We start from the raw sequence: 46,940 nt of genomic DNA on the forward strand, positions 1-46,940 counted from the left end.
ACGGCATAAAGCAATCCGATGTAAAATCCATCAGAATAATTTATGCTGTGCCTCTTTTTAATTTGATTGAATGTGGTATGGTTTAGGACCAGATAAAATGCGGGATAACAATGAAGCCCCCATATGTGTGGACGGGTGGATTAAAGCATTACAAAGACAGATGTGACCGGAGAAAAGGAGCCCCTGTCCATGTCAGCAGTGTGAATTTAAAATATGTATCAACAGTACAAACATCCATCAAAGCTCGGAAAATATACAGTGCTAACACATGGCTAGGATCATAATCCGCTAACAGCAAATCAACATTGAAACAGGCAAGGCTGAAAAACGCTGCAATTTTTTTATACTTTTAGGAAAGAAGTGACAATAAATGAAGCTGGTTTATCCTGTGATTTTTACACTTTTTATGACGAGGTCGTGTACACGGTAAAGTTCCCAGATTTTCCGGGATGCGTTACAGAAGGAAACAGCCTGAGCAATGTAATATATATGGCGACTGATGCGGCGTGAGGATGGATATTAACGGAATTGGAAGATGGGAACAAAGCTCCGAAAGGATCCGATATCAAATCAGTTAAAGTTCAGAAAGGATCATTTGTATCGTTTGGCGCAGCGGATATGGATTCTTATGCAGACAAGTTCGGGAATAAAGCGGTAAAGAAAACACGCACAATTCCGGTGTGGATGGAGACGTATGTAGAGAAACACAAAATAAGCTGTTCGAAAGTATTGCAAAAGGCACTTGGCGAGATGATTTCAGCGCGAAGCAGAAGGGGATGCCATATGGCATTCCCTTTTTGTGTTGCAGCACTGCTGTCGGGCAGATAGGTACAGGCCGCAAAAAAACGCCTTGCAGAGAATACGTTCCGCTAGAATCATGAAGCTGCTTTTTGTCTATGGTCTATGATTGTGGTACGATAAATGATATGAATCGACACTGAATGAATAACGCACCAGGAATGAAACTGACTGATACGTCATGTGAGCCTGAGGGAGAAGATGGGGAAGCTTTTTGATAACCTGCCGAGGCGGTTTTTCAATCCGCTGGCTGCCATTACGAACGGTGGCAGCCAGCAGGAATTTTATGCAGAGTGCATGCTGGCGATCAACAGCCTGTTTGCAGACCGGACGCAGGTCAGCCGGGAGGATCTGAAGGATGAGATCGTCAGCCTGCTTCTGGCAGATCATATTCAGTCTATTGACGAGACTGATATGCAGGCGGGCTTTGGTCATCCGTCCGGTGTCTTCTCAAAAAGCGGGGTGGATGCGTCTGCTGAACAGGGGCAGTCCCAGGAAGAGCGGATGGCGGGCCATGTTATCAGCTACCTCTCAGATGAGGAGGTCGGCTGGATTGAAGAGGGGATTGATTCGAGAACCTACAGTCGGACTTACATGATCACCGAGCAGGGGATGATGCTGGCCGATTACATCCGGCGGGCATCCTCCATGAAGCTGGATGAAATGTCCAATTATCTCTATAACACGTACCTGGCGCTCGATGACTTCAGCAGACACAGAAAGGAGCGGGTGAATAACAACCCGTATACACTTGTCATTGTCAATTCCTACACGAACATCAAGGCGCTGGCTTCTTCGCTGAAAATGCTCCGCCGCTCCATCAAACGGATTGTACAGAAGGTAACCGGCAGGCTGTCCTTCCAGGAACTGATGGATAATCTTGGCGACTATATCGATGGCGACTTTATCGGTGAGTTTACGAGGCTGGTGGACAGTGAGAACGCTGCCCTGTTCCGGGGACCGATTACAGCGATGCTGAAAAGGCTTCTGAATGCGCCGCAGACTGAGGAAGTCTTCATCAGGGACTGCATGAAGGCTGCAAAAGAGGAACAGCTGACCTGGGAAGGCGCGCGCGTGCGGGTTTATGAGCAGGTGACCTTTATCGAGGATTTCCTGACGGACGGTTATCCGAACATCGTCCGGGACATCCGCAGCCAGATGGTCGAGTATATTATGACTGTCCGGCTGAAGCTGAAGATGACGATGGACCTTGCAGACAATGCGCAGGAGGTGCTCGGTCAGTTTATCCGGAGACTTTCTGGTTTTGCGGCTGGAGAGGACACCCCGCAGTCTGCGCTGTCCGCATTTCTGATTCTGGAGAATTACTACATATCAACCGGGTCTGTTAAAAATGGAGCCAGAAGGCGTGACCGCATCCAGAATCGGACAGTGGAGCAGACACTGCTCTCAGAGGAGGAGATCCAGGAAGAGCAGGAGAAGATGCGGCGGATGAAGGATGTGCCTTACACGAAGGACAAGATGCGCCACTATGCTGAAAAATATAAGATTCAGGGCCGGGTACGGGCAGTGGATCTGCCGCTTGATTCAAAGGAAGACGCGATTGCAGATGTCGCGGCGGCAGCTTTCGCTCCGGCGAACAATATGGATGTATATGTGGATGATCATTATATCCGGACTGACAAGATCCAGCTGAGGGATTTCACACTGACGGACCGTGTTCCGGCTGAAGCCACGTCTGCCGGGACTGATGATGACCCGGACGGTGAGACTTCTGAAGTGTGAGTGATGAGCCTGAGATGGAACAGGCGAACCTGAGAGGGAGGATGCGGATGGACGACAATCTGACATTTGAGCAGTGGTACCCGGATCTGTCATCGATGGAACAGGAGATGATGCGGCGCGGTGTCCGTCTTCTTCTTTCCAGGACGTTTCTGACGCGGTCAAAGGAACGAGAGCTGTTTGGCTTTTTTGCGAGAAATGAACCTCATATGGAGACTTACTTTGCGCCGATGGGGTATACCATGTTCCTCGACCGGGACTACGGCATCATCATGCTGCGTGACCGGCAGGAGGAAAAGGTGGACGCGCAGGAGACGGCGGCGATCAACAAGAAAATCTTTACGATCCGTGAGAGCGTGATCTACTGCGCGCTGGCCTGGATATTTATGGAGCGCATGAGCGGAAGCATGGATCGCTCGATTCTGATCCGTCCGGATGAACTGACAAAGACACTGGAGCAGTTCGGGGTCGGGGCAGGCTTCCGGACGGAATTCAACAAGACGCAGATTGAGGATGCTCTGAAGACCTTGCAGCATTTTTCGCTGGTCGAGATCAAGGGGACGCTCGGGGACGAGGACTGTGCGCTTGTCCTGTATCCGACGCTTCTTTTCGGGCTGGATCTGAAAGCGATGGAAGCGCTGCTTCGCCAGAAAAAGGAGAGCTATCAGAATTATTACGCCAAGGCATCGTCGGAAACGGAAGAGGCGGACGAGCAGGAGACTGAGGCAGAGCAGGAATCGGAAGGATCACAGGCGCCGGACGACTTCGACTGACTGCCGAGTGGGGCAAAGGAATAGGTGATGTGTCACAGGCGGCTGCGGTTTGACAGCGGAAGCAGCAGAGAAAGCAGCAGAGATAGCAGGCACTGGCTCACAGACGATTTTAGCTTCGCGCCCAAAGCGGCAAAAAACAAGCGCAGGATTTCGGAGGGGATGGGATGAATCAGCGGGAAGCAATGAAGCGGACGAGAACGGTAGAGGATGTCCTGATCACAAACTGGGCAGTCTACACATGTACCCATTTTCAGATCAGAAATTCTGCGCTGATCACCGGGGCAAACGAATCTGGAAAGTCGACGATTATCGATGCCTTGACCTATGCGGTGTTCGGCATCACGGATTTCAATATCCAGGCAGGAGCGGGCGAGGATGAACGCTCCGTCATTGCTTACGTAAAGGGTGACACGAAGGACAATGAGGATCGGTTCCTGCGCGGCGACCAGGATGTGACCAGCTATATCGCGGTGGACGTCTTCAATCCGGCAGACGGAAGCTATCTGACGGAGGGTGTCTGCATCGAGTTGTACAAGGGTGATACCCAGACCAGGTCATGGTGGTTTGTCGTGCCTGGCGCGAAGATCAGTGACATCAATTTTTACCACAAGGATGGAAATGCGGTTACCTTCACGGCCAGGCAGGATCTGAGGTTCAGAGGGAAACCGCTGAACTTTTATAAGCGGGAAGAAGGGATTGCCGTATTCCTCCGACTGTGCGGCCTGAGACTGGGGCAGGGCGGCGTCCGGGAGCTGCGCGGAAAGATCAGGCGGCTTCTGGCCTGCGGAAAGAAAAAGATGGATATCGACCGGTTTGTGCGGGAATCCATCTTCGAGGAGGATGCAACCGCCCAGAACTCGCTGGACAACATCCTTCAGCATAAGGCGGAGTTCGAGAAGCTTGCGGAAGACCTGAAAAAGCTGAATGAGGAAAGGGGGCTCCTGCAGCAGATCGAGGAGCAGTACCTGCGTGTCCTGAAACTCGACGCGGAGGCGACCCGCCGGGGCATTGCGCAGAAAAAGTATCTGTATATGAAGCAGAAGACAGAAGACGATGTCCTTGAGAGAAAGATCAGCGATCTGAAGACTCGACTTCGTGTCCTGGAAAAACAGGAGAGAAAAGCGCAGAAGCTGTTCGAAACGGCTGATGAGGAGTTTATCAGGGCATCGACCGCCGTCCATGAAGGCCAGCGGCCGATTGAAGAGATGAAAGCACGGCTTCGAAGGAGCGAGGAGAGCCGGGCAGCGATGGAGGAAGCTGTCCTGTCCCTTCGGGGGCTGAAAAAGAAAGCTCAGACGCTGTTCGGCTGCCAGACAGACATCACGGTACCGGATGAGCTCTATGAAACCATCAGCCATGCGGGGGAGGCTTCAGCGGATGAGTCTGCAACCATTTCCGCCCTGCAGGAGCTTGAGCACAGGCGTCTTTCGCTGTATCGGGATTTCCAGCAGAGGAAGGAGGAAACGGGCTACGCGCTGCGCGATATCAGGAGGGAACTTGAAAAGCTGAATGGAGAGATCCGGACACTGCAGCAGAACAAGAAGGTGCTGCCGGACGGTATGGAGGAGGAGCTCTCCATCTTGAAAAAGGAAGCGGAGCGTGCCGGCATCCGGACGGATATCCGTTTTGTCTGCGACCTGGTCAACGAGATCGACCCGAAGTGGCAGATGGCGGCGGAAACATTTCTGGGAGGCAGACGCTTTAACGTGATTGCCGAGCCGGATGCGGTTCCCGGATTGCTCCGGATTGTGGATGAGAAGAATCTGTACAAAATCTATCTTGTTCTGACCAACAAGATGGATGACATTCCGGCGAAGGCACCGGAAGGCTCCCTTGCTGCCCGCTTTCAGATTGCGAACATCTATGCGCGGAAGTACATCAACTATACCTGCGGAAATCTGAAGTGTGTTGAGACCAGGCAGGCGTTGAATGACAATCCGAAGGGTGCCATCACGCCGGGCGGCATGCTGGCGCGTGGGATCGTCGGCAGCAAGATGAAGCCGGTGCGGGATCTTGTTTTTGGGAAGGATGCCATTCTGCAGCTGCTGGCGAAGAAAAAGAAGGAGCGGGACGAAAAGCAGCGGCAGGAGGCTTCACTGAAAGAGCAATCGGATCGTTTTGCGAAAGTTGCGGAACGGGCATTTCAGGCAAGCTTCTCTCCGGAGAATTACGATACGACAGCGCCACGGATGCTGCTGAAGATCCGGGAGGAGATCGAGGAGACAAAACGGAATCTCAAAGCTCTTCAGAACAATCCATCTGCAAAGCGCCTGATGAATATGTATGTGACAGCTTCAGAACAAAGAGAGCAGGCACAGCAGGAGCTGACGGATGTCCAGAGCGAGCTGAAATCCGGCGCGCGGTCAGTCCAGGAGTCAGAACAGCAGCTGGAGGACGGCAGGCGCAGCGAACAGGCGCTTCGTGATTCCTACGAGACGGCAGCCGCGCTCCATCCGGAGGAGAAGCGGGCGGCAGATGAATTGTATGAAAAACAGAAGAACAACATAGAAGGCAGCATCCTGAGGGCGATCCAGGAGGTGAACCGTCAGCTTTCGGAGGCGACGAACAGTATGCTGGAAGCTATGTTCCGGTATAATGCCAGCCATGCCGGTTACATCGCGGACAAAAACGGCGCGAAGAATTACATTGCCCGGCTGGACGAGCTTCGAACGAAGGACATCGAGGAGACAAAAAACAAGATTGAAGCGAAGGCGCAGACGATCTCTGACACGTTCATGCGGGATTTTGTGGAAGTGGTGTATTCCAGAATCCGCAGCATGCGGGACCAGAAAGATGCCATCAATGCCATGCTGAAGGCACACAAGTTCGGCGACAAGAATTATTCACTGATCATGAAAGCCAGAAGCAGCGCGGATATGAAGGCGTTTTTTACGATCGCGCAGAAGATTGATGAACTCGGGTCGGCAGATAATCTGGAGCTGTATCTGAACATGAACAGCAACTTCATGCAGGAACAGGGAATCGCAGATGCATTTGAAACCTTCCGGGATACAGTTTTGAATGCAGATGATGTTACCGAGTATACGGACTACCGGAATTACTATACCTATGATTTTTTCATCAACGACGGACAGCACACAGCTTACCTGTCCAGGTCACAAGGCATCTATTCGGGCGGAGGAAAGCAGACGCCCTACTTTATCCTGCTGACGGCAGCACTTATGACAAGTTACCGGCGTGATGCCTGCTGCCTGAGAATTGCCTTTATTGATGAGGCGTTCGCTGCCATGGACGAAGACCGGATCCGCAGTATGATTGATTACTTCAATGATAATGGCCTGCAGGTGGTCTACGCCGCACCGGACAAGACGATGCACAACATTGCGCCGTACGTGGACACGACTGTGACAGTCGTCAAGAAGAACCGGAAGGCGGATGTCATCGACATGCAGGCACGTTGACGGATAACCGCCAGTACGGGGGCCCGGGTATCATGAAGCGAGGTACAGGCGGAATACAGACACGGATCGATGGATGTCCGCAGCGCGGAAAAACAGGATGCTGCGCTGCAAGGGGCAGGTACGGATCGATGGATGTCGGCAGCACGGCCAGGAGTAAGCGGAATACTGAGGAGGATGGATGAAGGCGGAGACTGGGCTGGACAGCTGGCAGAAATATTTAATCGGTAAAATGATCGATGCCTATGAGCGCACGGGAACATACCGGGGCGAAGCAAAGTGTAATCAGAACATCCGGATTCCGGTTACGGACATCTTCCCGGCATATGAGCAGGATAGTGTGAACCTTCAGGAGCTTCAGGCCTTTGAGGTATCCATGAGAAAGCTGGAACAGCTTACACCGATCCGGATCCAGTATAAAGACAAAAGAATTAAAGATGAGTTTTGTGCATTCCGTATAGCGGCCGCTGCTGTTGAACCGGCGCTCTATGAGCTTGCCGGCAGAAAGCCCAGAAGAGAGCTGCATGCCGGGCAGGTGGATCTCTATGAGCGGTATCAGAGGAAAGATTCTGTCCTGGATGCCTACGTCCGTGATCAGGAAGCGCTTCTACATGCAGATAAAAATGCCTGGTTTGAGCCGGACGTGGCAGAAAATGTCATGCAGACGGTGGATGCCATTGTTAATAACCGTGGAAATATTCTCTGCCGGGAACTTTCCATCTCGCTGTTTGGCGATACCAAATACATCGAAAAACACGGAGTCCTGTCAAAAGCGCTCCGTGTTCTGAAACAATACGGATCTTTTGATTTCGCAGAGACGGATTTTAACTCCAAAAAAGAATACGAGGAGGCCATTCTTGCGGAGTATGAGGTTTATGAAAATCCGGCCTATATCAATTTCAACGGGGATGGGGAGCTTGTCTTTCGAAACGGCGCCCGCCTGGAGTTGAAGGCGGGTACCCCGATTGCTGTACGGTCAGACTGCCTTTCGGATATCGTGACCATCCGTGTACAGGCGGACGCGATTCTGACGATCGAGAATCTGACCTCCTACAACCGACTGCAGACAGATGCATTCCAGCTGTATCTTGCCGGTTACCACAATCATGCCCGCCAGAAATTTTTGATGCAGATACACAGCCAAAACCCGGACGTACGCCGATGGCTTCATTTTGGCGACCTGGATCCGGATGGGTTCTGTATTCTGGAGAACCTGAGAAACAAGACAGGAATCGACTTCAAGGCCTTCCGGATGGATCTGACTTATCTGGAGAAGTACCATGCCTTTACGAAGAAATTGAATGCGAATGACCGGAAAAAGGCGGAAAACCTGATACAGGCAGGAAAGTATCGTGAAATTCTGCTCTATATGCTCGATCACGATGAAAAGCTCGAGCAGGAAATCATCAGCTGGAAGGAAGCGTTGTAAGGCATGTGAAGGGAGGAAAAAGAATTTGCACCCGACGTCGTAACATGGTATTATAAACCGATTCAATTTTCATACGGTATAATTGGAAACGTACACTTCTTCTGGTGATAACGAACAACACGTCCTCACAACACCGGAAGGAGTGTTTTTCTATGCCTGAAAATAAGCTTGAAAACTTTGTGTTTACAGTTATCATGGCCTTTCTGATGGTCTATGCGATGATTTGCTACAACATTGCGCTCAATATTGGCGGAATGAAGGATATCGTTTTCCTGATGGCATTTGGTGAACTTCGCATCATGTGGCCAGTGGCCATTGGCCTGGAACTGTTTGTCATGGAACGTCCAGTCATGGCGTTGACACAGCGTGTTATTACAGACGAAATGCCTTTCATTATGATCCTGCTGATTCGCTGTTCACTGACAGTCTGCCTGATGTGTCCGGCCATGAGCTTCGTTGCAACGCTTCTGTTCAAGAATTACCATGAAGCAGGACTTTCTGGAGTCTGGCTTCAGACGGCAGCGCTGAATTTTCCGATGGCGCTTTGCTGGCAGATCTTCTTTGCCGGACCGGCAGGAAGAGGAATTTTCAGATGTTTGTGTTCTTTCTGGCGGAAAAGACGGTCTGCAAGGTGACGAAGGAGGCATCGAATATGCTACAATCACTTTGCACGATGAAATCGACGGACAGGTTCCTTTCAGGAGAAAACGGTCATGGAAATATTCCTTACTGAACTCGAAACGTATATGTACAACATTGTTGAGGTGTGCACGAGCCTTCTCGAGTTCTTTGGCATTGTCGTTCTGGTAACTTCCGCCGTCCGGGCATTCATTCGATGGGCACGGCGTGACCGCAAGAATATCCGTCTCGACCTCGCGCAGGGCATAGCGCTTGCCTTGGAATTCAAGATGGGCGGCGAGGTTCTCCGTACGGTAGTCGTCCGTGAATGGTCTGAGCTTGGCATACTCGGGGCTATCATTGTACTCCGCGCGGTATTGACTTTCCTGATTCACTGGGAAATCAAGAATGAGAAGAAAGACATGGCGGAAAACACGACACGAAAACACGACACTGATGCCATTAGTTGAACAATGGATGCTTTTGAGAATGAACTATGATAGAATGAGTGCCCGAATGAATACAGACTCATAAGACAGACAGTAGATTTTCAAGGCTTCGGAGAATGCAATGTCAGAAATGACCTGGATGTTCTTCGGAGCCTTTCTATCGTTCAGGGGCATTTACACGGAGCAGGCTGTCGTCATCAGGGATCATATAGAGAGCAGACAGAATGGAGGCAGAGCACATGAGACAATTATTTTACACACCAGAATATGCCAAGACCGGGGATGTCATCCCATTTTATAACGAGAGGACAAAGCGGTTCGAGAATTACTATCTGAAAAACTGGAACCCGGATGCGCCAAAAGATCTGGCTTTCCATGGGTGGTACCGGATTGTGACGGAGGATCTCCGCACATATGTGGAAACACCGACCAAAATCCAGGGAGGAACGGGTTCGGTAATCTGCGTAGATGGCCTGTACCATATGTTCTATTGTACGTTTGACCGAGATCCGGCTGCTCAGTGGGCACGCCATGCAACCAGCATCGACCTGGTACACTGGAAAGATATCCCGGAGGAAAAGTTCGGGCCGGACGGAACAATATACCGCATGAGCGACTGGAGAGACCCGTTTGTTTTCTGGAATGAAGAGGATTCCTGCTGGTGGATGCTTCTTGCAGCAAGAGAAAACGGAAGGACAGAGCGCAATGGATGCGTTGCACTCTGCAAATCAAAAGACCTTTCACACTGGACTTATCAGAAGCCGCTGTATTCTCCGCATATGCACCAGGGAGCTTACGAATGTCCGGATCTATTCCGCATGGGGGACTGGTATTACCTGGTATTTTCCAGTTATACGGACGGATTTGCAACCTATTACCGGATGAGCCGCAGCCTTTCCGGACCGTGGATCAGGCCGGAAAGAGATACCTTTGACGGAAGGGCTTTCTATGCGGCTAAGACCGGGACAGATGGAAAGAACCGCTATATTTTCGGCTGGAATCCGACAAGGGGTGAAAATGGCTGGGGGTTCGATCCGGGAACCGATTTTGGAGCGGATTATAAGAGCTGGAACTGGGGAGGATCCATCGTGACGCACCAGCTTGTGCAGCATGAAGACGGAAGCCTTGGAACCAGGCCTGTTGAAAGCGTGGCAGAGGCATTTACGGCAAAAAAAACGGATTCATTCACACCGCTGACAGGGCAATGGACGATGGAGGCGGGAAAGGCATCATGCTTTGCGCAGGAAGGCTATTCCGCTGCAATCGGTTCTCTTCAGATTCCGGAGCAATGCTGTATCAGAGCTTCAATTCGTTATGAGGGGACGCCTCGGTCCTTCGGCCTGGCGCTACAGGTAGACGAACGGTTCGACTTTGGTTATTATCTGATGTTTGAACCGGATTTTTCACGGATCGAATTTCGTTCTGGGCTCCGGATGTATGAGCAGGGAGGCCAGATGTTCCCTTATGCGGTTGAGATGGAACGGCCTTTCCGCATGACCCCGGGGAAAACTTATCAGCTTGAACTTTATATACAGGGAAGCCTGGCAGTCTTATACATTGATCGGGATGTCGCGTTCGGATTCCGGATGTACAATTGGAAGAACCGCAGACTTGGACTGTTTGCGGCAGATGGCGGAATCTGTGTAAAGGATTGTGAAATACTGACAGAAGAGGAGAAGTGAATTCGTATGAAGGTTCGCATTGACAGAGAATACCTGTGGGTTCCAGTATGGGCCGGTACGAAAAAGGAATCATGGACATCAACACCATGAGGTCAGCCTGTGCAGCAACTCCTGGCTGGGGTATGAGAGCGGAGTTTGATTCTGCTCGACCATGATACAAGTGAGCCTGCTCTAATGAAAAGTGACTGCCGTCGATAAAACAATGACGGCAGTTTGCTTGCACAAGATGGCTGACTATGAACGAAAAATTTCAGAACAAAGAAGAACGGAAAGTGGATAATCATGACAGACTTGAAGAGATCGATGAGAAGTGATAATCCCCTGAATGGAAAGCATATCGTGTTCCTTGGCAGCTCTGTGACTTACGGAGCAGCTTCGAATGGGGTTTCGTTTGTGGACTTTCTGGCAGAGAAGATGGGCTGCAGGGTGACGAAGGAGGCAGTTTCGGGGACAACGCTGGTGGATGATGCGCCGGATTCCTATATCTGCAGGATGAAGAAGCTGAATCCGGAGATGAAGGTGGATCTGTTCGTGTGTCAGCTTTCGACAAATGATGCCACCCAGATGAAAGAACTGGGAGAGGCTTGCTGCACATATGACATGAAAGATTTTAATACGAAGACGGTTGCAGGTGCCATCGAATATATCATTGCCTACGCAAGGAAAACGTGGAATTGCCCTGTGGCGTTCTATACAAGTCCCAGATACGACAGTGCGCAGTACGCTGCCATGGTCGGACTACTGCAGACGATCCGGCGCAAGTGGGACATTGCGCTGATCGACCTGTGGAACGATTCGGTTTTCAATGACATCACAGCCGGGCAGCGGAGCCGGTATATGGCGGATCCGATTCATCCGACCAGGGAGGGCTATCTGGAGTGGTGGACGCCGTATTTTAAAAGAGTAATAGTTCCTGCGATCTCTTAAAGACAGGAAAATAGATGAATACGATTCTGGAGAATCTTCGAAGCAAGACTGGAATCGATTTAAATCGTTTAATATGATAGGAATAGGTTTTGACAGAGAACAAAAATGAGTTTAATATGAAGTGGACTTCAAATTGAACTAAAAAAGAGGTGTACCCATGACATATATCCATCGTTCTCTGGAAAGAAAGTTCCTTAAGATGAGTCATGCCTTTAAAGTGGTTATGGTAACCGGGGCGAGGCAGGTTGGAAAGTCTACGATGCTGAAGTATCTGGCACAAGACTCGGGTAGAACCTATGTGTCCATGGATGACGGCGATGTGCGGGAGCTTGCAAACCATGACCCGAAGCTGTTTTTTCAGATGTATCAGCCCCCTGTCCTCATCGATGAAGTCCAGAAGGCTCCAGCCCTGTTTGAGCAGATCAAGATCCTCTGTGATGAGAGTGAAGAGAGAGGCCGTTTCTGGCTGACGGGCTCTCAGAGTAAAAAGCTGATGAAGCAGGCAGGAGATTCGCTGGCAGGCAGGATCGGAATCCTGAAGATGTACAGCTTGTCAGCAAAGGAGCTGGAAGGCAGGCCGGATGACATTCCGGATAGCTACAGTCTTTCTTCGCTTCTACAGAGAAAGAAGGATCTTCCGGATAACAACATCCTGGATGTATATTCCCGCATATGGGAAGGCGGCATGCCGGATATGATATCGATGGATGCCGAAATTCGAAGAGAATACTGGAATTCTTACATTGATGCCTATCTCATGAGAGATGCAGTGGATGACAATGGAATTCTGGATACAGAAGGATTTAGGAAATTTCTAAGAGCCTGCGCTGCATTTTCCGGAGAGCTTGTTAATTATAATGATCTGGGAAATGCTGCCGGGGTGTCTGGTGCAACAGCAAAGGAATGGGCAAAAGTGCTTCAGACGATGGGTATTATCTTTCTTCTGGAACCCTACTATAACAATGAGCTGAAGCGCATGATAAAAACGCCGAAGCTGTACTTTTGCGATACCGGTTTATGTGCTTTCCTGTCTTCATGGACCAGCCGGGATACACTTTTGAATGGTGCGGCATCCGGCCATTATCTCGAGAATTATGTTGTCTCTGAGATGCTTCGCAATTCTTCTTACGGTGAGAAGAAGATCAATCTGAATTTCTACAGGGATACAAATCAGAAAGAAATTGACCTGGCTCTGGAAATGGATGGACAGCTGCATCCGTTTGAGATCAAGCGTGCAGCCTCTCCTGATCCCAAAGTAATCAGAGCTTTTTCGCTGCTTGCTAAAAGCGGAAAGGAAATCGGGCCAGGAGGGATTATCTGCATGGCTGCAAAGCCATTTCCGATTAATGCAGATAACAATTTAATACCTGTGAATCTGCTCTAAGGAAAAGCAGACTATCTTGCCCAGAACTGTCCGGATGCAACGGTAACGGTGTGGATTACGATGAGATTCAGAGAGTTCGCGGCAGGATACCATATCTTGCTGAATATGATCCTAGCCTTATGCCAGGAGGCAGCAGCAGGAAAGAGCAGTGATCTTAATCGATATGAGGGGCAGATGTTTCGTGTAGACACTGCTCTTTTTTTATGTAGGAGGTATAAAACATTGGAGGCAGCTCTTGATAATTATTAGTAATTATTCCTGTTTTCTGTTGTAAACTGGTTTGCAAGATGATACGATAAAAATGTCTTTTCAGAAGGAAGGAGGGAGTTGTATGTGGCTGTTATTTGCGATTGGCTCGGCTGTTTTTGCGGCACTGACATCGATTCTGGCAAAGGTTGGAATCGAGGGCGTGAACTCGAATCTGGCAACGGCGATCCGTACCTTTGTTGTGCTGGCGATGGCGTGGGGGATGGTATTCCTGACGCATGCAGAAAGCGGGCTTTCAAGTATCGGAAAGAAGAGCTGGCTGTTTTTAATTCTGTCGGGACTCTGTACCGGTGCTTCATGGCTATGCTATTACCGGGCGCTTCAGGTTGGTGAGGCCTCGAAGGTCGTGCCGGTCGACAAGATGAGCACCGTGCTGACGTTGATTCTGGCGTTTATCTTCCTGCATGAGACGATCAATGCCAAGTCGATCATCGGGATGCTTCTGCTTACGGCGGGAACCCTGGTTATGGTCATTTCCTAAGCGAGTCATCAGATTGATAGAATGAAGCAGCATTTCTATGACTGAACAGCTGCCGGAACTCTACGTGGGTACCGGCAGCTATTTTTATGGAGGCGACCGCTCATCATCGGGTGCGGAGCACGCGATGATGAGCGGAGTCGCCGTATCGGGATACTTTTTGTATTTTGAGACAGACATCATGAATATATTACAAAACATATTGACATACTCATATATTGTGCGTAGAATACAGTCTAATCCATAAAAACATATAAAACATACCAACGAAGTATGCATTAAAGAGGAGGGCTTTGTCATGAGAGGAAAAAGGGTTTTCGTCGGTCTGACCGCAGCAGCTGCTTTGACGGCGATCATATCGGGAAGTGCATATGCATATGATACTGTAAAGGACGGTGTGCTGACGGTGGGTGTAGAGGGGACATATCCGCCGATCACCTATCATGATGACAGCGGGGAGCTGACCGGATTCGATGTTGATGTGGCAAAGGCCATTGGCGAAAAGCTGGGGCTGAAGGTACAATTCGTGGAATCGGAGTGGGATTCTCTTCTGGCCTCCATTGATTCAGGACGGATTGACACTGTGATCAACGCGGTGTCGGTGACAGATGAACGGAAGAAAAAGTATGACTTTACCGATCCGTATGTTTCCCTTTATCGCCATGTCATCGTAAAGGGCGATAATGATTCGATCAAGTCACTGGACGACCTGAAGGGTAAGAAGGTGGCTGAGAATATTACGACGGAATATGCAGATCAGCTGGAAGCGCTTGGAGCGACGATTGTACCGATCGATACCATGCAGCAGGCTTTTGATCTGATCACCAGCGGAAGGGCAGACTTCACTTTGCTGGAGGATGTTCAGTTTGGACCTTATATGAAGGAACACCCGGATGCAGATCTGAAAATCGCATTTACGATTGACGGGAATAAGGATGATGTAGACCAGTTTGCGATTCCGACAAAGAAGGGAACCGATCTGAATGAAGCGATCAATGGCGCACTGAATACACTGAAAAAAGACGGGGAGCTTGGAAAGCTTTCAGAGAAGTATTTTGATGCGGATGTCATAGACTACGATTCAATCGGGGGAAAGAAGGAGGCTTCCGGGTCTGGTACAGAAGCAGAAACGGAGGGCGCTTCGGAAGCAGACACAGAGGGTTTGACAGCGGCGGAGTAAGAATCCTTTGTACAAGAGAAGGATCAGACAACATGAGCGGCAGACGGGACTGCCGATGAGGCAGTCGGACAGAATGACCAGACACAGAGGGTGATGACGATGGGAAGAATATCACAGATTAATCCGGAAACAGCGCCGGCGGAAGTGAAGGCGGCGATCTGGAAGCATATTGCGGAAGGACGGAAGATTACGAATGAAAAAAGAACGCTTCTTCACAATGTGAATGCGTTTAACGCGGTGGAGGTTGCCTCCTATGCGCTTGATGATGACCTGCAGAAACTGATTGGAAAGCTGGACGGGGATCTGTTTGAATATGCTGTGTCGGTTTCAAATGACTGCCTGGTCTGCACAACATACTTCAGCAGGCTGCTCCGGGAGGAGCATGGCATCGATCCGAAGCATTTTCACCTGACGCACAGACAGGAAATGCTGATGAACTTCGGGAAAAAGGTCGGACATGCGCCGAAGGAAATCACGGATGAAGAGTTCTTCGCGCTGAAGGATGAGTTTCTGAAAAATGGCGGAAAAGACGGGGAACCGGTGGATGAGGAGAAGGCAGAAGAGATTATGGTTGTCCTCACAGCCATGGGCGTCATGATGGTTGCGAACAACTATGTCAATGACATCCTGAAGGTTGATTTGTGAGAAGCAGGAGACTGGTATGAGTGATCGCTTGATCAAGATTCTGATTGATTCCTTCCCGAAAATTCTGATCCCGGGTCTTCGTATGACGATCCCGTTGACACTGGCATCTTTTGCCGTGGGATTTGCCATTGCGCTGGCGCTGGCATTGATTCAGGTTGCGAAGGTTCCGGTTTTAAACCAGATCGCAAAGATATACATCTGGATCTTTCGTGGGACTCCTCTTCTTGTGCAGCTGTTTATCATTTTCTTCGGACTGCCGGGCCTGGGCGTGATGCTGGACGCATTCCCGGCAGCAGTGATTGCATTCGGAATGAATCTTGGCGCCTATAACGCGGAGGTTCTGAGGTCTGCAATTCAGGCAGTTCCGGCAGGGCAGAGCGAGGCGGCGGCTCTGGTCGGAATGACATACCCCCAGATAATGATCCATGTGGTACTGCCGCAGGCGTTCCCCATTGCCTTCCCGCCGCTCTTCAATTCCCTGATTGGTCTTGTGAAGGACACGTCACTCGCTTCAAGCATCACGGTCATAGAACTCTTTACGGCTGCCCAGCAGATAGCGGCCAGGACATTTGAGCCCTTCGCCCTGTACTGTGAGGCAGCAGTGATTTATTTGATCTTCTGCACCGTTCTGACAGGGCTTCAGGGATGGCTGGAGAAGAAGCTGGTGTGGAAGACGCCGGAGGAAAAAATGGTTGGCGCGCCGGTGGCAGACTGATGGAAGGAATGGCGGAAGGATGCTGGAAGTAAAAAATCTATACAAGTCCTTTGGTTCCAACCAGGTACTGAAGGGCATTGACATCAAGGTCGACCGAGGGGAGGTCGTGGCAGTTCTGGGATCTTCCGGATCGGGCAAGACGACGATGCTCCGCTGTACAAGCTTTCTGGAAAAAGCGGATTCCGGGGAAATGATTTTTGACGGAAGCCATTATGAGATGGAGAAGATTGGACGCAGAGAAATCCATCAGCTCCGTATGCACATGGGGTTCGTCTTTCAGTCTTTCAACCTGTTTGCGAATCGAACTGCGCTTGGGAATGTTATGAGCGGGCTCTCGATTGCCCGGAAGGTTCCCAAAAGTGATGCGGAGAAGATCGCCAGGGAGATGCTTTCAAGGGTTGGAATGCTAAATCGGGCGGATTATTATCCGGCGCAGCTTTCAGGCGGACAGCAGCAGCGGGTTGCAATTGCAAGGGCAATTGCAGCCAATCCAGTCGTGGTCCTGTTTGATGAACCAACCAGCGCCCTTGACCCGGAACTGACAGGAGAAGTTCTGGATGTCATGAAAAAGCTTGCTGAGGATGGGATGACGATGGTCGTTGTCACCCATGAGATGCAGTTTGCGCAGGAAGTGGCCGATCGGGTCGTGTTCATGGATAAAGGCGTTGTCGTGGAGGAAGCTCCGGCGAAACAATTTTTTTCCGCACCGAAACAGGAGAGAACACTCCAGTTCCTGCGGAGAACGATGAGAGATTACACGTATAATATCTGATTACTTCAGGCATGAATCACGGATTTTATCCGAGCTGCCTGAAAAAGCCCGGGTTCATCTGCGGCGGAGAACGGAGAAGGTTCTTCGCCGTTTTTTATGGAGGCGACCGCTCATCATCGGGTGCGAAGATCACACTTCGTGCTGTTTATCTGTCCGGAATCGGATATAATAAACAGTAGCTGTCAGGTGACAGGTACAACCCCTGAGGCATAGGAGGCAAGAAATGCGAAAGATTCTGATCGTGATTGATATGCAGAAGGACTTTATCGATGGTGCACTTGGAACGAAGGAAGCGGTGGCGATTGTCCCTGCTGTTGTTCGCAAGATCAAGTCCTATCCGGCAGAGGATGTTTACGCGACAAGGGATACTCATCCGGAGAATTACCTGGACACGCAGGAGGGGAGATATCTTCCGGTCAGACACTGCATCAGAGGGACGGAAGGATGGCAATTGTGCAAAGAAGTTGCTCCGCTGATTCCGGAAGGGCACATCTTTGACAAACCGACTTTTGGATCGACTGAGCTGGCAGAGGCTGTCAGGAAGATGGCAGAACGGGAGGAACTGGAGGTCGAGCTGGCCGGACTCTGCACGGACATCTGTGTGGTTTCCAATGCACTGCTTCTGAAGGCGGTGCTTCCGGAGATGAAGATTTCCGTGGACGCTTCCTGCTGCGCAGGCGTGACGCCTCAGAAGCATGAGGCAGCGCTCGAGACGATGCGTTCCTGCCAGATTCAGGGAATCTGAAGGCGTATGTACCGCTGGCGCTGGAGCCGGTCAGCATGGATGGCTGCAGGAGCTGGTCAGCATGGATGGCTGCAGGAGCTGGTCAGCATGGATGGCTGCGGCTGATGGCTGCGGGAGCCGGGTGACAGAAAACAGGGTTCAGAAAGGAAAGGATTATGCAGTTTGATACAGATATATTTGCACAGTTTGACAAAAAGTGGGCGCTGCTGACAGCGGGAGACAAGGAGAAGTTTAATACCATGACGATCAGCTGGGGAGGGCTCGGTACGCTCTGGGGAAAGCCGGTTGCCACCGTCTATGTACGGGAGTCCCGCTATACGCATGAATTCATGGAAAAGGGAGATTATTTCACGGTCAGCTTCTATCCGGAGTCCTGCAGAAAGACGCTCAGCGTCCTGGGGTCAAAATCCGGGAGGGACATGGACAAGATGCATGCGTCCGGACTGACGCCAATAGAGGCAGGCAGGACCATGACATTTGCAGAGGCAGAAGTGACACTTGTCTGCAGGAAGCTGTTCAGGCAGAAGCTGGAGACGGCCAGTATACCGGAGGATATCGTGGAGAAGTTCTATGAGGGCCAGACAGCTCATGATATGTTTATCGGGGAAGTCGTGGATCTGCTTTCATTCCGCACGCCTGCTTCAGAAGAAAGGCATCTCGGAGGTAGATAAAAGCTACTGGACACAGAAGGGATGGCTGGGAAGCGCAAGGCCATGGAAGAGCTGAGAAAGCCGGACAGGACAGGAGAATGCTGCAAAGCCTTTTTCCACCTTCCGGGGTTGTTTGAGTTTTATGATCTGTATCAGGTGTTTCTGCCATTATTCCGGAGACACAGGGAATATTTCTATGACTGGTGCGAAATCGGTTCGATCTATGGCGCGCCGGCGGACTGCCTCTGGGGCGGCGGTCGTGTCGGCGGCGGGGAGCGTGCGCCGGAGGAAGTCCTTGCATTGACACAGGAGTATGGAATTTCAGCCAGGCTGACGCTGAGCAATTCGCTGCTTCGGAAGGAACATCTGGCTGATGCCGGATGCAACCGGCTCTGCGGGGTCTTCAGCAAGGCACAAAGTCCTCAGAGCGGAGTCATTATCCATTCGGATCTGCTTCTGGGATATCTCCAGAAGCAGTATCCGGGCTTTTACTATGTTTCGTCTACCACAAAAGTGCTGACGCAGTTTTCTCAGCTTGAGGGTGAACTCAGACGGGATGACTTCCGCTATGTAGTACCGGACTTCCGCCTGAACAAAGCCTTCGGCAGACTCCGGAGTCTGCAGTCTCATTTGAAAGACAAGGTGGAGTTTCTATGCAACGAATGCTGCTGGTTTGGCTGCACGGACAGAAAAAGGTGCTATGAGGCCGTCAGCAGAAGAAACCTGAGCAGTACGGCGCCGGAATTTTGCTGTAAGTCACCCGGTGCGGACGAGGGATACCGGTTTTCGAAGGCCATGGAGAATCCTGGCTTTATCAGTGTGGACGATATCCGGAACCGCTATATGCCGATGGGCTTTTCCAACTTCAAGATTGAAGGCCGGGGCCTTGGAAGCGCCCTGGTACTGGAGTTTCTGCTGTACTACCTGACAAAGCCGGAATATCAGATCCATGTCAGGGAGCACGTCTATCTTGATAATATGCTGGATCTGTTCTGACAGAGGCCACCCAGCATGTCCGGGAATGAGCGTGAATACAGGAGTGAGGCCTGAGATTCTTCAGCGAAGGAGCGGCTCAGATTTCAACCGGAATCCGCTGCTGCGCGATCCTGCAGTGGACACTGCAAGGTGGAGCAATGATCAGATGATCAACAGGATGGGAGTTATAATGAAAAAAGACCGGGATTTTATCTGGACGCCGCTTTCCGTGGAACACATCGTCCAGGATGAATGGATTGACTTCCGGAAGGTGAAATACCGCTATCCGGACGGGAGAGTGTTTGAGCCATTTTATCAGTACAGCCGCAGAAGCTATTCCGTCATCGTTCCGGTGACGGAGGATGAGCGTTATCTGTGCGTCCGCCAATTCCGGCACGGAATCGGGGAGGTTACAACCGAGTTCCCGGCAGGAGGGATCGAGCCGCGGAAAACGGAGGGCTCAGAGGGGGCAGAATCGACATACGGCGGGGACACTGAGATGGAGGATGCTCTGATCTGCGCGAAGAGAGAGCTGGAGGAGGAGACAGGGTACGTGTCGGACAAATGGACACATTTGATTACGATTCCTTCCAACGCGACAGTAGCGGATAACTACGCCCATGTCTATCTGGCCAGGGACTGCCGGAAGATTACCGGGCAGCGTCTGGATGAGACAGAGGATCTGGAGGCGGAGCTGCTGACCGGAGAGGAGATCGAGCATCTGATCCAGGCCGGAAAGTTCCAGCAGAGTGTCCATGTGATGGCTTATCTGCTGGCGCAGCGCGTCCTTTCCTGACAGACAGGCCATGGCAGACAGGCACTGCCGTCAAACCTGCAGGGTCTCCATCGCGGCGTTTACAGGGAATCCGCCATCTGTGCTTCCTTGTTCAGCGTGAAGACATTCTTCTTATAGGAAATCAGTCCCTCCCGCTGCATTTTGCTCAGCTCATTGGAGAGGGCGCTTCTGTCGACGCTGAGATAATCTGCGAGCTGCTGCCTGTCGAAGGAGATTGCAAAGTGCGTGCTTCCGTGGATGAGTGCCTGCTCGGACAGGTAGGAGAGGAGGCGCCCGCGGAGGGACTTCGGGGCGATGTGCATCATCCGGCTGGACAGATTCAGACTTTTCTGGGCCAGAATCCGAACCAGGTTGTGAACGAGCCGCTCATGAAAGCTGCATCCATTCTGGCAGACATTCAGAAGCTTGTTCAAGTCGAGGAAAAGAATCCGGCACGGCTCAGCAGCGACGACATCACAGAGCAGCTCTTTGCCTGGAATGGCAGCGTAATTCTCCGCAAAGATCCGGCCCTGTTCGATATGGCCGAAGATGTTGCTGCTCCCCCAGTAGAAGTTAACGACGATGTTGACGCTTCCGGATTCCACCATGCCGATTTCATGAACCGGATCCCCGGCTCGGAGAATCAGCTCGTTTTTCTTATAAGCTTTTTCATGTGTTCCGAGGCATGAAAGCATCTGGCGGATTTCGCCTTCGCGGATGCCATGGAACAGAGGGGTTGCAGAAAGCATTTGAATGTCCATATTTATCCTCACATGTTGTCGTAACAACGTCTATGTAATGAAAAGTATAGTAATCTATGGTCAACAGGTCAAGAAAGGAAAGACTTGAGGAACCGTAGGAAGGATACAAAAGCGGATGCGTTTCGCTGAGATGATTTGGAGGAAAAAAGATGTGCGATAAGATGTTTTGTTACCAGTGTCAGGAAACAGCAAGGGGAACAGGATGCACAGTGTCCGGTGTCTGCGGAAAGAAGCCAGAGGTCGCACGGATGCAGGATCTGCTGATCTATGTCACAAAGGGATTGTCCTGCGTGACGACAAGGCTTCGCGAGGAAGGCAAGGCTGTGAAGAGCGATGTCAACCATCTGGTTACGGTGAATCTCTTTACAACGATTACCAATGCGAATTTTGACAAGGATGCGATTGCAGACAGGGTGGCAAAGACGCTCGTGACGAAGGAGGAGCTTCTTCAGCAGCTCACAGATCGCAGCGGCCTTCCGGATGCAGCACTTTGGAATGGCGACAGAAGCGAGTATGAAGAGAAGGCAGCATCTGACAAGGTCGGTGTCCTGGCTACAGAAAATGAAGACATCCGCAGCCTGAGAGAGCTGATCACCTATGGCCTGAAGGGACTTGCTGCATACTCGAAGCATGCGAATGCGCTTCTTCAGGACAATGAAGAGATTGATGCGTTCATTCAGAAGGCGCTTGCAAAGACACTGGACGATTCCCTGACAGTGGATGATCTTGTTGCCCTGACGCTGGAGACCGGCAAGTATGGCGTTGATGGCATGGCACTTCTGGATGCTGCGAATACAGGCGCGTATGGCAATCCGGAGATTACCACGGTAGATATCGGTGTTCGCAGCAATCCGGGCATCCTTGTTTCTGGTCATGACCTGAAGGATCTGGAACAGCTGCTTGAGCAGACCGAGGGAACAGGAGTGGATGTCTACACGCACTCTGAGATGCTTCCGGCTCACTATTATCCGGCATTCAAGAAGTACAAGCACTTTGCAGGCAACTACGGCAATGCATGGTGGAAGCAGAAGGAGGAGTTTGCGTCCTTCAATGGCCCGATCCTGATGACAACCAACTGCGTCGTGCCGCCGGCTGATAGCTACAAGGACAGACTGTGGACAACCGGCGCTGCAGGCTATCCGGGATGCCGTCATATCGATGGCGCGTATGGTGAGGTGAAGGATTTCTCTGCGATCATTGAGCAGGCAAAGACCTGCCAGCCGCCGAAGGAAATCGAAACCGGAAGCATTGTCGGCGGTTTCGCGCATGAGCAGGTGTTTGCGCTGGCGGATAAGGTTGTCGATGCGGTTAAGTCCGGTGCGATCCGCAAGTTTGTCGTCATGGCAGGCTGCGACGGCCGCATGAAGTCCAGAGAGTACTATACCGAGTTTGCCAAGAAGCTGCCGAAGGATGTTGTCATCCTGACTGCAGGATGCGCAAAGTACAAGTACAACAAGCTGAACCTTGGCGATATCAATGGGATCCCGCGCGTGCTTGATGCAGGCCAGTGCAATGATTCCTATTCTCTTGCACTGATCGCCCTGAAGCTCAAGGAAATCTTCGGACTGGACGATATCAACGATCTTCCGATCGCGTTCAACATTGCATGGTATGAGCAGAAGGCTGTCATCGTTCTGCTGGCGCTGCTGTATCTCGGCGTGAAGAATATTCATCTTGGACCGACGCTTCCGGGCTTCCTGTCCCCGAACGTTGCAAAGGTTCTGGTTGACAACTTTGGCATCGCCGGAATCGGAACGGTTGATGATGACCTGAAGTTGTTCTTCGGAGAGACTGCCTGATTCGAACTCCGTATGACGACCATCAGCAAACGACGGCGCTTTGTTCCGCTGAGCCGGCAGTGTTCGCTGAGCTGAACTCCATATAAGTACTACAGCAACCCCTGCTGGCTCTCACCGGGTATGGTGACAGCCGGCGGGGGCTTTGACATTTCTCTGAAACAGGTGCATGATGAGGGACGCGAAAATAAAAGAAGAAACAGGAGAGCAGTCGCTTATGGATGATCAGATGGGGATTCACATGGAGAGACAGACAGACGCACAAGCAGGCATACGCAGTGAAGCGAGGAGACGGAGGCGCCGGCTGATCGCTGCGGGCATTCTGATCCTGCTGTTCGCATTCGGCACTGTGATCAATGAATCAGACTTTCTCGGGCGGGATCGTACAACAGCAGTGCAGTACCTGGAGGTGTACAGTGCTTTTCCACTTTTGCTCGTGTATATTGTGCCGTTCTGCCTGGTGATGAAATATCTCTGCTCAAAATATGAAATGCACAAGGGGGATCTTCTGATCGCCGGTTTCTGCGGGGCATTTATTCCGGCGGCTCTTGCAGGAAACCTGAATGATGCGTTTGCGGAGATGATGTCCCATCTGATGGGGCATCTTTATTCAGACGCGTGGATCGGGTCTGCAGGAACCGGTATTCTGGAGGAGCTTCTGAAGCTTGGGACGACAGGACTTCTTCTATATGTGCTCGGAAGAAGATCCCTGAAGGAGTATCTGGGCATCGGCATGTGCGTTGGGATCGGCTTCCAGATCGAGGAGGATGTGTCCTATATTACAGACAGCGGGTTTCAGAATGCAGATCAGGCTTTCCCGGCTGCGCTGGACAGAGTCTCGGCTTGCTTTGGCTCCCACTGGGCTTATGCAGCGGTTACGGCTGCCGGACTCTATCTGATTGCAAGGGGAAGCGGCAGACACCACAGGAGGAAGGGATACGGGCTGATTCTTCTGGTGATGGTTGATCATTTCCTGTACGATACGCCGCTGAGCAATTCACTGCTCATCAATGGGCTTCTGACAGTCGCGGTGGTGCTGCCTGTGCTGCTGTTCTTTCAGAAGCCCGGAGATGAGGCGTGCTGACAGGAGACGTTGAAGGGAGCCCCCATGGTTATATGGGGGCTTACGATTGTCTTACTTATGATAGAGCTTCTGGGTCTCGTACTTTGGCTCGCAGGTGAGGTTGACGCCGAGCTTTTTGAAGACGCCCTCGTCAATCTGAGACAGAATGACGGAGGAGTGCGCCTCCAGACCCTTCAGTTCCGCCAGCTTTCCGATCGCTGCAGCAGCATTCCGGTCGCTGACGCCGGCGATCGCAAGCGCGATGAGAATCTCGTTGAGGTGAAGCAGAGAGCTGCCATCGCTTCCGAGATGTTTCACCTTCATGTCCATGATCGGGTCCAGGACGGTCGGCGAGAGCAGCTCGATGCTGTCGTCGATATCGGCGAGATATTTCAGGGCGTTCAGAAGAAGGGCGGAGGAGGCACCGAGCAGGGCAGAGGTTCGCCCGGTCAGAATCTTTCCGTCCTCCATCTGCATGGCAGCGGCCGGGGCGCCTGTCTGTTCCGCCTTCAGATTGGCGGCCTGCACGCAGGGACGGTCTGATACAGAGATACCGGCCTTTTTCATCAGCAACTCAATCTTCCGGACGGGTTTGTCGCTTCCGTTTCCGCGGCGTCTGTCGCACAACGCACTGTAATATCTGCGGATGATTTCCTGGTTCGCTGCCGCGCACACAGTCTTGTCATCGCTGATGCACAGGCCGACCATGTTGACGCCCATGTCGGTGGGAGACTGATAAGGAGAGGTTCCCTGAATCTTATCGAAGATGGCATTCAGAACCGGGAAGACTTCCACATCCCGGTTGTAGTTGACGCAGGTCTTTCCATAAGCCTCGAGATGGAAGGGGTCGATCATGTTGACGTCGTCAAGATCAGCCGTTGCGGCCTCGTATGCCAGATTCACCGGATGGTTCAGCGGCAGATTCCAGACCGGAAATGTCTCAAACTTCGCATATCCGGCCTGGACGCCGCGCTGGTGTTCATGGTACAGCTGGGACAGGCAGGTCGCCATCTTGCCGCTTCCAGGTCCAGGCGCGGTGATGACGACAAGCGGACGTGAGGTCTCGATATAGTCATTCCTCCCGAAACCCTCGTCGCTGACGATATAGGGGATATCGGACGGATATCCGGCAATCGGGTAGTGGCGGTAGACACGCATGCCAAGGTGCTGGAGTTTTTTTTCATAGGCAATCGCGGACGGCTGGTTGTCGAAGCGGGTCAGGACGACGCCGCTTACAAGCAGTCCGAAACTGGTGAAGGCATCTGCCAGCCGCAAGACATCCATATCGTAGGTGATGCCGAGATCTCCCCGAACCTTGTTTTTTTCAATGTCGGCTGCGTTGATCACGATGATGATTTCTGCCTGATCCTTCAGCTCCCGCAGCATCGTAATCTTGGAGTCCGGGTGAAAGCCTGGAAGGACCCGGGAAGCATGAAAATCATCAAACAGCTTGCCGCCGAATTCCAGGTAAAGCTTGCCGCCGAACTGGCCGATCCGATCCCGGATATGCTCAGACTGAATCTTCAGATACTTCTCATTGTCAAAGCCGATCTTCATTTACCATGCACTCCTATCTCCAAAATTCCGTAAAAATGTGCATCATCGCATACATTCCGAAAAACTTTTGACTTGATTGTAATTGACCTGCAGGGGATTGTAAAGCGTGCGGCGGGGCGGGAAAATCGAATATATTTTTTGTGATGCCGGGGGATGGTCAGATCATAGGACCGGCAGGTTGTTTTTTTCGGAATCTCCGGATGAGAAACGGGATCTCCCATACCAGCATGCCAAGCCAGCCAGCAAGGCAGCCATATGGGACGGCTGCGATGTCCATATGTACCTTCACAATCAGCACAAAGGTTGTGATGAAGCGGATGGACATGTTGACGATTGAGCTGGCCAGGGTGATTTTCAGGTCACCGACTCCGCGGAAGAATCCCTGGATTGCATTGGTCAGGGCGGGGAGCGTATACATCATGCAGATGAGGCGGAGGTATACTTCGCCTTCTGAGACAACCTTCTGATCCTGAGTGAAAAGATACATGGCCCGGGACGCGGCGATGAAGAGAAGGCCGCCGACAAGGGCGCCATACACGATATCTGTCAGAGCGCCGCCTGCAAATGCTTTTCGGATACGTTTTTTGTCCCGTGCGCCCCAGTTCTGCGCAATCACAGATGCCATTGCGTTCGCAATGCTGCGGGTTGGAATGAGGGCAAAATCATCGACCCTGTTCGCGGCGGCAAAGGCGGCTGTCGTGCTCATTCCGAGGGAATTCACAGCGCCCTGGACGCCCAGGATTCCGAGCTGTACCGTTGCCTGCTGGATGGCAGAGACAGAACCGTACTGGAGCGTTCTCCGGAGGACGGACATATCAAAGACGAACCATGCTTTCCCGAGGTTCAGAACAGGGACATGGCTTCTGATATACAGTATACACAGCAGGCAGCAAAAGGCCTCGCTCAGAACGGTTGCTGCAGCAGCTCCATTTACACCCAGATGGAACACGACAATTAGAAGAAGATCGCCGCCGATGTTTGTCAGGGCACTGATTGCCAGGAAGATGAGAGGTGTTTTTCCGTCGCCGAGCGCCTGCATCGTCGAGGAGAGATAGTTGTAGAGAAAGGTGAAGATCAGTCCGTATGAGATTGTCCTGAGGTAGCCGGATGCCAGCGGAAGAATGGAAGGATCGACATGAAGCAGACGCAGAATGCCGCTGGCGCAGATGGATACAGCAAGGCTGAGCACAAGAGAGCAGGCGGCGCCGGCCAGGAGCGCTGTCGAAATCTGTTTTCTCAGACGGGGGTAATCGCCTGCGCCGAACATCGTGCCAATCAGGACACCGGTTCCAAGCGTTGTCCCGCGAAGAAGCATGATCAGAAGCGTCATCAGCGGATTGCTGGTTCCAACAGCGGCGAGAGCTTCAGGACCCAGAAAACGGCCAACGATGATACTGTCCACGGCATTATAGGTTAGCTGCAGGTAGTTGGCCAGGATAAAAGGGATCGTAAACTGGATCATAGGCATGACCAGCCTGCCTTTCGTAAAGTCATGAACCATGGCGCATTCCTCCAGTGTGAAATCAGCTGCTGCGGGTAGTATAAAAATGAGTTCGATCAATATAACGTTTTCCACTATAGAATCAGGAGCGAAATTCTGTCAAGCTGGCGTGCAGTCCGGGCAGCAGAACCTGGAACTGGTCCGCAGGAGAAGCAGACAAGGTCGTTTGGAAACTTCCATCTGGAAAGATGAAGACCCCAGGGAGGACAGAACGGGACTTGTATGTTACAATCACTGGGAAGCTGAACAATGCAGGGCGGACGCCCTGGCCTGATACAAAGATTGGTTGTAGTTTATGCGTATTTCATTAAGTAGGGACAGAGCGTTCCTACGGAAGCTGACATCCCTTACGATCCCGATTGCCCTTCAGAGTCTTCTTCTGGCATCGGTGTCCGCGGCGGATGCGTTCATGCTCGGCAGGCTGGATCAGAATTCGATGGCAGCCGTGTCGCTTGCGACGCAGGTGCAGTTCATTATGACGATGTTCATCATGGCGGATACATCCACGGGGTCTGTCCTGGCTTCGCAGTACTACGGGAGAAGGGATGAGCAGACGGTCGGCGATATCTTCAACATGATGCTCCGGTCTATGACGGTCATCGATGTGATGTTCTGGGCGCTCTGCTGTTTTTCGCCCCGCCCGCTGATGCTGTTTTTCACCAGTGACCCTGTCCTGATCGACATTGGCTGCCGGTATCTCCGCATTGCCGGCTGGTCGTATCTGCTGGTAGGATTTTCTCAGTGCTACCATACGGTGATGAAGATTCCGGGGCATGCCAGGATGAGTATGTGGATCTCCCTGGCATCGGTTTTGTCCAATATCATCCTGAACGCAGTCCTGATCTTCGGCCTCTTCGGGGCACCGGCACTCGGACCGGAGGGAGCCGCCATTGCGACGCTGATCTCACGGGTCATCGAGCTTGCCTGGTGCGTCCTGGTTTCGATGCGGAAGGGCTATATCCGGCCGAATCCGGCAAGGCTTCTGTATTACCGCAGAGAGCTGGTCATCGATTCGCTGAAGATCGCGGCGCCTGTCCTTGGCTCCGCGCTTCTGTGGGGAATCGGGTTCACTTCCTATACGGCTATTGTCGCGCACATGGGATCGGACGCAGCCGCGGCGAATTCCATCGCATCCGTCGTGCGGGATCTGATCTGCTCGCTGTGCAATGGTGTGGCAACGGCTGGCGGGATCATCCTGGGCATTGAGCTGGGAGCCGGAGAGATGGATACAGCGCGGACGGATGGGAGAAGACTTCGCGACCTGTCCTTTGTGATCGGAATTCTGTCCATGGTGGTGCTTCTTGCGCTGACACCGGCTGTTGTTCATCTGATGAAGATGACACCGGAAGCGAAGTCCTACCTGACAGGGATGATGATGATCCAGGCCGTCTACATGATCGGACGGTGTGTCAATACCGTGACCATCAACGGTGTATTTTACACCGGAGGAGACGCAATCTTTGACACATATTCGCTGATTGTGATGATGTGGTGTATTGCCATTCCGGCTGCGCTGCTGGGAGCATTTGTCTTCCACTGGCCGGTTCTGGTGGTCTACAGCTGCACCTGTGTGGACGAGGTCGGGAAGATCCCATGGGTGATGGTACACTTCAGAAAGTACAAGTGGCTGAAGAATCTCACGAGAGACTGAAGCCCCAGGCAAAATGGGTCAGGGGCATCTTTCAGGCTGCCTTCTTTACATATTCGTTTGGAGCCTTGGAGGGCGCCCGCAGCGTGATTGCTGCGGACGCCCTTTTCTTTTAGTCTTCAACAGAAATCAGTTCGATGTGGAAGTTCAGTTCCTTGCCTGCCATCTCGTGGTTGGCGTCAAGAGTGATGTTCTCGCTGTCCATCGAGGTGACACGAACCGGGAAGGAGTGTCCGTAGTCATCCCGCAGGAAAACCCGCTGCCCAAGAGTCAGGTTCTCGGATCCGGGAAGATCTGCGATCTTCAGCGCGATGACATTGTCCGGATCCGGCATGCCATAGGCGTCCTCCGGCATCAGGTGAATATCCACGACGTCGCCGGGCTCCATGTCGACGACAGCCTTGTCGAACCCAGGAATCATCATGCCGGTCCCGCTGACAAAGGAGAGCGGTTCGCCGCGATCGTACGAGGAGTCGAACTGTGTCCCGTCATTAAAGGTCCCCCTGTAATGGACATGAACCGTCTTTCCGGCATTCTTTCCATCCAGGATAACTTCCATGTGACTGCCGCAGCCGCCACATCCGCCGCAGCCACCGCCGCAGCCTTCATCGCTTCCGCAGCAGCCCTCTCCATCTTCCTGATTGCCTCCACAGCATCCTTCTGCAGATTCACTGCTGCCATCAGGAGACTTGCTGCCGCAGCAGCCTTCTTCGTGGTTTCCGCAGCTGCCGGAATCCGGTTCGCCTGCTTTCTCATGGTGGTGGTCACAGTTTGCTTCTCCCGGCTGAAGCTTTCCGAGAAGGAAGGAGATAGCAGCCTCGTCAGCGTCTCCTGAAATGCCGGGATATACATCAATCCCCGCAGATGAAAGGGCGTTCATCATGCCCTGCCCGAGTCCGCCGCAGATGACGGCCCTCACATCCAGCTCTGCGAGGAGGCCGGCAAGTGCCTCATGGCCGGTATCCCCTGCATCGATCACTTCGGAGGAGACGATCTTTCCGTCCTCGACGGTATAGAGCTTGAACTGCTTCGATTTCCCGAAGTGCTGAAAGACGTTTCCCTCTTCATATGGTATTGCGATACGCATACATTCATTCCTCCTGTTATCACACGTATTCAATTCATGACTTCCAGTATAGGGGACTGATGCCGGCCCGGTCAACAGGGGAAATCAAATGGGCAAATTCTGATCGATACATTTCAATGTTTTGCCAAGCATAGAAAAATGGCTGAATGAGCAGCCTTGTATGATATAGTAATAGAAACAATGTGTGGCTGCGTGATTTCGCTTAAGATCTCAGGAGAGATACTGACGGGGCCGGTCAGCCACAGACCAGTACGAGGAGGTTGGTTCAGTCATGACATACAAGGAACTGCTTGAGCAGGCAAGAACCTGCATCGGGCCGCACTGCAAGGCCTGCCCGGTATGCAACGGCAAGGCTTGCGGAAACACGATGCCGGGACCGGGGGCAAAGGGTGTCGGGGATGTTGCGATCCGGAACTATGAAGCCTGGCAGAAGGTGCGCATCAATCTGAATACGATTGCAGAGAACAAAGAGCCGGACACGGGATTTGACTTCTTCGGGAAGAGGATAAAGTATCCGATCTTCGCGGGCCCGGTTGGAGCGGTCAATCTGCACTATGGAGACAAGCTGGATGATATCCGGTACAATGACATCCTTGTCAGGGCATGTAGGGAAGCCGGAATCGCTGCCTTCACAGGGGACGGAACGAACGCGGAGGTCATGAAGGCCGCCACGGCCGCGATCCGCGCGGCAGGAGGAGCCGGCATCCCGACCGTGAAGCCGTGGGATGTCGATACGCTGAAGGAAAAGTTTGCGCTGGTGAAGGAGTCCGGATCGTTTGCGGTCGCCATGGATGTCGATGCGGCTGGGCTCCCATTTCTGCAGGGACTTCAGCCGCCGGCCGGGAGCAAGACGGTGGAGGAGCTGGGGGAGATTGTCCGGATGGCCGGGAAGCCGTTCATCGTCAAGGGCGTGATGACGGTGAAGGGAGCCTTGGATGCAAAGGCGGCTGGCGCGTCAGCCATCATTGTCTCCAATCACGGCGGTCGTGTGCTGGACCAGACGCCGTCGACTGCGGAGGTGCTGGAGCAGATTGCGGATGCGGTGAAGGGATCTATGCTGGTGCTGGTGGACGGCGGAATCCGTTCGGGCGTCGATGTCTTCAAGGCGCTGGCACTTGGGGCGGATGCGGTGCTCATTGCTCGGCCGTATGTGACAGCAGTGTACGGCGGAGCCGAAGAAGGCGTGAAGCTTCTGACGGAAAAGCTTGGAAAGGAGCTTGCGGACACGATGAAGATGTGCGGCGTCTCCTCTCTTTCCCGGATTGGGAAGGATAACCTGTTTCTGCCGCAGAGCAGGTACGTAAGGTTCTGAAACGATGCTTCTTGAGATCAGCAATGCTTCTGTGAGCAGGGGCGGACATACGGTTCTGGAGGATTTCTCCTTCAGTATACGGGGGACAGAGAAGATTGCCGTAGTAGGAAAAAATGGAGCCGGAAAGTCTACGCTTCTTGAGGTGCTTGACGGAAGCTGCCGGCCTGACACAAGAGACGGACACCCGGAGGCGGAAGTTCATGTGTCCAGGGCGGTGACGATTGGCCGTTTTTCCCAGACGGCTGCGCCGGAGGATGCAGAAAAGACGCCGGAGGTGTTTGTCCGGGAGGCTGCCAGCCTGCAGGCGATTCCGGAACAGTCGGCTCTATACGCTTCTTTTGTTTCGGACTTTTACAAACATTTCACACGGCTGGGCTTCCAGATGGAAGACCGGCGGAAAAGGCTTTCGGCATTTTCAGGGGGAGAGCAGGCAAAGATCCTGCTTCTGAGGCTGTTTGCGACAAGACCGGACATTCTGCTATTGGATGAACCGACCAACCATCTGGATCTGGAGACGGTGGAGTGGCTGGAGGACGAGGTACGGGCATACCCGAAGGCAGTGGTCATGGTATCCCACGACCGGTATTTCATCGACCGGACGGCTGACGTGGTCTGGGAGGTATCAGGCGGAAAACTGACCCGGTATGTGGGAAACTATACAGCGTACCGGGCTGAAAAGCAGAAAAGGCATGAGCGTCAGCTGAGACAGTATGAGGCACAGCAGGCGGAAATCCAGCGTCTGGAGGAGCTGATCTCCAGATTCCGGAGCAAGCCGAGGAAAGCGGCATTCGCCCGGTCCAGAGCAAAGATGCTGGAGCGGATGGAGCGGATGCCAAAACCACAGGAAGATGAGGCGCGGCTCCATACCGAGGAAATCATCCCGGCGGTTCGCGGGAGCAAGAATGTCCTGGACTGTGACGGGTTGGTGATCGGCTATGAAAAGAGCCATCCGCTGCGCTGCGTGAGCTTCCGGCTCAAGAGAGGACAGAAGATCGGCATCTTCGGTCCAAATGGTGCCGGGAAGAGTGCTTATGTGAAGACATTGGCAGGTCTTCTGCCGAAGCTGGAGGGAAAACTTTCCATCAGTGAGACGGCTCAGATCGGCTACTTTGACCAGAAGTCGGCGGAGCTGACAAGTGATGAACATGTTTTTGACTACTTCCATGACCGCTATCCGGTACTTACGGGAGCGCAGGTGCGGAAGACGCTGGCCGGATATCTGTTCCGGGAGAAGGACTTCGGAAAAAAGGTATCGGAGCTGTCAGGCGGGGAGAAGGCGAGGCTGGTTCTGGCTGTGCTTCTGGAAGAGAAGCCGAATCTGCTGCTTCTGGACGAGCCGACCAACAACATGGACATTCCGGCGAAGGAAACGCTGGAATCCATCTTCCGGCAGTATCAGGGGACACTGGTGTTCATTTCCCATGACCGCTATTTTCTGAGCCATGTGGCACAGGAGCTTCTGTATTTTCCACCGGATTCCCAGGAGGTTCTCTACTATCCGTTCGGTTATGAGCACTACCGGGGAAGGCAAAGTTCGGAAGCGGGAACTGATGCGGCTGCTCTCCGAAGCGCCAAAGAGCAAAGGATGATCGAGGAACTGCGCGCGGTGCCGAAGGGAACTTCTATGCGCCCGAGGGAGCTTTCGACCGCCTCCTTGCAGCTGGACTGGGAGCTTGGAGTCAATCAACATGCGCGGGAACGTGCGGAAGAAGCCTATGCCAGGGCGGCGGCGGAATATCAGGAGGCGCTTGAAGCGGCAGAAAACCGGCAGATGTCGCCGGAGGCTTATCTGGAAGGAATGCCGGAAGAGACGGTTCAGTCTCTGGAAATCCTGAAAAGCAGAATGGAAAAGGCCAGGGACGAATGGACGAAGGAGCTGGTACAGTGGCAGGATATCATGGAGGACTCCGGGCTGGGCGGGCAGCCAGGACAAGAAGAGCCGGGCAATGACCGGAATGATCGTAAGGAGGAAACGGGGATAGCCGGACAGGACAGCCAGAACCGGGGATGAGGAATTCTGCTTGACGCAGCATGGATTTACAGCTACTATTTGAAAAGAAAAAACAGGTAAAAGGGAGTAGCTGGCGGGCATGCCCGCAGCCGTCTTCGTCATCGCGGCCTTTCTGGCCCGGAGCGGATAATATCCCGGAAGCAATCGGCTTTCGGATATCAACAGCAAGACTTTTGCCGCAGGCGTTCAGCTTCAAGCTGCGCGTGCGGCAGAGGTCTTGTTTTTTTTCACAGAAATGGCCGGAAAGCGATGGGGATGTACACGGCCTGCCGGGATGATCACTGTCCAACGAAGCATTGTATGTGGAGGTAGAGAGTATGAGTGAAATTGCAGCCTTGTTTTCGAATGTCGGGAACATCACACTGCCGGAGATCGTGATGTGGATCATCGGCGGTGTTCTGATCTATCTGGGAATCCGGAAGAAGATGGAACCTTCGCTTCTGGTTCCGATGGGTTTTGGCGCGATCCTGGTCAATCTTCCGATGTCCGCTGCGGTCACGCAGAAGGTCGCGGGGGCGATTGAGGAAGGACCGCTTGATATTTTGTTCAACGCAGGAATCGGAAATGAACTGTTCCTGCTGCTTCTCTTCATCGGAATCGGGGCGATGATTGACTTTACACCGCTCCTTGAAAGCCCGGTTCTGATGCTGTTCGGGGCAGCCGCGCAGTTCGGAATCTTCATGACCCTGAGTCTTGCAACGCTGTTCGGCTTCAGCCTTCAGGATGCAGCTTCGGTCGGTATCATCGGGGCGGCGGACGGACCGACCTCGATCTTTGTCGCGAATTATTTCCAGTCGAAATATGTGGGTGCTATCATCGTTGCGGCGTATTCCTATATGGCGCTGGTTCCGATCATTCAGCCGCCGGTCATCCGCCTTCTGACCACGAAGAAGGAGCGCATGATTCATATGGACTACAGTCCGAAGGCTGTCTCGAAGAAGGCGAAGATTCTGTTTCCGATTCTGATTACGGCGGTTGCCGGAATTGTCGCGCCCAAGTCGGCACCGCTGATCGGCTTTCTGATGTTCGGCAACCTGATCCGGGAATGCGGCGTTCTGGATTCTCTGTCGGAGACGGCGCAGCATACGCTGGCAAATCTGATCACCCTGATTCTGGGGCTTACCGTTGCGTCCAAGATGCGGGCGGAAGATTTCCTGAATGTCCAGACCCTGTTTATCCTGCTGCTGGGATTGGTTGCATTCATCTTTGACACGGCAGGAGGCGTCCTGTTTGCGAAGCTGCTCAACCTGTTCAGAAAGAAGAAGATCAACCCGATGATCGGTGCCTGCGGGATCTCTGCATTTCCGATGTCGGGACGTGTTGTGACACAGATGGCGCTGAAGGAGGATCCGACCAATGTCCTGATTATGCAGGCGACCGGCGTCAACGTTTCCGGTCAGATTGCATCCGTCATTGCAGGCGGGCTGATCCTCAGCCTTGTGCCGAAGTTGTAAGAGGGAGGGAAAGAGAATGTTGTTTCTTGAATCACTGAAGGTTATGGGACTTGGAATGCTCGGAATCTTTACGGTCACTGTCGCACTTGTCCTGATCATGAAGCTTTTGACAAAGCTGTTTCCAGCGGATCACCCGGATAAAGAAAGCCAGGAATAAGGGATCAGGAAATCAGAACAGTCAGGACTGGATACCGCTTAAACTCCGTAAAATTTCGAAGCTAATGAGAATATACAAAAAATATTTGGTATCTTTCCAATCAAGGTTGACATGGTTTTCTATTGGGGCTATAGTGGGCACCGTTCAACAAAAGCTTTGACGGGAAAGAGTAGTACCTGCGAGTGCTCCAGAGAGCTGCCGGTTGATGTGAGGCAGTGCACGAACACCTATGAAAATCATCCCTGAGCTTCGTGCTGAAGAGCTGTCTTCGCAGACAGCGGGTAAGCATCGACGGGCTGGTCACCGTAATCATGACCGGACATATTTTTATGTGTCGCTAAGGGCCGCATATCCATGCGGAAGAAGAGTGGTACCGCAGAAGCAGAAGCTTTTGTCTCTTCGTAGAAGAGGCAAAAGCTTTTTTTAGTGCCTTTACCACAGAAATCCGGATGGATATCCACACAAGAGGAGGAAAACATGAAGAGAACAGCAATGATGGCAGCCATGCTTGCAGCAGCGATGACGGTAAGCTTCACCGGTGCAGTGTATGCAGGGGAGACAGAGACTTCAACAGAGGCAGCAACAGAGGCAGACGGCGCAGGAGAAGGAACCGAGAACATCCCGGGGTATGGCGGATTCAGTGCTGAGGATGTCAAGAATGCTTCCAATGTACAGCCGAAGATCCCGGAGGGAGCAACCGTCCTGAAGCTTGGAACGACGGTCAACGAGAATGACTCCTTCCAGATCGCAGCTGTTAAGTTTGCGCAGCTGATCCAGGACAAGACAAATGGGAAGTACGCAATCGAGATCCATCCGAATGGAGACCTCGGCGGAGAGAGAGACATGCTGGAGTCCATGCAGATGGATACACTCGACATGGGCATCGTTACCTCCGGCCCGTTCGTCAATTTCTCCCAGGATATGGGCGTTCTGGATATGCCGTTCCTGTTCGCGGATAACGCGCAGGCGTATGCAGTCTTTGACGGCAAGGTTGGCCGTGAGCTGCTCGACACGCTGGAGAGCTCCAACCTGAAGGGCCTTGCTTATGCAGAGAGAGGATTCCGCAACCTGACCAACAGCAAGAGGGCGGTACATTCGGCAGATGATGTCAAGGGCCTGAAGATCCGTGTCATGGAAAATGATGTCTACACGGCTGCATTTAAGGCACTTGGAGCGGATGCGGTTCCGATGAACTGGAACGACACCCTGACGGCTCTTCAGCAGGGAACGGTAGATGGTGAGGAGAACCCGATCAACGTCATCAACTCCTACAAGCTCTGGGAGTCCCAGAAGTATGCGACGCTTGACCGCCATTCTTATTCTTCCGCAATCATCACGATGAGCCTTGACAAGTTCAACGAACTGGATGCGGATACTCAGAAGATCTTCCTCGATTCCGCGCAGGAGGCTGCTGAGTTCGAGAGAGCATGGACAGCGGCAGAGGAGAAGGATCAGCTCCAGGCAATGAAGGATAACGGCATGGAGGTTGACGAGAATCCGGATATGGATTCCTTCAAGAAGGCTGTTCAGCCGGTTTATGACCAGTATTCTCAGTATGCGGACTATGTCCAGAAGATCAACGATGTGATCAAAGACGTCCAGTAACGTTTCACTTGGGAGGAATTCAGGAATGGGATTTGTTCGGGGAGTCCACAAGCTGAGTGATGTACTGGATAAGATCATGGAAGCGGTGATTGTCTTCATGCTGCTGGCAATGGTGGCAGTCACCGGTGCCCAGGTCGTCTGCCGTATCGCAAACCATGCATTGAGCTGGAGCGAGGAACTGACAAGGTACCTCCTGATCTGGAGCTCCATGCTCGGCGCCGGATGCGTGTATAAGCACAGCGGCCACATATCGATCGAGGTGCTTCAGAACGCAATGCCAGGACCGGTTCAGAAGGGGATGAAGATCGCGGTTCAGATACTTTGCATGGTACTGTTTGCGATGATTGTTTTCTATGGTATCCAGTATTATCAGAGGCAGGGCGGACAGGTATCTGCAGCGATGAAAGTGCCGATGCGGTTTGTCTATCTGGCGATCCCGATCGGCTGCGGAACGATGTTCATTCATGCGCTAGATGCGCTGCTCGGTCTACTGACCGGAAGGGATGAGCCTGCGGCCGGGCAGGATGCTCAGCCGGATGATGAGAAGAAGGAGGTGCAGGAATAATGGCTACACTGCTTTTTATCACATTTGCAGTCCTGCTGCTCCTCGGAATGCCGGTTGCGTTCTCCATCGCGCTGTCAGCCCTCACCGTCCTGCTTGCAGGCGGCGTGAAGCCGCTGATGGTGGTGCAGAGAATGTTCACCGCGCAGGACTCGTTTTCCCTGATCGCAGTCCCGTTCTTTATCCTGGCGGGCGACCTGATGAGCAAGGGAACCGTCTCGAAGGTGCTGGTTGAATTCGCCGAGTCGCTTGTCGGATGGATCAAGGGCGGGCTTACAATTGTCGCCGTTCTGGCTGGCATGTTCTTCGCCGCGATTTCCGGATCCGGCGCTGCGACAACGGCAGCAGTCGGCGCGACGCTGATTCCGGAAATGGAGAAGCGTGGCTACCGCGTTGACAAATCGGCGGCGCTGATTGCCTCGGCCGGAACAATCGGTGTTGTCATTCCGCCGTCGGTGCCGATGGTGCTGTATGCCGTCATTGCGGAGCAGTCGGTCAGTACAATGTTCCGGAACGGATTTGTTCCGGGCATTCTGATGGGACTTGTCCTGATTGTCATCGCGCTTGTGGAAGCAAAGAAGCTCAATTATCCGATGGGGACAAAGCTGTCCGGTAAGACGATCGGGAAAACCTTCGTGAAGGCGATCTGGGGCATCCTGATGCCGCTGATCATCCTGGGCGGAATCTTCTCCGGATACTTCACCTCATCTGAGGCAGCGGATATCGCTGTTATCTATGCGATCATTATTGGTTTCTTCGTCTACCGCGACCTGGGGCCGAAGAAGCTGTATGAGATTGTGAAAGGCTCGGCGAAAACATCAGCCGTCATCATGATCATCATCGCCTGCTCCGGCGCATTTGGCTGGGTGCTGGCAAACTGGAACATTCCGGAGACGATCGCAAACGGCGTGCTCTCCGTGTCCCAGAACAAATACATCATCATGTTCATTATTGGTGTCATTATCCTGATCGCAGGAATCTTCATGGAGACTTCCTCCGCGATCATTCTGCTGACACCTGTCTTCCTGCCGCTTGTCAAGGCGATGGGAGTGAATCTGGTGCATTTCGGAGTGGTCTTCACGGTCGGCCTTGCGATCGGCATGATCACGCCGCCGGTTGCCATCAACCTGTTCGTCGCATCCAGCATTACAAAGATGCCGATGATGAAGATCGGGAAGGCCATCCGCCCGTACCTGCTGGGACTGATCGTTGCCTTCTTCCTGGTCATGTATGTCCCGATGTTCATCCCGGGACTGATTGTAGGCTGAAGGGATTGGCTGATACAGAGCGTGGATAACAGGGCAGCGTTTCAGCCAGATCACCTGGCCGCATACCGGCGTAATCATAATATGTGAATGAGAAAAGGCAGTCACTATGACAGTTCCTCCCGTGGACATGGGAGCGGGCGCAGTCATGGTGGCTGCTTTTTTCAGCTGCCGGTGGCTGGCAGATGATGAGCGGTTATGGTATAGTGAGTGAGGAACTCGGATCAATGGCGGTGCCGAAGGGATTCGGAACCGTATATCATGAACATGAAGATGAAAGAGCGGGAGCATATGTCTATGTATCAGGATGAATATAAGAAGTGGCTTGAGGCGGATCTGGTCGATTTTGACCTGAAGAAGGAACTCCAGGATATTGAGGGCGATGACGCCGCCATCAAAGAGCGGTTTGCGGTTGCGCTGAAGTTCGGAACCGCCGGGCTGCGCGGGACACTTGGCGCCGGGACGAACCGCATGAACATCTGGGTTGTCCGCCAGGCGACGCAGGGCGTGGCCGACTGGGTGAAGACACAGGGTGGCACGCAGACGGTCGCGATCAGCTACGACAGCAGACTGAAGGGATGGACATTTGCAAGGGATGCGGCAGGTGTCCTTGCGGCAAATGGGATAAAGGTCCGCATCTATGACGAGCTGATGCCGGTTCCGGCGCTCAGCTTTGCAACCCGGTATTACCACTGCAACGCCGGCATCATGGTCACGGCATCCCACAATCCGGCACAGTATAACGGCTACAAGGCATACGGCCCGGATGGCTGCCAGATGACGGATGACGCGGCAGCTGTCGTCTATGACCAGATTCAGAAGACCGACGTCCTCACAGGCGCGAAGTACATGTCTTTTGCGGAGGGGGTAGAGAAGGGGCTCATCCGGTTTGTCGGAGACGACTGCAAGAAAGCGTTCTACGATGCCATCGAGTCCAGACAGGTGCGTCCGGGTCTGTGCCGGACAGCAGGTCTGAAGCTTGTCTATTCTCCGCTGAACGGTACCGGGCTCGTGCCGGTCACGCATGTGCTTCACGACATCGGCATCACGGACATCACGATTGTGCCGGAGCAGGAGTACCCGAACGGCTACTTCACTACCTGCCCGTATCCGAACCCGGAGATCCTGCAGGCGCTTGAGAAGGGCGTGGCGCTCGCAAAGGAGACAGGGGCTGACCTGATGCTGGCTACGGACCCGGATGCAGACCGTGTCGGAATCGCGATGAAGTGTCCGGACGGCTCCTATGAGCTGGTATCCGGTAATGAGATGGGGGTTCTGCTGCTTGACTACATTGCGGCAGGAAGGATCGAGAAGGGAACCATGCCAAAGAGACCGGTGGCGGTGAAGTCGATCGTCTCGACACCGCTCGCGGACCTTGTTGCGGAGCACTATGGCGTCGAGCTTCGCCACACACTGACCGGCTTCAAATGGATCGGCGACCAGATTGCGAAGCTTGAGGCTGCAGGTGAAGTTGACCGCTTCATCTTCGGGTTCGAGGAGTCCTACGGCTACCTGGCAGGACCTTATGTGAGGGATAAGGATGCAGTCGTCGCATCGATGCTCATCTGCGAGATGGCATCCTACTACAGAAGCATCGGAAGCTCGATCAAGCAGCGCCTGGAAGAAATCTACGCACAGTACGGCCGCTATCTGAATAAGGTGGACAGCTATGAGTTCCCGGGACTGTCCGGAATGGACAAGATGGCCGGTATCATGGATGGACTCAGGAAGAATCCGCCGAAGGATTTCGGGGGAGATGCCGTGACAGAGGCGATTGACTATGAGAAGCCGGAGGAAACGGGGCTTCCGAAGGCCAACGTGCTGATCTACAAGCTGGCAGACGGCGCTTCCGTCGTGGTTCGTCCGTCCGGCACGGAGCCGAAGATCAAGGCTTACTACACGACAAAGGGGAAGAACCTGGCAGAAGCCGAGGCTGAGAAGGAAAAGCTGGCGTCAGCCGTATCGCCGCTGTTTCGTTAAGACGGTGAGGCACATGCATGTGATGTGCAGAAACGGCTTTCTGCTGCCGGCGGATGACATCAGCTGAGGCGGAGATGAAGGCGCTCGATGCACCACAGGAAACAGATCATAAGCAACCCGGGGTGGGGCTTACGCCTTCCCCGGGTTTTGTTTATACTCAGAGTGATATCTGATTCCAGTGCGAGAAACTGACACCACTCCTGCCTGCAGGCCGGGGATGCCGAAGGCACTGGCTGAAACTGGTTTCTGGAGAAAACGGAGAGATCTGCATGCACATTCCCGAGAACTACCTCAGTCCGCAGACCTGCGGGGTGATGGCTGCTGCCATGATCCCGGTCTGGGGCGTCTGTATTCGAAAGGTGAAAACTGAACTTCCAAAAGAAAAAATCGCGCTGATGGGCGTCGGAGCTGCATTTTCCTTCATCAGTATGATGTTCAACATCCCGATTCCGGGAGGAACGACGGGGCATGCGGTGGGCGGCACGCTGATCGCCGCGCTGCTCGGTCCGTATGCGGCCTGTCTGTCGGTGTCTGTCGCGCTGCTGCTGCAGGCGCTGATCTTCGGGGATGGCGGGGTGCTGGCCTTCGGGGCGAACAGCTTCAACATGGCGTTTGCGCTGCCATTTGTCGGATACGCTGTTTATTCACTTCTCAGGAAATGGATCCGCCGCGGAAGCGGTGATCTGATCGGGGCTGGTGTGGGGGCCTACCTCGGCATCAATGCGGCAGCGCTCTGTGCTGCGATCGAGTTCGGGGTTCAGCCGATGCTGTTCCGGGATTCAGCGGGGAATGCCCTGTACTGTCCGTACGGTCTGAACCTGTCTGTTCCGGCCATGATGATCGGCCATCTGACGGTCTTCGGTCTCGCAGAGGTTGTGTTCACAGTGGCGGTGCTGGCATTCGTGAAGAAGACCTCGCCTGATATGATCATGGGAGCCGTGAGAAGGGGCAGCGGAGCGTCCGGGAGTATGGGCAGCAGAACAGCCGGTACGGAAGCTGGCAGCACGGGCAGCAGAACAGCCGGGATGGAAACAGCCAGCGCTGCGTCCGGAAGAAAGTCCGGAAGGGCAGTGAGCTTCCTGCTGGGAGCCTTGATTCTGGCGACACCGCTGGGACTTCTGGCAGAGGGAACCGCCTGGGGCGAGTGGGGTGTTGACGAGATTGCCGCCACGGGGGCAGGATACACGCCTGCCGGGATGCTGAAAGGATTCAGCCTGAAGGCGCTGGTGCCGGACTATTCATTTGCAGGACTGCCGGAATGGTTCGGCTATATCCTGTCAGCTGTGATTGGAGCGGCTGTCCTGATCATCGTATTCAGACTGATAGGGGACGCAAAGAAACCGCAGAAGCAGCAGGTACAGGCATGAACTGGAATCGATCAATTCTGAAAGTGCTTTCCCGCCTTCGGGAGAGCGATCTTAAGGATGATGGCCGGGGGAGACCAGAGAGAGCCGGCATATTGAACGGCATGAAGAAGGGAGGCGGGGCAGATCGCTCCGACCTCCCTGTTGTCTGTCTGCTGTCAGCGCTGCTTCTTATTCTTCTGTGTGCACTTTCGCGCAATGCAGTCTTTACCGTGACGGTGCTGGCATTGCTGCTGGTGCGGACGGCGGCACTGCCAATCCGGCAGCTGAAGCGTGTCATGGAAGCACTGTTTCTGCCCTGTATCCTCACACTGATCATCATGCTGCCCTCTGTATTTCTGGGCAGTCCGAAGACAATGCTGACCGTGACGCTGAAGGTTGCGGAGGCGGTGCTTGCGCTGTCGCTGATGGGGACAGCCGTGTCCTTCCAGAGACTTACGGAAGCCTTCCGTCAGCTGCATGTTCCGGAACTGTTCGTGCTGGTGCTGGATCTCACAATCCGCTATCTGGTGATTCTCGGACGGTACAGCGGTGCGCTGCTGGAGGCTGTGACGATGCGGAGTGTCGGAAAGGTGAACTGGAAACATTCCGGTGCCGGCGGTATCCTGGGAACAACGTTCCTGAAATCTCAGCAAATGGCGCAGCAGACAGAGGAGGCGATGCGTCTGAGGGGATTTGACGGCGCGTACCCGGCGCTGAACCGTCCGCGCTTTGGGCTGCGGGATGTGATGATTCTGAGCGCGGATATTCTGATACTTCTGCTTTTTGTGTATACGCAGATGAGGACGCCTGCTGTATGACATGGGGAGCAGGGCATCAGGCTCGGCGTATCTGAGATAAGAGAATTGCGGGCGGGAGCAGTGGAGCCCTGCCTGTGCGGCAGGATGGGGAGATGGTGGACTTATGTTGATTCATAGAAGAAAGCGTGCGGATGATGCGGGGAAAGCTGCGAACGAAGCACAGCCATCGAAAATACATCATGTATATGAAGGCATGGAAGAACAGGACGAGGCAGAAACCGTATGCGCACCCTGGATCAGCCTTCAGGATGTCTGCTATTCCTATGGGCAGGAGGACGAAGGCGGACAGCAGCGGGTGCTGACGCTGGCGCATGTCAGTCTGAACCTGTATCCGGGGCATACTTATGTCGTGACAGGCCCGAATGGCTGCGGCAAGTCGACGCTGTTCCGGGTTCTCGCAGGACTCAGTTTTCCGGAGAACGGCCGCTATCTTTTTCATGGAGAAGCCGTCACAAGAGACAGGATGAATGACAGGGAGTGGTCGAAGGCGTTCTACAGAAGACTCGGGTTTTTGTTCCAGAATTCGGAGACACAGCTTTTCTGCAAGTCTGTGAGGGAGGAGATCGCGTTCGGCCTTCTGCAGCTCGGTCTCCCCAAGGAGGAGGTTCAGAGGAGGACGGAGCAGTACATGGACATGCTCGGCATCGAACAGCTGGCGGAGCGGGCGCCATTTCACCTCTCCGGGGGTGAGAAGAAGCGGACGGCGCTTGCCGCTGTCCTTGCGATGCAGCCGCAGACTTTGATCCTGGATGAGCCGGAAGCCGGGCTTGATGAGGACGGGGAGGCGTGGGTGACAGAGTTTCTGGCCAGTCTGAAGCGGGAAGAAAGGCTGATTATCATCGCGACCCACAGCCGGAGGCTTGCGCAGGCAGTCGGCGGCGAGGAAATCCGGATGACAAAGGCGCATACCATCAGTCCCGGAATGTAAGCTGAAACATACCGGATTCGTACAGAATCTTTTCTTGAATCGTCTCATCCGAGATGGTAATCTACAAGCAGAGTTGTTTACACAACAGCCGCTCGGAGGGAGATTTTATGTACGATGCTGTGATAATCGGCGCAGGCGTGACCGGTGCCGCTGCCGCGTGGGCGCTGTCTCGCCTGCACGCGGATATCTGTGTGCTCGAGCGCACAGAGGATGTCTGTACGGGGACCTCCAAGGCCAACAGCGCCATCATCCACGGTGGCTTCGACCCGGCCGCTGGGTCCCTGATGGCAAAGCTGAACGTCAGGGGCAATGAGATGATGGACAGCCTGTGCGAGGATCTGGATGTCCCATTTCAGAGAAATGGAGCGCTCGTCGTCTGCACAGACGAGGCAAAGACGGACGTACTGGAGGCGCTGCTTGCGCGCGGGATTGTCAACGGCGTGAGCGGACTCAGGATTGTCCGGGGTGAGGAGCTCTTCCGGATGGAGCCGAACCTGTCGGAAGGTGTCATCGCGGCACTCTATGCGCCGACAAGCGGGATTGTCTGTCCGTTTGAGCTGACGCTTGCGATGGCAGAGAACGCCTTCCGGAACGGCGTGGATTTTCATTTCCATGCTGAAGTGATGGACATCAGACGGGATGGGAAGGGACTGTACCATGTGAAGGCGGGCGGGACAGAGTATGTCACCAGAGCTGTCATCAACGCTGCCGGTGTGTACGCGGATGAGATCCACAATATGGTCAGCACACAGAAGATCCGGATCCGCCCCAGGCGGGGGGAGTACTGTCTCTATGACCGGGCGCTTCAGGGGTACGTGCGGCATACGATCTTCCAGCTGCCGACGGAGAAAGGGAAGGGCGTGCTGGTGACGCCAACGGTACACGGCAACATCCTGGCCGGACCGACCTCTGATTTTATCTCAGACAAGGAAGACACAGCGACGACGGCGGAAGGCATTGCGGAGGTTCTGGAGAAGGAGAATCTCTCCGTGAGGCCGCTGCAGGGAGGAAAGATCATCACCTCCTTCGCAGGACTGCGTGCGCATGGAGACACGGGCGATTTCATCATCGGGGAGGCAGAAGGCGCCCCGCTGTTCTATGACCTGGCGGGGATCGAGTCGCCGGGCCTTTCCAGCGCGCCGGCCGTCGGAGAGATGGCGGCTTCCTGGGCACAGAAGGCGCTGGGACTCCAGAAAAAGGAACACTTTGTCGAAAAACGAAAAGGCATCCCTCACTTTGCGGAGCTTCCGTTTGAGGAGAAAAAGAGGCTGATCGCGGAAAATCCGCTCTATGGACAGATTGTCTGCCGCTGCGAGAGTGTGACGGAGGGTGAGATCGTCGACGCCATCCGAAGACCGCTCGGAGCCAGGTCGCTCGATGGGATCAAACGCCGCACGCGGGCAGGGATGGGGCGCTGTCAGTCCGGTTTCTGTATGCCGAGGGTCTGTGAGATTCTTCACCGTGAGACAGGAATCCCGCTGGATATGATCACAAAGTGCGGCGGAGATTCCAGAGTTGTGGCTGGCTATACCAAGGGAGAAAATGAACCGCGCGGCTGTGCGGTGAAGAGCGAGGGAAATCCGGAAAGCGTTTCAAAAAGCCATCTGTCAGAGAGTGGAAATCATCCGGCAGGAACCCCGTATGACCGGGAAGACGGGAGGGTCGCTCATGAAAAGATGTGACGTGGCAGTGATCGGGGGCGGGCCGGCAGGACTTGCCGCGGCCATCAGCGCCCGGCAGGCCGGGGCAAAGGAAGTCCTGGTGCTGGAGAGAAGCAGCGAGCCGGGCGGCATTCTGATGCAGTGTATCCACAACGGATTCGGCCTTCATACATTTGGAGAAGAGCTGACAGGGCCGGAGTACGCGGACCGGTTCGTCCGAAGGGCAGAGGCGTCCGGCGTTCAGATCACGACGGGGACGATGGTGCTGGATGTTACGGATGACCACTTGATCACGGCGATGAACGAGAAGGAGGGACTATTCCAGCTTCAGGCAGGCGCGATTGTGCTGGCGATGGGCTGCCGGGAGCGCCCGAGAGGCGCGCTGAACATCCCGGGAACGCGTCCGGCAGGCATCTACACAGCCGGGACCGCACAGCGGATGATCAACATCGAAGGCCTGATGCCGGGGAAGAAGGCGGTCATCCTGGGATCCGGGGATATCGGTCTGATCATGGCAAGGCGCATGACGCTTGAGGGCGCCAGTGTACAGGCGGTCGTGGAGCTGATGCCGTATTCCACAGGTCTCCGCCGCAATATCGTGCAGTGTCTGGATGACTTCGGCATTCCGCTCCTTCTCTCATACACGGTCATCCGGACAGAGGGCAGAGAGCGGCTTGAGGCAGTTACGGTCGCAAAGGTCGACACGCAGAGAAAGCCGGTTCCGGGAACGGAGATTCGGTATGAGTGTGACTGCCTCCTTCTTTCCTGCGGACTTATTCCCGAAAATGAGCTTACGCGCAAGGCCGGTGCGGCGATCAATCCCGTGACCGGCGGACCGGCAGTGGATGACACATTTGAGACAAGTATCCCGGGAATCTTTTCCTGCGGCAACGTGCTCCATGTTCACGACCTGGTCGACTACGTCTCGGAGGAAGCCGGGATAGCAGGAAGGCATGCAGCCATCTATGCCGGGAGTCATCCGGCGGAAGACATTCATTCTCAGCAGAGGGAGTGCAGCCTGAGCGCCAGGGAGACGGCTGAGCGGAAGAGGCGCGGCAGCAGCCGGATCACGCTCTCCGGCGAGAATGGCGTCCGCTATACGGTGCCGGCCGCGATCTATCCGGAGACGATGGATGAGAAGGTGACGATCCGGTTCCGGGTCGGGGCAGTGTACCGGGACGTCTGGCTGAGCCTGTATCTGGATGAGGAACGGATTGTTCATCAGAAAAAACGGATCCTGACGCCCGGTGAGATGTGTCAGACCACCGTGACAAGGGAGCAGCTCTCAAAAACAAAGGGACAGCATCAGCTGACTGTCAGGATTGAGCCGGAATATTGAAATCGGCGAATGATAATAGTCTTATCTGTTGATTTGATATAGAAGCAGGACCTGGTTTTTTTAAATTGGTATTGCCCAGATGCGGAGAAGAAAAAAAGAGCACTTCACGATATCCACAAGAGAAAGCATGATCTGATCGCATTTGAACGGGAGGCCGCGATGGAGAAGAAAGAACTGACATGCATCGGATGTCCGGTTGGATGTTCGATGATTGTGAAGATGGAAGGAGAAGAGATCGTCAGCGTCGAGGGCAACTCCTGCAGAATCGGAGAACGGTATGCGCGCTCCGAGGTGACGAATCCCGTCAGGACGCTGACAAGCACGGCGCTCATCACAGGCGGTGTCATACCGAGAGTTTCCGTCCGGACAACCCAGGCAGTACCAAAGGGGAAAATCGCGGACTGCATGAAGGAAATCGACAGACTGAGGCTTCAGGCGCCTGTCTCGATCGGCGACATCGTCCTGAAGGACATCGCCGGAACTGGCGTGGACGTCATCGCAACGAAACATATTGATCGGTTATAACCTGAAATATACGACAATTTGACCGCTCTGACTTTTGATATGCTACCCCCAAGTAGGACAATGAAATATAAAACCTACTTGGGGGTATTTCTATGTCTAGGAAAAGCAAAATTGATCCGATAGAAAAAGTAAAGATCATTGAA

Annotated in this window: 39 protein-coding genes and 1 other annotated feature; of the genes, 35 read left to right on the plus strand and 4 right to left on the minus strand. The window is 53.4% G+C overall.

The features are described 5' to 3' along the window. The first annotated feature begins 999 nt into the window (after window positions 1-999). From ACTQ1N_RS10245 to ACTQ1N_RS10330, 18 genes are all read left to right on the plus strand, one after another. Entirely contained in the window at window positions 1,000-2,541 is a 1,542-nt protein-coding gene (locus ACTQ1N_RS10245) for a Wadjet anti-phage system protein JetA family protein (protein ID WP_441956663.1), read from the plus strand. Between the two features lie 14 nt (window positions 2,542-2,555). After that, window positions 2,556-3,311, plus strand: coding sequence for a DUF4194 domain-containing protein (locus ACTQ1N_RS10250; protein WP_441956664.1), 756 nt, complete (start codon window positions 2,556-2,558; stop codon window positions 3,309-3,311). Between the two features lie 164 nt (window positions 3,312-3,475). Further along, window positions 3,476-6,733 (plus strand): SbcC/MukB-like Walker B domain-containing protein, encoded by a 3,258-nt coding sequence (locus ACTQ1N_RS10255; protein ID WP_441956665.1) that lies wholly within the window; start codon window positions 3,476-3,478, stop codon window positions 6,731-6,733. Between the two features lie 178 nt (window positions 6,734-6,911). Next, window positions 6,912-8,159: a Wadjet anti-phage system protein JetD domain-containing protein gene (locus ACTQ1N_RS10260; protein ID WP_441956666.1), complete on the plus strand. Its 1,248-nt coding sequence runs from the start codon at window positions 6,912-6,914 to the stop codon at window positions 8,157-8,159. Window positions 8,160-8,311: 152 nt separating this feature from the next. Further along, entirely contained in the window at window positions 8,312-8,794 is a 483-nt protein-coding gene (locus ACTQ1N_RS10265) for a DUF2798 domain-containing protein (RefSeq protein ID WP_441956667.1), read from the plus strand. A gap of 78 nt (window positions 8,795-8,872) precedes the next feature. Next, the gene (locus tag ACTQ1N_RS10270) at window positions 8,873-9,247 is read left to right on the plus strand and encodes a DUF1622 domain-containing protein (RefSeq protein WP_441956668.1); all 375 of its coding nucleotides are present in this window, start codon (window positions 8,873-8,875) and stop codon (window positions 9,245-9,247) included. A gap of 218 nt (window positions 9,248-9,465) precedes the next feature. Continuing rightward, window positions 9,466-10,908 carry a hypothetical protein gene (locus ACTQ1N_RS10275; protein WP_441956669.1) on the plus strand — a complete coding sequence of 481 codons (1,443 nt, stop codon included), beginning with the start codon at window positions 9,466-9,468 and terminating at the stop codon, window positions 10,906-10,908. Between the two features lie 282 nt (window positions 10,909-11,190). Beyond that, a complete protein-coding gene (locus ACTQ1N_RS10280; protein WP_441956670.1) occupies window positions 11,191-11,835 on the plus strand; it encodes an SGNH/GDSL hydrolase family protein in 645 nt (214 codons plus the stop codon). Between the two features lie 199 nt (window positions 11,836-12,034). Beyond that, a complete protein-coding gene (locus ACTQ1N_RS10285) occupies window positions 12,035-13,219 on the plus strand; it encodes an ATP-binding protein (protein ID WP_441956671.1) in 1,185 nt (394 codons plus the stop codon). A gap of 331 nt (window positions 13,220-13,550) precedes the next feature. Further along, window positions 13,551-13,967: an EamA family transporter gene (locus ACTQ1N_RS10290; RefSeq protein ID WP_441956672.1), complete on the plus strand. Its 417-nt coding sequence runs from the start codon at window positions 13,551-13,553 to the stop codon at window positions 13,965-13,967. Window positions 13,968-14,262: 295 nt separating this feature from the next. Next, window positions 14,263-15,144, plus strand: a complete 882-nt coding sequence (locus tag ACTQ1N_RS10295; protein ID WP_441956673.1) for a transporter substrate-binding domain-containing protein — start codon at window positions 14,263-14,265, stop codon at window positions 15,142-15,144. Window positions 15,145-15,243: 99 nt separating this feature from the next. Next, window positions 15,244-15,789, plus strand: a complete 546-nt coding sequence (locus ACTQ1N_RS10300; RefSeq protein ID WP_441956674.1) for a hypothetical protein — start codon at window positions 15,244-15,246, stop codon at window positions 15,787-15,789. A gap of 16 nt (window positions 15,790-15,805) precedes the next feature. Beyond that, on the plus strand, window positions 15,806-16,504 hold the full coding sequence (locus ACTQ1N_RS10305; protein ID WP_441956675.1) for an amino acid ABC transporter permease: 699 nt from the start codon (window positions 15,806-15,808) through the stop codon (window positions 16,502-16,504). Window positions 16,505-16,523: 19 nt separating this feature from the next. Beyond that, a complete protein-coding gene (locus ACTQ1N_RS10310; RefSeq protein WP_441956676.1) occupies window positions 16,524-17,276 on the plus strand; it encodes an amino acid ABC transporter ATP-binding protein in 753 nt (250 codons plus the stop codon). A gap of 223 nt (window positions 17,277-17,499) precedes the next feature. Beyond that, window positions 17,500-18,021 carry a cysteine hydrolase family protein gene (locus ACTQ1N_RS10315; protein WP_441956677.1) on the plus strand — a complete coding sequence of 174 codons (522 nt, stop codon included), beginning with the start codon at window positions 17,500-17,502 and terminating at the stop codon, window positions 18,019-18,021. Between the two features lie 155 nt (window positions 18,022-18,176). Then, on the plus strand, window positions 18,177-18,692 hold the full coding sequence (locus ACTQ1N_RS10320; RefSeq protein WP_441956678.1) for a flavin reductase: 516 nt from the start codon (window positions 18,177-18,179) through the stop codon (window positions 18,690-18,692). A gap of 42 nt (window positions 18,693-18,734) precedes the next feature. Beyond that, on the plus strand, window positions 18,735-19,667 hold the full coding sequence (locus ACTQ1N_RS10325) for a hypothetical protein (RefSeq protein ID WP_441956679.1): 933 nt from the start codon (window positions 18,735-18,737) through the stop codon (window positions 19,665-19,667). A 25-nt stretch (window positions 19,668-19,692) separates the two neighbouring features. Next, window positions 19,693-20,442 carry an NUDIX hydrolase gene (locus ACTQ1N_RS10330; RefSeq protein WP_441956680.1) on the plus strand — a complete coding sequence of 250 codons (750 nt, stop codon included), beginning with the start codon at window positions 19,693-19,695 and terminating at the stop codon, window positions 20,440-20,442. 59 nt (window positions 20,443-20,501) lie between these two features. Here ACTQ1N_RS10330 and ACTQ1N_RS10335 read toward each other — a convergent pair whose 3' ends face one another. Next, window positions 20,502-21,182, minus strand: coding sequence for a Crp/Fnr family transcriptional regulator (locus tag ACTQ1N_RS10335; protein ID WP_441956681.1), 681 nt, complete (start codon window positions 21,180-21,182; stop codon window positions 20,502-20,504). Window positions 21,183-21,331: 149 nt separating this feature from the next. On the opposite strand from ACTQ1N_RS10335, the gene hcp reads away from it, so the two are divergent. Together hcp and ACTQ1N_RS10345 are read left to right on the plus strand one after the other, a co-directional pair. After that, window positions 21,332-22,981 (plus strand): hydroxylamine reductase, encoded by a 1,650-nt coding sequence (gene hcp, locus ACTQ1N_RS10340; protein ID WP_441956682.1) that lies wholly within the window; start codon window positions 21,332-21,334, stop codon window positions 22,979-22,981. 214 nt (window positions 22,982-23,195) lie between these two features. Further along, window positions 23,196-24,062, plus strand: a complete 867-nt coding sequence (locus tag ACTQ1N_RS10345) for a PrsW family glutamic-type intramembrane protease (RefSeq protein WP_441956683.1) — start codon at window positions 23,196-23,198, stop codon at window positions 24,060-24,062. 51 nt (window positions 24,063-24,113) lie between these two features. Here the strand turns inward: ACTQ1N_RS10345 and ACTQ1N_RS10350 are convergent, their stop codons facing one another. Further along, window positions 24,114-25,598: a DUF1846 domain-containing protein gene (locus ACTQ1N_RS10350; RefSeq protein ID WP_441956684.1), complete on the minus strand. Its 1,485-nt coding sequence runs from the start codon at window positions 25,596-25,598 to the stop codon at window positions 24,114-24,116. A 157-nt stretch (window positions 25,599-25,755) separates the two neighbouring features. Next, window positions 25,756-27,099, minus strand: coding sequence for an MATE family efflux transporter (locus tag ACTQ1N_RS10355; protein ID WP_441956685.1), 1,344 nt, complete (start codon window positions 27,097-27,099; stop codon window positions 25,756-25,758). A gap of 295 nt (window positions 27,100-27,394) precedes the next feature. On the opposite strand from ACTQ1N_RS10355, the gene ACTQ1N_RS10360 reads away from it, so the two are divergent. Continuing rightward, on the plus strand, window positions 27,395-28,750 hold the full coding sequence (locus ACTQ1N_RS10360; protein ID WP_441956686.1) for an MATE family efflux transporter: 1,356 nt from the start codon (window positions 27,395-27,397) through the stop codon (window positions 28,748-28,750). 109 nt (window positions 28,751-28,859) lie between these two features. Here ACTQ1N_RS10360 and ACTQ1N_RS10365 read toward each other — a convergent pair whose 3' ends face one another. Beyond that, a complete protein-coding gene (locus ACTQ1N_RS10365) occupies window positions 28,860-29,834 on the minus strand; it encodes an FKBP-type peptidyl-prolyl cis-trans isomerase (RefSeq protein WP_441956687.1) in 975 nt (324 codons plus the stop codon). A gap of 271 nt (window positions 29,835-30,105) precedes the next feature. Between ACTQ1N_RS10365 and ACTQ1N_RS10370 the strand changes: the two genes are divergently transcribed. From ACTQ1N_RS10370 to ACTQ1N_RS10435, 14 genes are all read left to right on the plus strand, one after another. Next, entirely contained in the window at window positions 30,106-31,146 is a 1,041-nt protein-coding gene (locus ACTQ1N_RS10370; RefSeq protein WP_441956688.1) for an alpha-hydroxy-acid oxidizing protein, read from the plus strand. A 4-nt stretch (window positions 31,147-31,150) separates the two neighbouring features. Then, the gene (locus tag ACTQ1N_RS10375) at window positions 31,151-33,157 is read left to right on the plus strand and encodes an ABC-F family ATP-binding cassette domain-containing protein (RefSeq protein WP_441956689.1); all 2,007 of its coding nucleotides are present in this window, start codon (window positions 31,151-31,153) and stop codon (window positions 33,155-33,157) included. A 326-nt stretch (window positions 33,158-33,483) separates the two neighbouring features. After that, entirely contained in the window at window positions 33,484-34,611 is a 1,128-nt protein-coding gene (locus ACTQ1N_RS10380) for a sodium ion-translocating decarboxylase subunit beta (RefSeq protein WP_441956699.1), read from the plus strand. A gap of 16 nt (window positions 34,612-34,627) precedes the next feature. Beyond that, entirely contained in the window at window positions 34,628-34,768 is a 141-nt protein-coding gene (locus ACTQ1N_RS10385) for a hypothetical protein (RefSeq protein WP_205839641.1), read from the plus strand. Between the two features lie 147 nt (window positions 34,769-34,915). Then, window positions 34,916-35,170, plus strand: a binding site (T-box leader). A gap of 75 nt (window positions 35,171-35,245) precedes the next feature. Beyond that, a complete protein-coding gene (locus tag ACTQ1N_RS10390) occupies window positions 35,246-36,373 on the plus strand; it encodes a TRAP transporter substrate-binding protein (RefSeq protein ID WP_441956690.1) in 1,128 nt (375 codons plus the stop codon). A 25-nt stretch (window positions 36,374-36,398) separates the two neighbouring features. Next, window positions 36,399-36,938, plus strand: a complete 540-nt coding sequence (locus ACTQ1N_RS10395; protein ID WP_441956691.1) for a TRAP transporter small permease — start codon at window positions 36,399-36,401, stop codon at window positions 36,936-36,938. Beyond that, on the plus strand, window positions 36,938-38,203 hold the full coding sequence (locus ACTQ1N_RS10400) for a TRAP transporter large permease (protein WP_441956692.1): 1,266 nt from the start codon (window positions 36,938-36,940) through the stop codon (window positions 38,201-38,203). The genes ACTQ1N_RS10395 and ACTQ1N_RS10400 overlap by 1 nt, the downstream gene beginning before the upstream one ends. Before the next feature lie 294 nt (window positions 38,204-38,497). Beyond that, entirely contained in the window at window positions 38,498-40,180 is a 1,683-nt protein-coding gene (locus ACTQ1N_RS10405) for a phospho-sugar mutase (protein ID WP_441956700.1), read from the plus strand. A gap of 269 nt (window positions 40,181-40,449) precedes the next feature. Continuing rightward, window positions 40,450-41,547 carry a cobalt transporter CbiM gene (gene cbiM, locus ACTQ1N_RS10410; protein WP_441956693.1) on the plus strand — a complete coding sequence of 366 codons (1,098 nt, stop codon included), beginning with the start codon at window positions 40,450-40,452 and terminating at the stop codon, window positions 41,545-41,547. Further along, a complete protein-coding gene (locus ACTQ1N_RS10415) occupies window positions 41,544-42,344 on the plus strand; it encodes an energy-coupling factor transporter transmembrane component T family protein (protein ID WP_441956694.1) in 801 nt (266 codons plus the stop codon). The genes cbiM and ACTQ1N_RS10415 overlap by 4 nt, the downstream gene beginning before the upstream one ends. Before the next feature lie 103 nt (window positions 42,345-42,447). Then, window positions 42,448-43,272 carry an energy-coupling factor ABC transporter ATP-binding protein gene (locus ACTQ1N_RS10420; RefSeq protein WP_441956695.1) on the plus strand — a complete coding sequence of 275 codons (825 nt, stop codon included), beginning with the start codon at window positions 42,448-42,450 and terminating at the stop codon, window positions 43,270-43,272. 107 nt (window positions 43,273-43,379) lie between these two features. Beyond that, window positions 43,380-44,954: an NAD(P)/FAD-dependent oxidoreductase gene (locus tag ACTQ1N_RS10425; RefSeq protein WP_441956696.1), complete on the plus strand. Its 1,575-nt coding sequence runs from the start codon at window positions 43,380-43,382 to the stop codon at window positions 44,952-44,954. Then, window positions 44,941-46,272 (plus strand): NAD(P)/FAD-dependent oxidoreductase, encoded by a 1,332-nt coding sequence (locus ACTQ1N_RS10430; protein ID WP_441956697.1) that lies wholly within the window; start codon window positions 44,941-44,943, stop codon window positions 46,270-46,272. The genes ACTQ1N_RS10425 and ACTQ1N_RS10430 overlap by 14 nt, the downstream gene beginning before the upstream one ends. Before the next feature lie 159 nt (window positions 46,273-46,431). Further along, complete coding sequence (locus ACTQ1N_RS10435) at window positions 46,432-46,797, plus strand: DUF1667 domain-containing protein (protein ID WP_441956698.1); 366 nt, start codon at window positions 46,432-46,434, stop codon at window positions 46,795-46,797. Window positions 46,798-46,940 lie beyond the last annotated feature (143 nt).

The organism is Porcincola sp. LCP21S3_C12 (assembly GCF_052118625.1).
In the GTDB taxonomy this organism is placed as follows: domain Bacteria; phylum Bacillota; class Clostridia; order Lachnospirales; family Lachnospiraceae; genus Porcincola.

Bases quoted from the DNA above. Each gene is read 5' to 3' on its own strand.
- ACTQ1N_RS10245 (WP_441956663.1), top strand. From the start codon at position 1,000: ATGGGGAAGCTTTTTGATAACCTGCCGAGGCGGTTTTTCAATCCGCTG.
- ACTQ1N_RS10250 (WP_441956664.1), top strand. From the start codon at position 2,556: ATGGAACAGGCGAACCTGAGAGGGAGGATGCGGATGGACGACAATCTG.
- ACTQ1N_RS10255 (WP_441956665.1), top strand. From the start codon at position 3,476: ATGAATCAGCGGGAAGCAATGAAGCGGACGAGAACGGTAGAGGATGTC.
- ACTQ1N_RS10260 (WP_441956666.1), top strand. From the start codon at position 6,912: ATGAAGGCGGAGACTGGGCTGGACAGCTGGCAGAAATATTTAATCGGT.
- ACTQ1N_RS10265 (WP_441956667.1), top strand. From the start codon at position 8,312: ATGCCTGAAAATAAGCTTGAAAACTTTGTGTTTACAGTTATCATGGCC.
- ACTQ1N_RS10270 (WP_441956668.1), top strand. From the start codon at position 8,873: ATGGAAATATTCCTTACTGAACTCGAAACGTATATGTACAACATTGTT.
- ACTQ1N_RS10275 (WP_441956669.1), top strand. From the start codon at position 9,466: ATGAGACAATTATTTTACACACCAGAATATGCCAAGACCGGGGATGTC.
- ACTQ1N_RS10280 (WP_441956670.1), top strand. From the start codon at position 11,191: ATGACAGACTTGAAGAGATCGATGAGAAGTGATAATCCCCTGAATGGA.
- ACTQ1N_RS10285 (WP_441956671.1), top strand. From the start codon at position 12,035: ATGAGTCATGCCTTTAAAGTGGTTATGGTAACCGGGGCGAGGCAGGTT.
- ACTQ1N_RS10290 (WP_441956672.1), top strand. From the start codon at position 13,551: ATGTGGCTGTTATTTGCGATTGGCTCGGCTGTTTTTGCGGCACTGACA.
- ACTQ1N_RS10295 (WP_441956673.1), top strand. From the start codon at position 14,263: ATGAGAGGAAAAAGGGTTTTCGTCGGTCTGACCGCAGCAGCTGCTTTG.
- ACTQ1N_RS10300 (WP_441956674.1), top strand. From the start codon at position 15,244: ATGGGAAGAATATCACAGATTAATCCGGAAACAGCGCCGGCGGAAGTG.
- ACTQ1N_RS10305 (WP_441956675.1), top strand. From the start codon at position 15,806: ATGAGTGATCGCTTGATCAAGATTCTGATTGATTCCTTCCCGAAAATT.
- ACTQ1N_RS10310 (WP_441956676.1), top strand. From the start codon at position 16,524: ATGCTGGAAGTAAAAAATCTATACAAGTCCTTTGGTTCCAACCAGGTA.
- ACTQ1N_RS10315 (WP_441956677.1), top strand. From the start codon at position 17,500: ATGCGAAAGATTCTGATCGTGATTGATATGCAGAAGGACTTTATCGAT.
- ACTQ1N_RS10320 (WP_441956678.1), top strand. From the start codon at position 18,177: ATGCAGTTTGATACAGATATATTTGCACAGTTTGACAAAAAGTGGGCG.
- ACTQ1N_RS10325 (WP_441956679.1), top strand. From the start codon at position 18,735: ATGGAAGAGCTGAGAAAGCCGGACAGGACAGGAGAATGCTGCAAAGCC.
- ACTQ1N_RS10330 (WP_441956680.1), top strand. From the start codon at position 19,693: ATGAGCGTGAATACAGGAGTGAGGCCTGAGATTCTTCAGCGAAGGAGC.
- ACTQ1N_RS10335 (WP_441956681.1), bottom strand. From the start codon at position 21,182: ATGGACATTCAAATGCTTTCTGCAACCCCTCTGTTCCATGGCATCCGC.
- hcp (WP_441956682.1), top strand. From the start codon at position 21,332: ATGTGCGATAAGATGTTTTGTTACCAGTGTCAGGAAACAGCAAGGGGA.
- ACTQ1N_RS10345 (WP_441956683.1), top strand. From the start codon at position 23,196: ATGGATGATCAGATGGGGATTCACATGGAGAGACAGACAGACGCACAA.
- ACTQ1N_RS10350 (WP_441956684.1), bottom strand. From the start codon at position 25,598: ATGAAGATCGGCTTTGACAATGAGAAGTATCTGAAGATTCAGTCTGAG.
- ACTQ1N_RS10355 (WP_441956685.1), bottom strand. From the start codon at position 27,099: ATGGTTCATGACTTTACGAAAGGCAGGCTGGTCATGCCTATGATCCAG.
- ACTQ1N_RS10360 (WP_441956686.1), top strand. From the start codon at position 27,395: ATGCGTATTTCATTAAGTAGGGACAGAGCGTTCCTACGGAAGCTGACA.
- ACTQ1N_RS10365 (WP_441956687.1), bottom strand. From the start codon at position 29,834: ATGCGTATCGCAATACCATATGAAGAGGGAAACGTCTTTCAGCACTTC.
- ACTQ1N_RS10370 (WP_441956688.1), top strand. From the start codon at position 30,106: ATGACATACAAGGAACTGCTTGAGCAGGCAAGAACCTGCATCGGGCCG.
- ACTQ1N_RS10375 (WP_441956689.1), top strand. From the start codon at position 31,151: ATGCTTCTTGAGATCAGCAATGCTTCTGTGAGCAGGGGCGGACATACG.
- ACTQ1N_RS10385 (WP_205839641.1), top strand. From the start codon at position 34,628: ATGTTGTTTCTTGAATCACTGAAGGTTATGGGACTTGGAATGCTCGGA.
- ACTQ1N_RS10390 (WP_441956690.1), top strand. From the start codon at position 35,246: ATGAAGAGAACAGCAATGATGGCAGCCATGCTTGCAGCAGCGATGACG.
- ACTQ1N_RS10395 (WP_441956691.1), top strand. From the start codon at position 36,399: ATGGGATTTGTTCGGGGAGTCCACAAGCTGAGTGATGTACTGGATAAG.
- ACTQ1N_RS10400 (WP_441956692.1), top strand. From the start codon at position 36,938: ATGGCTACACTGCTTTTTATCACATTTGCAGTCCTGCTGCTCCTCGGA.
- ACTQ1N_RS10405 (WP_441956700.1), top strand. From the start codon at position 38,498: ATGTATCAGGATGAATATAAGAAGTGGCTTGAGGCGGATCTGGTCGAT.
- cbiM (WP_441956693.1), top strand. From the start codon at position 40,450: ATGCACATTCCCGAGAACTACCTCAGTCCGCAGACCTGCGGGGTGATG.
- ACTQ1N_RS10415 (WP_441956694.1), top strand. From the start codon at position 41,544: ATGAACTGGAATCGATCAATTCTGAAAGTGCTTTCCCGCCTTCGGGAG.
- ACTQ1N_RS10420 (WP_441956695.1), top strand. From the start codon at position 42,448: ATGTTGATTCATAGAAGAAAGCGTGCGGATGATGCGGGGAAAGCTGCG.
- ACTQ1N_RS10425 (WP_441956696.1), top strand. From the start codon at position 43,380: ATGTACGATGCTGTGATAATCGGCGCAGGCGTGACCGGTGCCGCTGCC.
- ACTQ1N_RS10430 (WP_441956697.1), top strand. From the start codon at position 44,941: ATGAAAAGATGTGACGTGGCAGTGATCGGGGGCGGGCCGGCAGGACTT.
- ACTQ1N_RS10435 (WP_441956698.1), top strand. From the start codon at position 46,432: ATGGAGAAGAAAGAACTGACATGCATCGGATGTCCGGTTGGATGTTCG.